Raw genomic sequence first — 57,162 nt, forward strand, 5'->3', positions numbered from 1 at the left:
AGCGGAATGAGGATGATCAGCACCAGCCAGAATAGCGTGACGCCGAGCGCCAGACCGAACCCCGGAAGCACGCTCGGCTGACGAAACCGCCAGCGCCTGTTGTGGCCATGCTCTCTCAAATCCAACTCACCTCTCATGCCCAAGGCAAAAAACCCAAGCGGTCCTCAATGATGCCCGCAATCCCCATGTGGGCCCACTGCACAATTTCCTCCTCAAATCGGAAACGGTTTTACGAGGAAATTTGCAGCAAGTTCAAAGCGCTACAGCGTCCCTTTACGCGTCATATTTGACGCGCGGCGCTGTAGCACGGGATCGGCCGGATCGAATGGTCCGGCCGATCTTCTCATGTCATGAACAGGGTCGATTATTGCCCCGGCTTGTAGATCTGGTCGAACACACCACCGTCGCCGAAGAACTTCGGTTGCGCTTCCTTCCAGCCGCCAAAGTCCTCGATCGTCACCAGCTTGAGATCACCGAAGCGAGCGACATCCTTGGGGTCGGCAGCCGCCGGCTTGAACGGGCGATAGTAATGCTTCGCAGCGATTTTCTGGCCGGCGTCGCTGTAGAGGTAACCGAGATAGGCCTCGGCGACCTTGCGCGTACCCTTGGCATCGACATTGCCGTCAACCAGCGCGACCGGCGGCTCGGCCTTGATCGAGATCGACGGCGTGATGATGTCGAAATTATCCGGGCCGAGTTCCTCGAGCGAAAGATAGGCTTCGTTTTCCCAGGCGAGCAGCACGTCGCCAAGGCCGCGCTGGACGAAGGTCGTGGTCGAGCCGCGCGCACCGGTATCGAGCACCGGCACATGCTTGAACAGATCGGTAACGAATGCCTGTGCCTTGGCATCGTCGCCGCCATTGGCCGCACGTGCGTAGGCCCAGGCTGCCAGGAAGTTCCAGCGCGCGCCGCCCGAGGTCTTCGGGTTCGGCGTGATCACCTGGATGTCGTCCTTGACGAGATCGCCCCAGTCCTTGATGCCTTTCGGGTTGCCCTTGCGCACCAGGAAGACGATCGTCGACGTGTAGGGTGCGCTGTTATTTTCGAACTTGGTCTTCCAGTCTGCCGGGATCTTTCCGGTTTCCTTGGCGATCGCGTCGATGTCCGCCTCAAGCGCCAGCGTCACGACGTCGGCCTGCAGTCCGTCGATCACGGAGCGGGCCTGCTTGCCGGAGCCGCCATGCGATGTCTGGATCGTCACGGTTTCGCCGGTGTCCGCCTTCCACTTTTCAGCGAAGGCAGCGTTGAAGTCCTTGTAAAGTTCACGTGTCGGGTCATAGGACACGTTCAGGATCGTCGTGTCGGCAAAAGCCACACTTGCAGCACCAAGCTGCAGGCCTCCGACTACAATTGCCAGTCCCACAATTCCGGTAATTCGTCCAAAGCCCATCTCGACCTCCATCGGTTACCAGATAAAACTATCAATTTAATTGACTGCTTCAACGCAAACTGATGATGCGGGAGGTGGCTATCGGGAAAAGTCCTATCGTTGTTGTGCCTTTTTAAGGAACGGTTTGCCCAACGCCCGTCTGGTCGCCGATCTCCTGTCAGTGGCGAACCGGGCGGAGAATAGCATGAGCCCTTTGACGCGCACATCAAAATTCCGGATGGGCTATGTGATCGGGCGGCCGTATGGACGCGGTTTGGGCACGGGACTGCTAGGGATGCGACCCTTCTGGGACGAAGCGGGGCCTAGGAAAACTCAGCCAAAGAACGGTTGCCGCAGCAACAAACCCGCTAGAGCACGTGGCCACGGGCGACGATCGGCCAGATGGCCTTCGGCTCGTCGCCCTCGACGATATGCACGGCGTCGACCATGTTGGTCACGACGCAGGCATGATTGGGAACGATGCGCAGCTGCTGCCCGACCGTCAGGCCGATCGGTCCGTCGGTCACAAGTCGGCCGTGTTCCTCCGAGAGCTGGTCTATGCGGATGTCGTCGCGGCCAAGCACATGGCCATAGCCGGTGAGGCCTAGGAGGTCGGCGGTCAGAACCTTGCTGCCCGCATCGATGATCGCACGGTGCTCAGAAGGCACCGAGACGACGGTCGCCAGTACGGTGAGGGCGCAGTCGTCCCAGGTTGCGACGCCGCGCGAAACGAGGGAGCGGTCGTTGTAGATATAGGTGCCGGGCCGATATTCGGATGCAATCGGCGCGCCGGCCGAATGCATCATGCTCGGCGTGCCGCCCGAGGTGATCGCAGGCACGGTCAGGCCGTCCGCCTCGATCAGGCGCTTGGCCTCGCTCATGAAGGCCTGAACCTTTGCCTCGCCGGCGATTGGCGGATAGGTCATCAGGCCGGCGAATTCGATACCCTTGGCATCATTGATCAGGCGGGCCAGACGGGCGGCTTCCACGGGCGAAGCGACGCCACAACGGTCCGCGCCGGTGTTGCATTCGACGAACACCCGAAGCGGCTTGCCCTTGGTCGAGAAGTGACGGGAAAGTCCATTGATGACCGTCTCGTTGTCGGCGACGACTGCCAGCGCGATGCGTCCATTAAGGCGCTCGAGCCGGTCGAGCTTGGGCGTTCCGAGAATGTTGTAGGTGATGAGGACATCGTTGATCCGCGCACTACCGTCCACCATCGCTTCAGCTTCGGTCACCTTCTGGCAGGTGATGCCGATGGCGCCGGCGTCGAGCTGCAGCTCGGCCATCTGCGGCAACTTGTGGGTCTTGATATGCGGCCGAACGCGGATGCCGTTGATGTCCGCGTAGTCCTGGAACGTGCGGATGTTGCGCTTGGCGATCTCGATATCGACCAGCACGGCGGGCGTTTCGATCGGCAGGGGCATCGCTCATCACTTCCTTTTGTCGGGCGCGGCACACGGGGAAGCTACATCATCCACCCTTGACAAGTTATGACCGTCGGCATTTCATACGTCAATCCATTATTCAGGATTGTAATACTGTATAATGGAATAATGACGGGAACCCAAAAATGGGAGAATGCAGATGATCAAGACAGTTCTCGCGGCTGCCGCCATCGCAGCCGCCTCCATTACCTTGCCGGCACAGGCGCAGCAGCCAGCGAGCAAACTCGACGAAATTCTCGCGCGCGGTCATCTCGTGCTCGGCACCGGCAGCACCAATGCACCGTGGCACTTCAAGAGCGCCGAAGACAAGCTGCAGGGCTTCGATGTCGACATGGGCCGGATCATCGCCAAGGCGCTGTTCGGCGACCCGGAAAAGATCGAATACGTCAACCAGTCATCAGACGCCCGTATCCCGAACATCACCACCAACAAGGTGGACATCACCTGCCAGTTCATGACGGTGACCGGCGAGCGCGCCCAGCAGATCGCCTTCACCATCCCCTATTATCGCGAAGGCGTCGGCCTGATGCTGAAGTCGGACGGCAAATATGCCGACTATGCGGCGCTGAAGGCGGCGGGTTCATCGGTGACCGTGTCGGTTCTGCAGAACGTCTATGCCGAGGCGATGGTTCATGCGGCATTGCCGGAAGCGACCGTCGATCAGTATGAATCTGTCGACCTCATCTATCAGGCGCTCGAATCCGGCCGGGCCGATACTGTGGCCACCGACCAGTCGTCGCTTGCCTGGTACATGACCCAGAACCCCGATCGCTACAAGGACGCCGGCTATGGCTGGAACCCGCAGACCTATGCCTGCGGCGTCAAGCGCGGGGATCAGGACTGGCTGAACTTCGTCAACACCGCGCTGCACGAAGCCATGACCGGGGTGGATTTCGATTTCTATGCGAAGTCGTTCAAGACCTGGTTCGGCAAGGACCTGACGCCGCCGCAGATCGGCTTTCCGGTCGAATTCAAGTAGGCGCTTCCGTTCGGTCGATCCCGTACTCGTGCGGGATCGACGCCTGTCCTGTCGGCATGGATGGCTGAAGACATGGGTTATCAGTTGAATTTCGCCGCAGTCTGGCGGTCTTTCGACCTTCTGCTCGAAGGTCTGGCTCTCAGTCTCGGCCTCGCCTTCGCGGCGATCCTCGCCGGTTGTCTCATCGGCCTCGTCACCGCCTTCGGGCTGGTGTCGAAGTCCATGGTTCTACGCAAGCCGGCCGGCTTCTATGTGACCGCGATCCGCAACACGCCGATCCTGGTGCTGGTGCTGTTCAGCTACTTTGCCCTGCCGCAGCTTGGCGTCAGGCTAGGTAAGATCGAGAGTTTCGTGCTGACGCTGGCGATCTATTCCGGCGCCTATCTCGCCGAGGTGTTCCGCGGCGGGTTGCTTTCCGTGCCTCCTGGCCAAAGGGAGGCGGGACTGGCGATCGGGCTCACGGAAATGCAGATCCGCACCTCGATTATCCTGCCGCTGATGCTGCGCAATGTACTTCCCTCGCTCGGCAGCACGATGATCTCCCTGTTCAAGGATACCTCGCTTGCAGCCGCGATCGCCGTTCCCGAACTGACCTTCGAGGCGCGCAAGATCAATGTCGAAAGCTTCCGGGTGATTGAGACGTGGATCGTCGCCAGCTGCCTCTATGTCGCCACCTGTTCGCTTCTCGCCGCATTGATGCGCGCGGTCGAGCGCCGACTTGCCGTGCCGAGGTGATCGCCATGGATCTTTCCGCATTCCTCGACCAGCTCTGGATCGCCCGCATCCCCCTTCTCAAGGGTCTCGGCGTATCGGTTTCCATTTCTTTCCTGTCCATCGTTGTCGGGACGGTGCTCGGCGTCTTCGTCGGTCTCGCCCTGACCTACGGCTACAAACCCGTGCGCTTCATCGTGCGCGGCTATACCGACTTCATCCGCGGCACGCCGGTACTGGTGCTGGTTCTCGCCAGCTACTACGTGCTCAGCACCATCGGCATTGATCTCGGGCCGTTCCAGGCCGGCATCCTTGCCCTTTCGGTTTTCTGCAGCTCGCATGTGGGTGAACTGGTCCGCGGCGCGCTTCAGGCGATCCCCAAGGGACAGACGGAGGCGGCCAAGGCGATCGGCCTGACATTCCCGCAGACTTTTGCCTATATCCTTGGTCCTCAGGCTTTGCGGCAGGCCTTGCCGGCCTGGGTGAATACCGCCGCCGAAATGGTCAAGGCTTCGACGCTGCTGTCGATCATCGGCGTCGCCGAGCTTTTGCTGCGCACGCAGGAGCTGATCTCGCGCACTTTCATGAGCCTCGAGTTCTATTTCTTCGCCGGCTTCCTCTATTTTGTCATCAACTACAGCATCGAGCGCTTCGGCCGTTACGTCGAGCGCAAGACAGCCGTCCCATCGTGAGGCACCGGATCCGATGACCCAGGCACTTCTTGAAATCCGCGACCTCCACAAGCGTTATGGCCCCGTCGAGGTGCTGAAGGGCGTCGATTGCACAATGGCGCAGGGCGAGGTCATTTCGATCATCGGCTCCAGCGGCTCGGGCAAGACGACGATGCTGCGCTGCATCAACATGCTGGAGGAGTTCCAGGGCGGGTCGATCCGCATTGACGGCCAGGAGATCGGCTATGACACCGTCGCCGGCGTCAGGCGGCGCAAGCGGGAAAAGGAAATCGCCCGCCAGCGGGCAATGACCGGCATGGCGTTCCAGCAGTTCAACCTCTTTCCGCACATGAGCGCGGCGAAGAACGTCATGCTCGGCCTTATCAAGGTGCGCGGCATGGGGCGGGACGAAGCACTGTCGGTGGCCGAGAAATGGCTCGACCGGGTGGGGTTGCTCTCGCACAGGGATCATTATCCCGGCCAGCTTTCGGGCGGTCAGCAGCAGCGCGTAGCGATCGCCCGGGCGATTGCCATGAACCCGAAGCTGATGCTGTTCGACGAGGTGACCTCTGCGCTCGATCCGGAGCTTGTCAACGAGGTGCTGCAGGTGATCAAGGGGCTGGCGGAGGACGGGATGAGCATGTTGCTCGTGACGCACGAGATGCGGTTTGCCTACGAGGTGTCTTCCCGGGTGATCTTCATGAACCAGGGGCGCATCGGCGAAGAGGGCAATCCGCGGGAGATGTTCCTGAAGCCGCAGACTGAGCGCCTGGCCGAATTCCTGAAAACCTCGTCGTTCAACTGATGCACAAATACCGTTGGCAGGGGCGGTCGTGGCATCCGGGCATGAGGGCCGCGGAACAGTGCTTGCGGCGCCTCCGCCGCAGGTCGACATATCGAACGTCACTTCGCCACTCGCTTTGGGTACGCGATAGGCGCCGGGACCGAGCGAGCCCCTTTCCGCATCAACCGGAAAGCAAGGACCGACCGGTTTCCGGGTCGAACAGATGCAAGGCGCCCTCGTCGAAAGCGAATGTTCGCTCCGCATCGATGGCCAGCTGCGTGCGCGGCGGCAGGCAGGCGGTGATGCGCTGGTCGCCGATGCGCGCCGTCACCACCAGTTCCGGGCCGGTCAGCTCGACAACCTCGACGCGCGCCGTCAGCCGCAGTGCATTGGACTCGGCTGTTGCCAGCCGCAGCGCCTCCGGGCGGATGCCGACCTTGACGCGTTGGCCATTCTGCACCTTGCCATGAAAACGCGCCGGCAGGGCGATCGGCTGGTCGCCGCCTTCCACGCGCAAACTGCTGTCTGATACTTCAGCCTCAAAAATGTTCATCGGCGGCGAGCCGACGAAGCCCGCGACATAAAGCGTGGCCGGGCGATCGTAGATCTCTTCCGGCGTGCCGAGCTGTTCGATGCGGCCGTCGCGCATGACGGCGATGCGCGTAGCAAGCGTCATCGCCTCGATCTGGTCATGGGTGACATAAACAACCGTCGTCTTCAGCAATTGGTGCAGGCGCTTCAGCTCGGTGCGCATCTCCATCCGCAGCTTGGCATCGAGGTTCGACAGCGGCTCGTCGAAGAGGAAAACCTGCGGGTTTCGCACGAGCGCCCGGCCGATGGCGACGCGCTGTCGCTGGCCGCCAGAGAGCTGGCTCGGCTTGCGCTCAAGCAGGTTTTCGATCTGCAGCAGCTTCGCTGTCTCAATGACCGCCTTTTCCCGTTCCGGCGCCGGAACTTTACGCATTTCGAGGCCGAAACCGATGTTGCGGGCAACGCTCATGTTTGGGTAGAGCGCATAGGATTGGAACACCATGGCGATGTCGCGATCCTTTGGGTGCATCCCGATGATCGACCGAGGCCCGATGCGGATATCGCCACCGCTCGGCTCGGCAAGGCCGGCGATGATATTGAGCAGGGTCGACTTGCCGCAGCCCGAAGAGCCGAGCAGCACGAGAAACTCGCCGCTTTCCAGCGCGATGTCGATGCCCTTCAGCGTTTCGACTTCGCCGTAGCGCTTGTGGATGTTGTGGATCTCAAGCGCGCTCATGCGATCGTCTCCTGAAGAAAGGCGGACAAGGGTTTTCCATAGCTGCGCGGCAGCGTCGAGATTGCCTCAGAGGCGATGGTGACGCCGGTGCGAAGGCAGTTTTCCAGCGGCATTCCGGCGGCAAGGGCTGCAAGGAACCCGGCGTTGAACACGTCGCCCGCGCCGATCGTGTCGATCACTTTGACCGTGGGCGCGACGATGGAGACGATGTCTCCGGTCGGGCCGAGGGCAAGGGCGCCGTTCGGCCCGCGCTTGACGACGACGATCGCGTCGGCCGGCATGTGGGACTTGAGCGCGCGCGCTGCCTCTGCCGCATCGACAAGGCCCGTCAGCGTCGTCGTCTCGACCTCGTTGAAGAGCGCGAGCCGACAGCGTTTCAGCCAGCCGATCGTCGCCGCGCAGTTGGCATCCGTCCAGCCGTCGAGCGGCCAGCCGGTGTCGAGTGCCACGGCGATGTCATGCGCCTCGGCCCAGTCGAAGACATCGTCATAGGCGGCGGTCAGCGCGTCGGTGAGGAAGGAGCCGGCAAGCAGCGCCAGACCGCCACGCAGGTGCTCGCCGTCGAGCATTGTCCGGATTTCGTCGAAATTTAAGAGCGGTAGGTGTCCACGGGTGGTGAAGAAGGTGCGCTCGCCGTCCGGATGGGTAATGCCGACCGACAGCGTCGTGCCGACGTTTTCGACCGGCCAGCCACTGGCCCGCTCGGCAAAGGCGTCTTTCAGCCAGGTGCCGAACTGGTCGTTACCGATGTTGGCGGCGATCGCATAATCGACACCGAGCGAATCCCAGGCAAGCGCGCTGTTGCCGGCGCAGCCGCCGACGCGCAGCTCATCGTGATCGACGATGACTTCGGTGCCGGCCTTTGGCCAGGGTGCGGCCGGCCCGAGGATCAGATCGACGTTGACGTTGCCGATGACGACAAGAGGACGCATGCTTCATTCGCTCCGGGTAATCTTGGTCGATCGGACCGGCGTTCCGGCATCGACGACACGCGCCTCGGCAAAGGCGATCATGAACAACTGCGCCACCGGCAGCATCGCAAAGATCGCGGCCATGCCGGCGGCCGGTTTGAAGGAAAGCGTGGTCACGCCAGCGATTGGTGCCTCGCCGGAGGCATCAAAGACGACAACCGGAGAACCGGCTTCGGCTGCGGAAACCGCCATGACGCTGACGAGGCCGGCAGTTGCATCGGCGGCGCGAAACAAGACGACGCCGACCGACGGGCCGAGCATTTCCATTGGCCCGTGCCGCAGCTGCCCGCCTTCGAGCGAGAAGCAGGGCAGCCGGGACAACTCGGTCAGACCGAGCCCGATCGCTTCGGCAAGTCCCTGAAGTTGGCGGCCGGACGTTACCACGGCGCGGACATCCGCAAGCGCTGCGAGCGCCGACGTTGTGTCGGGCGTCTGCGGTGCTTCGATCGCCTGCAGTGCCGCGGATGCGTCGTCTCCGAGGGCGGCAAGGATCGAGAGGTGCAGCGCGAAGCTGATCGTCAGGCTGCGTGTCGCGGCAAATGCCTTTTCGGTGCCACCGACCCCGACCAGCGATGGGGCGCTGCGGGCCAAGAAGGAACCCTCTTCGAGGGTCAGGCCGAAGGTGTCGCCGGTCGCCCCATTGGTCTCGGCGAACCAGCGCAGAACTTCCGCACTTTCACCGGACTGCGATGTGACGAGGATCGTCTTGCCTTCGATCGCCAGCGGCTGGCCCAGCTGTTCGGACAGCGGCAGCGCGATAGCATCGATGCCGTGGGCCCGGTAGAGCGGTTCGAGCGCGCGACCAACCGCATGCGAGCCGCCCATTCCGAGCAGTAGCAGCTTGCCGGTCGATCTGAGCGATGCAGCGATCCTGCCGGTGAGCGCCTGTGCGGCGTGGAACGAGGCGACGGCGTCTGAAGCCTGACGGGCCATTTCACGGTCGATTGCAATGAGCCCGGCCGGGCGGTTTCTGGTATCGCTCATGGTCATCCCTTGACGCCGCCACTGGTGAGCCCGGAGATCAGGGCTTTTTGCATGATGAGGCCGATCAGCACCGGAGGCAGGGCGGCTAGCACGCCGGCGGTCGCAATCAGTCCGTAGTCGGAAACGCGGCCGCCGGCGAGATCGGCGATGGCGACCGTCAGGGTTTTTGCGCGCAGGTCCGAGGTGAACAGCAGCGCATAGAAGAATTCGTCCCAGGCAAGCAGAAAGGCAAAGAGTGCCGAGGTCGCCATCACGGGGGCGGCGAGCGGCAGGGTGATCAGCCTGAGGATCTGATCCAGCCTGGCGCCGTCGATCATGGCAGCGCTCTCGATCTCCTTGGGAATGGAATCGAAGCCGGACTTCAGCAGCCAGGTGGTGAAGGGCGCAAGGATGGTGAGATAGACGAGTGCAAGGCCGAAGACCGAATTCAACAGGCCGAGAGTGGCAAGGCCCATATAGAGCGGCACCGCAAGCGCCACCGGCGGCAGCATGTAGGTGGCGATCACCGCGTAAAGCGACCAGGAGACGGTGGGCGTGCGCGACACGGCCCAGGCCGAGGGAATGGCAACGGCGATGGCGGCAAGCGTCGCCATGCCGGCGACCTTCAGGCTGTTGAAGAGCGAAGCGACGAAGGCCGCGCCGGCGGTGTTTTCGAGCGTGGTCAGCAGCAGCCCATAGCGCGACAGATCGATCTCATCAGGCCACCAGTTGAGCGGCTTTGCCGAAAGGTCGGCCGCAGACGAGATGCTCATGACGAAGAGCCACACAACAGGCGCCAGGATGACGGCCGTCAGCAACAGGGCGCAGGCGTAGATGAAGGCAGTGAACGGTGGGCTCTGGCGTTCCATCAGGTGGCTCCCGCGGCTTTGCGCACAAGTGCGGCATAGGCGACCGCAAGTACGGTCACCAGCAGTGTGACGATCAGCGCCAGCGAGGCGCCGGACCCTGCCCGCTGAAACGAGAAAGCTTCCTGATAGACGAGGATCGACAGCGTGCGCGTGCTGTTGGCCGGGCCGCCGCGTGTCATGACCCAGATGAGGTCGAAGACCTTGAAGGCTTCGATCGTGCGCAGCACCAGCGCCACGAGCAACGGGCCGGCGAGATAGGGCATGATGACATAGCGGAAGCGGTTGAACGGGCCTGCGCCATCGACGAGCGAGGCGGCCGTGATGTCGCGCGGCACCGCCTGGAGAGCTGCAAGCGCGATCAGGGCAACGAGCGGAAAGTTCTTCCAGCAGTCGGCGACGATCAGGGCTGTCAGCGCCGAGCCAGGCTCGCCGAGCCAGGAGCGATAGCTGTCGATCAGGCCGATCTGCGTCAGGGCCGCGTTCAGTGCACCATATTCCGGATTGTAGATCAGCCGCCACAGCGTCGCGTTGACGACCGTCGGCAGCGCCCAGGGCAGGATCATCAAGGCGCGCAATGCCGTGCGGCCGCGGAATTGCTGATTGAGCAGCAGGGCCGCCAGCACGCCGATCACCATTTCGGCGGTCACCGAGACAACCGCAAACCATGTGGTCGTGACCAAGGCCCGCAGGAAGTTCGAACCGCCGAGCACCTTGGCATAGTTGTCGAGGCCGACGAACTTGCCTTCGGTGCCGACGAGCTTTGCGTCAGTGAACGAAAGCCTGACGGTGTCGACCAACGGCCAACCGATGACAGCGATCATGACTGCGAGCAGCGGCAGCATCAGCAGCCACGCGCGTGTTGTTATCCAGGTACCGGACATGGGATGGAAACCTTTTAGGCCATCTACAGCGCCGCGCATCAGATATGACGCGCAAAGCACGCTGTAGCGCTTTAAACCTGCCGCATAATTCCTTAAGTCGATTCCGATTTAAGGAATTATGCCGTGGGCTCATGCTATTGCCGGTGAAACCGTTCCGGCAAGTCCCGGGCGGCAGGGCCACCCGGGAGGTCGAAGCCGTGGGATCAGAGACCGCTGTTTTCGGCGGCGGTCTTGAGTGCATCCTCGGCGGAGGCCTGTCCAAGCAACGCTTCCTGGATCGCCTGCTGCAGGGCTGTCGAAAGCTCCTGGTACTTCGGCGTCGTCGGGCGCGGATACATGGCGGCAAGGCCGAGCTTGGCGGCGGCGATCAGCTCTTCCTGGCCCTTGGTGACATTGGCGTCTTCATAGGACGAGGCCCAGATCGGCAGGCTCAGCTTGGCATAGGCATTCTGCGTCGGCTGCGATGTCATGTGGACGATGTACTTCCACGCTTCGTCCGGGTGCTTGCTGGTCGAGGTGATGCCGAGGCCCATCGACCCGTTGACGGCCGACACCTCGCTCTTGCCCGCAACACCCGGTGCCGGCACGACGCCGACCTTGCCGGCAACCTTGCTTTCCTTCGGGTCGTTGGCGAGGTTGTACATGTAGGTCCAGTTGAGCGCGAAGGCTGCTTCACCGTTCTGGAAGACCTTGCGAACGTCTTCCTCGAGGAATTCCTTCGAGTTCGGATTTGTCAGGCCCGAAGAATAGCTCGTGACCATGTAGTTGAGCGCGTCGAGACCGCCGCCGGACGTGAAGGCAGGCTTGCCGCCGTCGATGAACTTGCCGCCATAGGCGCTAACAAGCGTGGTGTAGTCGCAGATAGCGGCTTCGGCCTGCGACCAGCTCCAGGCGATAGGCGTTGCGAGCAACCCCTTGTCCTTGATGATCTTGGCCTGTTCCGTCAGTTCGTCCCAGGTTTTCGGCGGCGCCTTGATGCCGGCCTTCTCGAGGATTTCCTTGTTGTAGAACAGGTATTTGGTATCGAGGATCCACGGCATGCCGTAGCGCTTGGCGTCATATTCGACCGTGGTCCAGGCGCCCGGCAGCACGCCGGATTTCATCTCGTCGGTGATCCGGTCGGAGACATCGACCAGCACCTTGTTGGCGGCGTATTCGGCCGGCCAGATCACGTCGAAGAGCACGACGTCGTAACCGCCGCCGGAGCCTTGGGCCAGCACGGTCTTGTCATGCAAGCCTTCGTAAGGAACGAATTCGAGGTTCACCTTCACATCCGGGTTGGCCTTGGTGAAGGCCTCGGTCATCGCACGCACGTCGGCTTCGCTATAGGCCGCCTGCGCCATGAACAGCGCATTGAGTGTGGTTTCAGCATAGGCGTGGCCGGCAAAGGACAAGCCGAGCAAGGTTGCGCTGAGCAACGTGGTTTTAATGGATTTCAACATTCCTGCCTCCAATAACTGAGCGGTTCAGTTTTGCCGATACACCTCCCCGGTGCACCGAATATAAGAAATCCGCCCGCTTGCGGACGGCCGTCGACATATCTATCGGAGCGCTGGTGACGACCTTTGGCCATGACCTTCGTTCCCCTGGAGCTCTTTGCGGCTCTCAATTAAGTCAATTGTCTTGACTTATTTCTTGTTCAATATTCTAACAGTGTCAAGAGGGTTTTGAGGATGAATGATTTACGCCCGATCCGGGCAAAGAGCGGCACCAACCAGGAAGGGGCGAGCGCCCACAACCGTCGTGTCATGATCGACGCGTTGCGGTTGAACGGGCAGCTGTCCCGCGCCGATCTTGCCCGTGCGACGGCGCTGACGAAGCAGACGGTTTCAAACATCATCGAAGAGCTTGAGCGTGACGGGCTGGTTCAGTCGCTGGCAGTCGTTCGCAGCGGCCGGGGACAGCCGTCAACGCCCTATCGTCTGGTTGCCGAGGGCGCCTTCGCGATCGGCCTGCAGATCGACAGGCACGTCACACGCACCATCGCCGTCGACCTGGTGGGGACGGTCCTGGCGCGCCGGGAGGCCAACCTTCCGGCGGGCGGGCCGGCGACCGGCGTGAAAACCATTCTCGACCTGATCGAAAAGACCCGAAGCGACCTGGCGTCGATCGCGCCGCAATCGGAGGATCGCCTCGTCGGGCTCGGTGCGGCGATGCCCGGTCCCTTCGGTATCGACGCCGACGCTGACGATCCCTGGATGATGGCGGCGTGGCAGAATTTCCCGCTGCTCGAAACGCTTGCTGCAGGCACAGGTCTCGATGTCGGCCTGCAGAACGACTCGGCCGCTGCAGCGACGGCCGAGCGCCTGGTCGGCGCCGCCCATGGCGTCGATCACGCGATCTGCATCTATCTCGGCTACGGCCTTGGCGCGGGGCTGATCCTCAACGGCGAGCTTTATCGCGGTGCCAATGGCAATGCCGGCGAGATCGGCATGATTCTCAGCCTGCCGCGCGGTGCTGCCGAGCATGAGCGCACCCCGCTTGAATACCGCGCGTCGATCGCCTCTCTGTGCAAGCTACTCGCGCTCGATCCTGCCGATCCGGACCTCTATGCCCACATTGATGCGGCCGTGGAGAGTGAAGATATCAGGTTGCCCGGTTGGCTGGATGCGGCCGTCTACGAACTGCGCGCGGCTGTCCAGGCACTCGAAACCATCTTCGACCCGCAGACGGTGATCCTGTGCGGCGGGCTTCCGCCCGGCCTGGCGCGGCTGGTCACGGATGCGATGCAACCGCTGCTTCCGTCACTCGCCGATCGCCGTGATCGCAGTCTGCCGCGCCTGCAGGTCGGCTTCACCGATCCCTGGGCGGTCGCGATCGGCGCTGCCGCCGAGCCGATCAGCCGCACATTTGACCCGCGCTTTTCGGCAATCCTGAAGACCCGCGCCGCCGACCATTCCTGAGGCTGCGGCTTGCGGCGCGTCATCGGCGCCGATCAGGTCCCCGGCTCGTCAAGGCGTGCAAGTTCGGCATATTCGGCCGCGAGAAAGTCGAGCAGAGCCCTGACCGAGGGAAGCAGGCCGCGCCGCGATGGAAAGGCTGCGTGAATGATGCCTGATCGGGGCGCCCAGTCGGGCAGCACGTCGACCAGCGTTCCGTCCTTCAGGTCCTGCCTGACGACCATGGTCGGCAGCTGGGTGACGCCGACGCCTTTCAGGGCGGCGAGGCGCAGGGCCACCATATCTTCGGTGACAAGCCGCGGGTGATGGCGGACAATGGCATTGGCACCATCAGGACCGTCCAGACACCACTCATGCTCCTGCCGGTTGGAATTCCATGCCAGGCTCGGAAGGGCCGTGAGATCGGCGGGCTTCAGCGGTCGTGCATCCTGACCGAGCAGTCCGGGGCTGGCGACCAGGCGCTGCCCGCTTTCAGCCAGCCTCTTGATCACGAGATCGCTCTCCTCGAGCGGTGGAAAACGAACGCGGATGGCCACGTCTATGCCTTCGCGCAGCACATCCACTTGCCTATTGGTGCTTTCGAGCACCACCTCGACCTTCGGGCAGCCGGCCATGAAGCGGGCAATCATCTCGCCGACCTGGAAATAGAGGACCGAGGAGGGACAACTGACATGCACGACGCCCTGCGGTTCGGAGCGCATACGGTCGATCACCTCCTGCGCGGCTTCCGCCTCGACCAGCATCGCCACACAATGGCGATAGTACTCCCTGCCGATATCCGTCACGACGAAGTGGCGCGTCGAACGCTGAACAAGGCGGACGCCAAGCTGTTCTTCCAGCAAGCCGATGCGGCGGCTCAGCCGCGAACGCGGCATATTGAGCTTGCGCGCGGCCGCAGCAAAACCGTTCTGCTCGACGACATCGACGAAAAGCTTAAGATCGTTCAGGTCCTGCATGGCGGATGATTGTCCTATTGATAGGACACTATAGTCCGATTTGGCTGTCTACCGCCAGATTTGTCGCGAGAATATGTTCCTCCCAACGTCATCGCTTGCAAGGCGATGCACAAGGAGAAACACCAATGCGCAAGATACTCGGCATTTTTGGAAACGCCCGGCAGCACTGGGTTGGCGATGGTTTTCCGGTCCGTTCGCTGCTGTCCCATGACAGCGTCGGCGAACATGCAAGCCCGTTCCTGCTGCTCGACTATGCAGGCCCGACAGAATTTGCACCGGACAGCCGGCCGCGTGGCGTCGGCGTGCATCCGCATCGCGGCTTCGAGACGGTGACCATCGTCTATCGCGGCGAAGTGGATCATCGCGACTCGGCAGGCAATGGCGGCCATATCGGTCCCGGCGACGTGCAATGGATGACGGCCGGCGGCGGCATCCTGCACGAAGAATACCATTCCGACGCCTTCACCAAACAGGGCGGGACGCTGGAGATGGTCCAGCTCTGGGTCAACCTGCCGGCGCGCGCCAAATCCGCAAAGCCTGGTTACCAGACGCTGGTCAACGGCGACATTCCGACGGTGACGCTGCCGGAGGATGCCGGGACGTTGCGGGTGATCGCCGGCGCGTTCGACGGTCGCAATGGACCTGCGAAGACATTTACCCCGATCAATCTTTGGGACCTCCGCCTGAAACGGGGTGGCTCTCTTGCACTCGACCTGCCTGAGAGCCATTCGGTCGGCCTGGCGGTGCTACACGGCACCGTGCTGGTGAACGGCAGCGATCTGATCGGCGAAGCCCAGTTCGGCCTCCTCGGCCGCGAAGGCGGCGCCATTACGCTCGACGCCAGCTCCGATGCGACCGTTCTCGTCTTGAGCGGCGAGCCGATCGATGAACCCGTGGTCATGCACGGCCCCTTCGTGATGAACACGGTCGACGAAATCCGCCAGGCCTTCGCCGACTTCCAGAACGGGCGCTTCGGCGCTGTGTCCGAACCGGCACTTTGAGTTCTCGGGGGCTCGGAACTCCGCGCCGAGCCCATGACGGCCGATCAACGGCCAGAGCACGCGGACATGACGAAAGATGAAGGAGTCTTCACTATGGCAAAAACCTACAAGCGTCTTGACAAGGATCAGGCTGCGGTTCTGCTCGTCGACCACCAGGCGGGCCTGCTCTCGCTGGTCAGGGATATCGATCCCGACAAGTTCAAGAACAACGTCCTGGCACTCGCGGACCTCGCGAAATACTTCAAGCTGCCGACGGTTCTGACGACCAGCTTCGAGGATGGCCCGAACGGCCCGATCGTGCCGGAACTGAAGGAAATGTTCCCGGATGCACCGTTCATCCCCCGCCCCGGACAGATCAATGCCTGGGACAATGAAGACTTCGTCAAGGCGATCAAGGCCACCGGCAAGAAGCAGCTGATCATTGCCGGCGTCGTCACCGAGGTCTGCGTTGCATTCCCGGCCCTGTCCGCCCTCGAGGAAGGTTTTGACGTCTTCGTCGTCACTGACGCGTCAGGCACGTTCAACGAGATCACCCGCCATTCGGCCTGGGATCGCATGTCGCAGGCCGGTGCCCAGCTGATGACCTGGTTTGGTCTCGCCTGCGAGCTGCATCGCGATTGGCGCAACGACGTCGAGGGGCTGGGAACGCTGTTCTCCAACCATATCCCCGACTACCGCAACCTGATCAGCAGCTACACCACCACCAAGGCTTCCCGCTAATTGCGGTCTGGCAACAGGAGAATACCCATGACGAACGTCAACAATGTCGCCAACTTCAACGGCGCTCGCCCGGTCATCGATCCCGATGATGCGGTCATGCTTCTGATCGATCACCAGAGCGGGCTGTTCCAGACCGTCAACGACATGCCGATGCCGAAGCTGCGCGCCCATGCGGCAGCCCTTGCCAGCATGGCGACGCTGACGAAGATGCCTGTGATCACCACGGCGTCGGTGCCGCAGGGGCCGAACGGTCCGTTGATCCCGGAAATCCATGCGAATGCGCCGCATGCCACGTACATTGCGCGTCGCGGCGAGATCAACGCCTGGGACAATCCGGACTTCGTGGCCGCCGTAAAGGCGACGGGCCGCAAGACGCTGATCATTGCCGGCACCATCACCAGCGTCTGCATGGCATTCCCGGCCATCAGCGCCGTCCATGAAGGCTACAAGGTCTTCGCCGTCGTCGATGCTTCGGGTACCTACTCGAAAATGGCGCAGGAGATCACGCTTGCCCGCGTCGTCCAGGCGGGCGTTGTCCCGATGGACACGGCGGCCGTCGCATCCGAGCTGCAGCGCACCTGGCATCGTGACGACGCGCAGCAATGGGCCGAGATCTACACCAAGATCTTCCCGGAATATCAGTTGCTGATCGAAAGCTACCTGAAGGCACAGCAGGTCGAGAAAGAGCACGAGCAATTGGATTCAGCCCGCGGCTGAACCAGCACGCACTGAGAAAACGTCGCCGGCGGGAAAATCCCTGCCGGCGACATCTGTCGTTATTTCAGGTCGATCTGCAGTACCGTCTGCAGCAGGACGTCGGTACCGCGCGCGCATTCCTCAGGCGAGGAATATTCCGCCTCGTTGTGCGACAGCCCGTCCTTGGAAGGCACGAAGATCATGGCCGTCGGGCAGATGCCGGCGATATGGGCTGCATCGTGACCGGCACCGGAGACCACTTCGGTTGCGGAATAGCTGAGTGCCTCGGCGCTGGCACGCACTGCATCGACGATATCGGGATCGAAGACAACCGGCTGCTTCGACCAGATGTGTTTGAGCCCGATCTCGGCATCGATCGCTGCGACAGCCTGCTCCAGCGCGGCCTGCATTTGGTTCAGGCCTGCTTCCGAAGGGTGACGCATATCGATCTGCAATTGCACTGTGCCCGGCACGACATTGCGGGAATTGGGGCCGACCGTGGCAAAGCCTGTTGTCCCGACACCGGGCGAATGACGGCGGGCGATGTCGCGCACGGCAAGCACGATCTCTGAGGCCGCGACCAGCGCGTCGTCGCGCTGCGCCATCGGGGTGCTGCCCGAATGCGCCTCCGTCCCGGTAATGGAGACGTCGAACCAGCGCACGCCCTGCACGCCTGTGACGATGCCGATTTCCGTCGCCGCCGCTTCCAGGAGCGGGCCCTGCTCGATGTGGAGTTCGACATAGGCGGCAAAGCCCACATGTCCGACAGGGATTTCGCCGCGATAGCCGATCGTTTCGAGCGCCGTCTTCACGGTCGTCCCGTCCCGGTCAGTCAGGGCCTCGATCGCTTCCAGGCAGGATGCGCCGGAAAAGACGCCGGACCCCATCATCGCCGGCGAGAAGCGCGAGCCTTCCTCGTTCGTCCAGTTGACGACGGTCAGGCCATGCCGCAGCACTGTGCCGGTCTCCTTCAGCGTGCGGATCAGTTCAACCCCGGCAAGAACGCCGAGGACGCCATCGAACCTGCCGCCCTGCGGCTGGGTATCAAGGTGGCTGCCGACGGCGATAGGCGGCAGTGATGGATCTTCGCCGGGGTAGGTGGCGAAGATATTGCCGATCCCGTCGACGTCGATCGTGCAACCAAGCGAGCGGCATTCGCCGACGAACCAGTCGCGGACCTGCCGGTCCTCTTCCGTCAGTGTCAGCCGGGTGACGCCGCCCTTGTCGGTGCCACCGAAGCGAGCGGTCGTGACGATATCAGCCCATAGCCGGTCGCCGTTGATCCGCGGCATGTTGGTGCCGGCGGCCGGGGTTTTGCTTGGCTGTCCCGCCGTGGTCATTTCTGCTCTCCGGTTGCTTCAGCATTCAGGCGGTAGCGGAAATCGCAATGGGACGCGCCCTGCATCACCGTTTGCGTGCGCTCGAGCGTGATGCGCGGATCGTAGCCGGTGCAGAACACGCCGTCGCGGTTGCAGGAAAGCAGGTGGCCGATATGGCCGAGCCCCATCTCGCGATAGGTCTCGGCGTAGCGACAGCGCTTGACGTTGTAGTGGAATTCGTCGTCGGTCGCCTTCGTCACCTCGATCGTCAGGGCATCATCCTGCGTCCAGAGATCCTGCAACTCCTGGAATGTCCGCAGGTTGGTACCGCCAGGCGTTTTCGCCGCAAACGCCTTGCCGGCCTCGATCGCGGCGCGGCTGACGGCCTTGTCGAGAATAGCCTGGGCGCGCTCCTCGCCGATCTCTTCGCGCATTGCCTCATAGATCGGCGCGATAATGCCCGCCTCTATGCGTCGCCGTGCGAGAATGCCCAACTCGCCTTCCATCGCGGCGCGTGATGTCGCCGCGTCCCCGGTCTTGTCCTCGTTTGTCATGAAGATACCCTGCCTCCCTGTCCAACAGATGGTTGGTTCGATTGAGCGACAGAGTATACCGTGACCGCGGAGACAGGGTTGCAAATCCGTCCCATTCACAAGGGCTGTTGCGCAAATATTTCGCGCCCAGCTGCATTTCTCGCGGAATTATTCTTGGTCGGTTGCGGTTGGCAGCGCGGCTTGCAGGTGCCGACGCAGGGCTTGGAGCCGCATCGATCACCTCAGCCAATCGGTCATCGCTGACTGTTTGAAACGAACCATTTGTAATAGGGATTGGCCGGCTCGACCTGCATCAGCAGCTCCATGTCGCGAGCCCATTCGGCGCGGTAGCCGGCATAGGCATTGAGCGAGGCCTGGTAGAAGAGCAGCAGCCGGTTGTGCGCCTCGGCAATCGATGCTTTCGCTGCGGGGTCGGCGGCAAGGAGCGGGAGTTCCGTCCGCAGGGCGATCAGCGCCGGAAGGGTGCGCTGCAACTCGTCGGGGCGCACCCAGCTTGCATATTCGATCCGAGGCTGGTCGTCGGTCACCGGAAGTGCAGAACCCGCGTAACGTTCCAGCCCCGTGCGGTCCATCATCCAGGTCGCCAGCAGATCCGCGGGGCTGGAAATGCCGACCTCGCCGAGGGCTGCGGCAATCGAGCGCTCTTTCATCCGGTCGGCAATTCGTGTCGCGTCGAGCTGTTGCGGTTCGAGCGAGCCGATGAGCAGCATCTCGTGCAGTTCCGTCGACCAGAGCGTAGCTTCGGGGAAGGTGTCGAGGAAGCTCCTGACGAGGGAGCGGGTGTCTTCGTCGTTCTGGGTTGCGATCGGCAGCCATTGCGCGACCATGCCATTCTCAGCCAGGCGGTCGCGCGCGAGGCGGTAGAAGTCCGACGAGTAGAGATTGACGACGCCGGCCGCCGATGGCGGCGGCGGCTCCAGGGTGATGAGGTCGTAGCGTTCCTGGCTGCGCAGCAGTTCGCGGCGCCCGTCGCGCAGCCGGACCTCAAGTCGGGCATCCTTGGCTGCGTCATAATTGCCCTTGAACAGGCTTGTTGCACGCGCAACGGAGGGCAATAGCTCCGCTGCCACGCGGCGTTCCAGCCCGGGATAGGCGAGCAGCGAGCCGGCGGTAATGCCGGTTCCAAGCCCGATCACCAGCGCCGACTTCGGTTCGCCCTTGTGGATGAGGAGCGGCAACAAAGCCTGCAGCCGCATGTAGCGCAGCGACGGCATGGCATCGCCGGTGTTGGAAACACCCTGGATATAGAGCCGGCGGAAGCGGCGGTCGGCTTGCCCCTGCTCGATAACCGCGACCGTGGCGCCGAGGCCCTCTTCGTAGGAAATGATTCTACCGTCGCTGCGCGACTTCGTCAGCAGAGTGGCGAGCCGGTCCGATGGCACGAGGACCGCAAGCAAAAGCGTGAGGGCGCCGAGCACGGGCACGACCAGGCGAGAGCCGGCAAGCACGCTGCCTTTGCCCCTGAAGATTGCGACAAGGCCGATCACGGCGGCGACGACCGCCAATATGGCAAAGCTGCGGATGATGCCGAGTGCCGGGATCAGCAGAAAGCCCGTGACCAGGGTTCCTGCGATGCCGCCGAGCGTGTTGAACGCCAGCACACGGCCGGTATCGCGCCCGACATGGGCGGGGTTGACCGCAAGGCGCAACGCGACTGGAAAGGCAGCACCGAGGATCAGCGTCGGAACGAAAACGATGCTCAGCGCCGCCACGACAAACCGCGCGCTCATGCCGGCAAAGATGCTGCCCGTCATGGCTGCGACCGTAGCTTCGGCATTCGTCTGCCAGGCGGTGAGCCAGGTGCCGAGCACAGCCAGTTCGAAAAGGGCGACGAGGCCGGCGGCGGTAATCAGCAGGCCGAACGCGGTCCAGGGATCGGCAAGCCGATCGGTCCGCCGCGCAAAGAGTGCTGCGCCCAGCGCAAGGCCGGCAAGGTAGGTGGCAAGCACAACGGAGAAGGCAAAGGAGCGGGTGGAGATAAATTGCACGATCGCCTGCGACCAGGCGACCTCGTAGCCGAGCGCGACGCCGCCGGCGAGCGCGTAGAGAACAAGCGCCAGGCGAGACCCACCTTCGCCAGTGGACGATGCCGGCGATGCGTCCGGCGCGGAGACGGCGAAAGCCGAACTGCGCAAGAAGCCGATAGCAGCGGCGGTTAGCCCGAGAGCGGCGGCGGCAAGGCCGGTGGCCTGGACCCCAAGCGCTGGAATGATGACGAAGGAGACGGCGAGGCAGCCGACGATCGCGCCAAGCGTATTGGCAGCGTAGAGGCGTCCGCCTTTGGTCCCGATCCCGCCGGGAGCCGACTGCAGGCCGCGCAGAAGAACAGGCAGCGTGCCGCCCATCAGAAAGGCTGGTGTGGCGACGAGCAGGATCAGCATCCCCCACGCGACAACAGGCAAGCTCGACTCGATCGAGACGAAGAGAGGCGCGATCCGCGCCAGTGCAAATGTGGCGACAACGCCGAGCAGGGCGACGCCGGTCTCAAGCAGCGCATAGAGGCGCAAGGGACGGTGGGCACGATCACCGAAGCGACCAATGGCGAAGCTGCCGAGGGCAAGGCCGAGAAAGAAGGCGCTGACGCCGGCGCTGACCGCATGGACATCGACACCGGTGACGAGCGAGAGTTGCTTGATCCAGAGAACCTGAAAGATCAGCGCGGCCGCGCCGGAAAGGAAAAGCATGAACCCGGCCACTGCGGGGCTGATGGCAAAGGCCCGTTGCTGCATGCCCTGTCTCTCGTTAGCCCCGTCGACATCGACCGAGCGTACGGGCGCGGAACTCTTTGCGGTCAATCCGGCTCACCATAGATTCTAAATGCAAAGAAAGAAAAGGCGGCGCTCGGGTGAGCGCCGCCTTCGTCAGCTTATTGGGCGGCCGGGGCCTTTTTCATGATTTCGTCGATCTTGGCATGCACGCCTTCCTCGACCTGGTCGACCGAGAAGCTCGCTGGCTTCTGGCTCGGCGGATACTCGATGAAGGTTTCCAGGAAGGTTGCGGCCTTCATGGTGGCTATCCCTGCAAGATAGACGTTCTTCGTCCTCCAGTCGTCGTACTGGTCGGAGACGATGTCGGCCCGCTCATAGGGGTCCATGCGCAGGTTGAAGATCTTCGGCACACGCAGGCAGGTGAACGGATCCTGCCAGACGTCGAAGCCACCGGGCTTGCGCATTTCGCAGAAGACCGCTTTCCAGTTGTCCCAGCGAATGGCCACGAGCTTGGCGTCGTCGTTGAAGTAGAAGAACTCGTTGCGCGCGCCCTTCGGCTGCTCGCCTAGAAGGTAGGGAAGCTGGTTGTAGCCGTCGAGGTGAACCTTGAAGTCCTTGTCGCCGAGCTTGGTGCCCGTCAACAGCCGGTCCTTGACGTCCTTGTCACCGGCAGCGGCAAGCAAGGTCGGGAACCAGTCGAGACCGGAAACCATCTCGTTGGAAACACCGGGCTTGATCTTGCCCGGCCAGCGCACCATCGCCGGCACGCGGAAGGCGCCTTCCCAGTTGGTGTCCTTCTCGCTGCGGAACGGGGTTGTCGCCGCGTCCGGCCAGGAGAACTGATTGGGCCCGTTGTCGGTGGCGTAAACGACGATGGTGTTCTCGGCGATCTTCAGGTCGTCGAGTGCCTTCAACAGCTTGCCGACATCGTTGTCGTGCTCGATCATGCCGTCGGCATAGTCGTTGCCCGGCATGCCGCTCTGTCCCTTATATTCCGGCCGGATATGGGTGAACAGATGCATGCGCGTCGTGTTCATCCAGGTGAAGAAGGGCTTGCCTTCCTTGACCTGCTTTTCCATGAAGCCGATGGCTGCTGCCGTGGTCTCGTCGTCGATCGTTTCCATGCGCTTGGTGTTGAGTGCGCCGGTATCCTCAATCTTGCCGTCGGCGAACGAATGCAGCACGCCGCGGGGCGTGGCCGCCTTGACGAAAGGATCATTGGGATCCTTCGGCCAGTAGGGGCGCTCCGGCTCTTCCTCGGCATTGAGGTGATAGAGGTTGCCGAAGAATTCGTCGAAACCGTGCGCTGTCGGGAGGAAACGATCCTGGTCGCCCAGGTGGTTCTTGCCGAACTGGCCCGTCGCATAGCCGAGCGGCTTCAGCGCCTGGGCGATCGTTACGTCTCGGTCCTGGATGCCGACGGGCGCTCCGGGAACGCCGACCTTCGACATGCCGGTACGAAGCACCGACTGGCCGGTGATGAAAGTGGAGCGGCCGGCGGTGCAGCTGTTCTCGGCGTAGTAGTCCGTAAACATCATGCCTTCAGAGGCAAGCCGGTCGATATTGGGCGTCTTGTAGCCCATGACACCCATGGAATAGGCGCTGATGTTGGTCTGGCCGATATCGTCGCCGAAGATGACGAGGATATTGGGCTTGGCCGCATCCTGGGCCATTGCTGGCATTACCGATGCCGATAGCGTCGACATCAGCACGGTGCCCGCAAGCGCAAGCGCTTTCGGCTTGATGGACCTTCGAACTGCTGAAGCAGCCAGCAGTCCGATGGCATTCTTCATATCAATGGGCATCTCATGTCTCCTCGAGGCACGATGGATTGCTTTTAGTCAGGTAGGCAAAGTCTCGGAATGTACCGTTGAACTTTGGGTTGAAGCGGGTGTTACGGGCAAGTACGTAACAGTTACGAAGGATCGTAACGCCCGGTCCGGCAGCGCTAGCGACTGGTTGGTAAATCGGCGTCGAACGCCGGATTGAGATCGGGGAGTTCATTGGCCGGCACCGGCTCGTCGTCGAAGATTTGCTCGAGCCAGCGGCTTCTGGCTTTGCCAAGGCCGGCTCTAAGCGGCAGGAGATTCGGCTTCTGCGCCGCGTCCTGCTGGTCTCGATAAAGCGACTGCTGGTGGTTGGCGAAGGCGGCCCTTGTCTCCGGGTCGGCGAAGCGATCGAGCCACTGGGTCATTGGAACATTCCCCGTCTTGCGCGACCATGCGTCGATCGCCGCCTCGAACCGCTCTGCGTCGCCGCTGCGGCATCCCTCGTCGACGCGATGGAAAGCCGTTGCCTCGGACTGCGCCTTGCGCGTCCGTATTTCGTCAAACCATGCCTGGATACGGCCGGCCATAACGGCGGCAAAGTGGATCAGGAGCGCCAGTGCCACCACCACCAGGCCTGCGCCGACCCACCACTGCCAGTCGAATGGCGCATTCTCCGGCGGCGGGTGCGGCGGGGCAAGGGCGGTCGCATCTGCAGGTGCTGCCACAAACGAAACCTTGGCCAACGGCGCTTCGGCCGTTTGCGTCTTGCCGCGCGACGGATTGAACCACTGCAGGCTGATTGCGGGGATCGTGTAGGTCCCGGCTTTCGCGAAGACATAGGTGGCCGTGTCCTTGCGGACGCCGCCCAGGAACACGCCGCGATCCGACCTATGCTCGGAGAGCAAGGGGTCGTGGACATAGACTTTGACACCCGCCGGTGCTTCGAAGGACGGCTCCGGGATCATCATCGCCGCCAGTCCATCCGCTTCGACGGTAACGGTGCGAACCAGAGCGTCGCCGGCACGCAGGCTTGCCGGATCACGATCAAAGACCTGCGTGATCGTCACTTTCGCGGCGGTGACGCCGGCCTTGCCGTCAGCGCCGCCGGGTACCGCCGTCACTGTCAGCCGCAGCGTCGGCAATTTCACCCGCCCTTGCGTGGTTTCGCCGGGAACGGCCGCATAACCGAACGGGATATCGACAGGCGGCAAAGTGTAGTCTCCCGCCGCCTGCGGGGCGATGACGTAGGTCTTGCGGATACCGGAGAAATCGACACCATCGATTGTCTCGTTGAGGTTCAGACCGCGATCGTCTGGCATCGTCACGATCGTGCCGGGAAGGTCGAACAGCGGAAACTGTGGCGGCGACAGAAAGTAGTTCGGCGCGAAAACGTCGACGTCGACCTCAACCTGCTGTCCGGCGTAGATCGTTCCCTTGGTGGCGAGCGTGGCGCGGGCGAATGGATCGGCTGCCAGCGCGACGTTCGCCAGCGACAGCCAGAGCGCGAAAATCCCCAGGAGAATCGCGTAGATGCGAAGCTTCATGGTTTCGCATCCTTCGCTTCGATCGCGAACTTCCTTGCCAGCAGATCGGCCGGGGAAACCTGGATATTACGCATCCACATCTCGGCGGTTTGCGGCGCTCCCGCCACCGTGCCCTCCTTGCCCTTGTCGTCGAACTGGATCTGATCCGGATCGAGCCCGGCCGCCTCCTGCTGGGCATCCTGATCCTGCTTGTGCTTGTCTGCCTTGCGTTTCTCGGCCACTGCCAGGTTCTGCCTGGCTTCGGGCCAGTCTGGGCGGCGTTTGAGCGCCTGCTGGTAGGCGGCAATCGCCTCCTCAGCCTTGTCGAGATGCATCAGGGCGTTGCCCTGGTTATAGTAGCTTTCGGCCGTATCGCCCTGCGCAAAGGCATCGATGGCATCCTGATAGCGTCCGATACGAAAGAGGGCGACGCCCTGCCAGGCCGGGTCCTGGAAATCGCCGGCCGCTCCCTGGAAATCGCCGCGATCGATGGCCCGCTGGCCCTGCTGGTCCGGGGTGAACCAGAGATCGGCAAAGCTGCGATCGGCTGCCTCGGCCTTTACCCCTGGCAGCACCGTGCCGACGGCTATCAGATAGACCGCCCAACGGACTGTCCAGCCGCGGCGGAACCACAACGCGGCAAGGAGTGCGATCGGGATGGTCAGCCACCAGCCGGCATCGTACCAGCGCGTCAGGCCTTCGGCGGTCTTTTGCGCGAAGCTGCTCTGGATCCGCCTGATGATCCAGCGCACGTCGCTATCGTCGGGCGTGACTGTTGCGACCTGCGCTTTCGACGCCGCCTGCAATGCTTTCAGCGCATCGACGTCGAGTTTGGCACGGACCCGCGCACCCGTCGCGTCGGTGAGGAACTGGCCATCGGCCGTCTTCACCGGGCCGCCATCGGCGGTGCCGATGCCGAGCACCATCAGGTCGTTGCGGCCCTGATATCGCGCAAAGGCGTCGAATGCCGTGCGCTCGACGCCATCGGTCATGAACAGGATCGTGCCCGGTACGGTCTCGCTGGAAAGCGCATCCTCGGCGACCTGCAGCGCCCTGCCGGTGTCTCGGCCGGTTACCGGCATGATGCTCGGCGAGAGGGCGGCCAGATAGGTCTTGATGAGGTTTGCATCGTCGGTGAGCGGCAGCACCATGTGTGCTGTGCCGGCATAGGCAAATAGGGCAGTACGCGCGCCCTTTCGCAGAGAAAGGATATCCTGCACCTTCAACTTGGCTCGCTCGAGCCGCGTCGGCGAGACATCAGTGGCGTTCATCGTTTCGGTCAGGTCGATCGCGATCGCCAGCGGCGCCGTATCCTCGACGAAGGGCGGCTTTTCACGCTGCCATGTCGGCCCGGCAGCCGCAATCGCGGCGATCGCGATCAGCACGGCCGTCAGGTGAACAGGTTGCAGCCGTCGCCTTCCGCCTTTCTCGATCAGCAGGTGGTCGAGAAGATGTGGCGCGATCATGCCCTGCCATTGTGAGCGCACGTCGGTGCGACGGCCGATCAACATCACAAGCAGGGGCGCCGCCAGCAGCGCCAGCAGCCAGAGCGGCCTGAGGAAATGGAAGTCGGCGATCATGCTCCCGCCTCCCTTTCGCGACGCCGGTCTGCGCGGGCCGACAGCAGCCACATGATTGCGTGATAGACGAGGACGAGGATCAACGCCGCGCCCAGCGGATAGTGGAACAGTTCGATGCGCGGCCGCCAGGACAGGGTCTTCTGGTTTTCCGGCGTCAACTGATCGAGAAGCTCGTAGATATTCTGCAGCGAGGCCTGGTCCTGGCCGAAGAAATATCGTCCATGTGTCGCCGTCGCGATCTGTTGCAGGACTGACGTGTCGAGCTTCTGTTCCCCTTGCGCATTGGGATCGCCGATGCCGACCGTGTGGATGACGATGTGTTTTTCGGCGGCAATGCCGGCGGCCTTGTCGGGCGGCATCTTGCTCGCGGTGTCGTTGCCATCGGTCAGTAGGATCAGCACCTTGTCCGGTGCCGTGCTTTGGTCGAACATCTTGATCGCAAGGCCGATCGCATCGCCGATCGCGGTGCGTGGACCCGCCATTCCCGGCAGGCTGTCGGCCAGCATCGCCTTGACCGTCTTGTGGTCGAGCGTGAACGGCACGAGCGGGTAGGGGGCATCGCCAAAGGCGATGAGGCCGAGACGGTCTTCGGGGCGCTTGTCGATAAAATCGGCGACGACCGTGTGCACGGCATCGACCCGGGCCTGCAGATTGCCGGCCGGATCGTGAAAGTCGCGCGTGTCCATCGATTGCGACAGGTCGATTGCCAGCATGAGATCGCGTTGCGGTTCGGTCTTTTCGATCGGCGGCTCGATATATTGCGGCCGCGCCAGTGCCAGTACGATCAGGCCCCAGCAGATCGGCGCAATCAGCTTCTGCCCAAAGTTCGACTTGGGCACGACCGATCCTTCGGTCGCGCCGATGCCCGCCGCTGCGGTGATGTCCTTGAAAAATGGGATCCGGACCGCCGCCGATTGCTCGCGATAGGCCGGAAGCAGCCACCAGATGACGGCCGGAAGTGGCAGCAGGACGAGCAGCCAGGAATGATCAAGGACGTACATGGTGCGCCTCGATCCAATATCGTGCCGCCGCAACATGGGCTTTCGCTTCGGCCTCGGGAACAGATGCCAAAACCACCGGCCCGCGGTACTCAGCCTCTTCGAAGAAATGCGCCGCGGTTGTGGGAAAGACTGGGCCACCGGAATGGGCGTCGAGGAAGCCGGTCCAGCCCTTGCCGCTCAGATTGGCGATCGTCTCGCGTGGCCAGACCGCAAGCGCGGTGCGCTTGAGAAGGGCGGGCAGGGCAGCGAGCGCATCGCCACGTGTTTGAGCAGCACCAATGCGCTGTTCTATCTGGCGAAGCTCGCCAAGCGCCTCGCGGCGGTAACGATTGAGCTCGCGGTGGCGATACCAGCGCCGGAGCGCGAAGGCGATTGCCAGCAGAACAAGTCCGGCGAGTACCGCCCAGGCCCAGGTCTGCGGCAGCATCGAGACGGGCGGTGGCAAGGCGATATCGGCAAGGCCGCGGAGCGCGGCAGCGAGGCCGGGATCGACCGCTGGCGTGGTCCCTTCCATCGCTACCGTCTCCGCTGACGCCAGGCCAACTGGCCGAGCATGGTGCGCAATTGCGGTGCAATCTCTTCCGCCGAGGAAATCGGCAGCATCGGCAGCCCCAGGTCCTCCTGCCATGCCTGAAGCGCGCGGCCGCGCTTGCGCGCGAAGCTGTCGATCGCCTCGCGGACGTTTGCATGACCGAATTGAAGCTCTGCCTGTTGCGCGCCGCCGCTGACGACGATGTCGCCCTTGCGCGGCAATTCCAGCATGAAGGGGTCGTAGATCAGGATGGCGATCACGTCATTATGGGCAGAGAGCTTGAGCAGCATGTCGCGCGTTTCCAGACCATGCCCGTCGAAATCGCTGATGACGATGATCAGATGGTCATGTTTGGCGATGTTGGCAACGGCCGAAAGCACGAGGTCCAGTTGCTCGTCGCCTCTTGCAACCTTGGAGGTTGCGGTGAGTGCGGTGTTGTGGCGAACGATGACGTCGGCAAACCGAATGACGGCCTCGCGGCTGCGATAGGGCCTGATCTCGTCGACGGTCTCATCTCCGAATACAAAGCCGCCGACCCGATCGCCAAGCGCCGTGATGCGCCAGGCGCAAAGGGCGGCCACTTCCGCCGCGGCAACCGACTTCATGGCGCGACGGCTGCCGAAGAACATGTTGATGCGCTGGTCGACGATCACAAGCGCCGGCCGATCCTTCTCCTCGTCATAAACCCGCACGACCGGTTTGCCGGTCCGCGCCGTCACCCTCCAATCGATGGTGCGGATATCGTCGCCAGGCAGGTATTCGCGAAGCTCCTCGAAGGAAAGCCCACGACCACGCATGCGCGATTCATGGCGTCCTGCCAGCAATCGCCGGACCGGCGCCTTACGCAGGAAGGTCAGGTCACGGGCTGTCGCCTCAAGGCCGACCAGTTCGTCGACGGAGGTGTAAGCGCCCGATGCCTCCACCTTCGGAGGATGGGCAATGCCTTTCGACCGGGCGAATGCGGACAGGGATATTGCCATCGGGCCTCTCCATCTCTCAGGCGACAGCGACCTGCTGCACGATCCGGTCTATGACCTGGTTGGCCGTCGTGCCGCCCGCATGGGCTTCATAGGAGAGGACGAGCCGGTGGCGGAAGACGTCGTGCACAGTCGCCTGCACGTCATCCGGCGTCACGAAGTCTCTTCCCTTCAGCCAGGCATGGGCGCGCGAGACCTTGTCGAGACCGATGACGCCGCGCGGACTGATGCCCACCTGGATCCATTTGGCCACGTCCTTGTCGAGCTTGTCCGGGTAACGTGTCGCCATAACCAGGGCTACGATATAGTCCTCGATCGCGCTCGAGACGGTCACTGCCGAGATTTCCTTGCGTGCCGTAAACACCGCATCCTGAGCCAGCTTTTCGTTGGACTTCACTTTCGAGGCGGCAGCCGTTTCTTCCGACCGCACCAGCCGCATGATCTCGGCCTCCGATTTGGCGTCGGGATAATCGACCTGGATGTGCATGAGGAAACGATCGAGCTGCGCCTCAGGCAAGGGGTAGGTGCCTTCCTGCTCGATCGGGTTTTGCGTTGCCATCACCATGAAGAGGTCGGGAAGCTCGTGACTGTCGCCACCGACAGTCACTTGCCGCTCCTCCATCGCCTCGAGCAGGGCGGACTGCACTTTCGCCGGTGCGCGGTTGACTTCGTCGGCAAGGATGAGATTGGCGAAGATCGGGCCTTGCTGAAAGCGGAACTCGCCCTTGCCGCCTTCGGTGAAATAGACCTCCGAGCCGGTGATGTCGGAGGGCAAAAGGTCCGGTGTGAACTGGATGCGTGACAGCTCGGCGTCGAGGTTCTTCGCCATGCTCTTGATGGCCCGCGTCTTGGCAAGCCCGGGCAGGCCTTCGACCAGCAGATGGCCGTTGCTCAGGAGACCGAGTAGCAGGCGTTCGATCATGCCCTGTTGACCAACGATGGCTTCGCCGATCCGCTTGCCGAGCTGTTCGATGTCGTCACGTGTACCCATTGAGATTTAGCCCCTCCCGCCGGCCCGGCGGCGCCAACCCTTGTGAACTCTCATTTGTGAACTCTGAGGGAGATTAAGGTTACATGCGGCCCGTTGGAAAGAACGTAACAGTAACGAAGCGGGCGATTGTGGTTCTCGATCAATCCACGGGCGGGGCAAACGGGCCCGAATTCGATTCGTGCGCCGTCGTAACAGTTACGTACTTTGGAGTCGGAAAGTTTGCGTCTAGACTTCGGGCTATCAGGATGGACGCGACATCCGCCCGGGAGATCGAAGCCGCATGCAAACACTATCCACAAGGCCGACCCTCGACGAAACGCCAATGGCGATCAGCGCGCGCGAGCCGATCTGGATCGAAGGCGGCACCTTCACGATGGGGTCCGACCATCATTACCCCGAAGAGAAACCGGCTCACCCGGTGAAGGTCGACGGATTCTGGATCGACGTCACGCCTGTCACCAACCGGCAGTTTGGTGCATTCGTCGAGGCGACCGGCTACGTCACCGTTGCCGAGAAGGCGCCTGACCCGAAGGAATACCCGGGTGCACTGCCGGAAATGATGCGGCCGGGGTCGGTGATTTTCGATCCGCCGAAGCGCGTCACCAGCCGTGACCCCTCGCAATGGTGGAACTTCAAGTTCGGTGCCGACTGGAAAAGGCCATATGGCCGGCAGAGCAACATTCGCGGCAAGCTCGACCATCCCGCCGTGCAGATTTCCTATGTCGATGCCATGGCCTATGCGAAATGGGCCGGCAAGGATCTGCCGACGGAAGCCGAGTGGGAGTTCGCCGCCAAGGGCGGCCTGAATGACGCGGAATATGCGTGGGGCGCCGAACTTGTTCCGGAGGGCCGCTTCATGGCCAACACCTGGCACGGTGCCTTCCCGACCGAGAACCTGCGCCCTGACGGCTTCGAGCGCACGTCGCCGGTCGCCAGCTTCCCGCCCAGCGGCTATGGCCTTTACGACATGATCGGCAATGTCTGGGAATGGACAAGCGACTACTGGTCGAGCAACCACCCGGAGCCTGCGCAAAAAAGCTGCTGCATCCCCTCCAATCCGCGCGGCGGCGGCGCTGAGGCAAGCTACGACCCACGGCAGCCGGAGATCCTGATCGCGCGGCGGGTGGTGAAGGGCGGATCGCATCTCTGCGCGCCGAACTATTGCCGTCGCTACCGCCCCGCGGCCCGTCACGCGCATGAGGAAAATGCGGCAACGACCCATATCGGCTTTCGCTGCATTCGCCGGCCGTAGACGTCTAACACCGACAGTCTTGTTTCAGTTGAGGAGGACACCCGATGATTTTGAGGGCAGGAGAGTTCGCGTCGATTGATGTGGATACGCATCGGAAGGGCTGGTGGCGGACCTTTATGGGAGTTGCGGCATCATTCGCATTGATGCTGGCCGCGCCGGCGCTTGTGGTGGCCGCTGATGCACCTCCGGCTGGCCTTCCTTCCTGGAACGACGGTGAGGCGAAATCGGCAATCATCGACTTCGTGACGCGGGTGACGACCGAAGGCGGCCCTGATTATGTCACTGAAGTGGACCGTATCGCCGTGTTTGACAACGACGGTACGCTCTGGACCGAGCAGCCGATGTATTTCCAGGGCATGTTCATCAACGATCGCATCAAGGCTATGGCCCCGGATCACCCGGAATGGAAGGACAAGGAGCCGTTCGCATCGCTGCTGAAGGGCGACATTGCCGGCGTGGCTGCGGCCGGCGAGAAAGGTCTTGTCGAGCTCGCGATGGCGACACATGCAGGGATGACGACGGACGAATTCACGAAGATCGTCAAGGATTGGTTCGCAACCGCGAAACACCCGCGTTTCGACCGGCCCTATAACGAGATTACCTACCTGCCGATGAGGGAGGTATTGGATTATCTGCGGGAAAACGGCTTCAAGACCTATATCGTTTCGGGCGGCGGCATCGAATTCATGCGGCCGATGACCGAGCAGATGTACGGGATACCGCCGGAACAGGTTGTCGGCAGCACCATAACCACCAAGTATGAACTTCAAGGTGACACCCCGGTGCTCATGCGCGAACCGAAGGTGGATTTCATCGACGATGGCCCCGGCAAGCCGGTCGGCATCAACAAGTTCATTGGTCGCCGCCCGATCTTTGTCGCCGGCAATTCCGACGGCGACTACGAGATGCTGCGGTGGGTTACCTCTGGCGCAGGGCCGAGCTTCGGGATGATCGTGCACCACACCGACGACGAGCGGGAATGGGCCTATGACCGCCAGTCGCATGTCGGCAAGCTCGACAAGGCGATGAACGAGGCGGAGCAGCGGAAATGGCTTCTCATCGACATGAAAGCCGACTGGAACAGGATCTACGCGTTCGAGAAATAGACAGTGTGCCGGGGACATCACTCGCCGCCAGCACGGCCGCGAGGGATGTCAATTATACCCGCTATTTCGATGTAAGCTGCGTGAAGGCGATGCCATCGATGTGGCCGCCTTTCAGCCGATAGACAAGCATTTGCATGACCGTCGTGTTCTGTTCGCCCTGTTGCTGGTGGGTGTAACGCACCATGCCTTGCTTCGGAGCTGCGCCGAAGCGTTCCTCCAGGGCTTCCGTGCCGTCCATCAAGGTCGGAACCGGCAGCAACAGCGGCGCGAGCGCAACGGTTGGGGTGTCACATTTATCGGCTTCGTCCGCAACTTCTTCGGTGGAGATGAATGTCACCGGTTTCTGGGCGGGCGTGGCTGCGTCAGATCTGTCGTTCGCGACGAACCAGATCCGCCGCGGCAGATCTCCGGTCGCAAGCTCGTAGCACAGCCAGCCGACCGTTATGCCCTCCACCGTCCGGCTGCGGATATTGCCTCCGAACGTGGCCTTGACCTCGTCGAGTGTCGTCTTCTCGAGCGTGATCGCAAGCGAGCCGGCATTGATGAGATTGTTGAAAGGCGTCTCGAACTGGAGTGTCTGCGCTGTCGCCGTCAGCCCACCAAGGACGAGTGAGGGCAGGCCGCTCAATTTGTCGTCGCTTGCCGCAAGCTCGGTGCTCAGCAGCGTCAGGCCGGTCGCGGCGATCCCTGCAGAAAGGAACGCTACCAAACGTCCGCAATGAGATGTCTTGTCCAAGGATCGCATGGAAATCTCTCCGTTGTACTCAGCACGCGATACGGCCTGTCGCCGAATGTCATCGCGGGCATTCTAAGCATCGCAGTATTCCGCATCGAAGTACGTAACAGTTACAATCGGCGATGAACCGCTGTGGAGAAGCGCAATATGTCAGCTGTGTCACCCCGTGGAAGCCAACTGTAGCGCAATGCCCATGCCAAGCAAGCCGTCGCGATTACGGTAAGCTGCACGTCGTTGGCCTGTGGAGTGGCGGTTGCGATTAACGTGCCCTGGCCTGGCTATCAATGCCGGATCCGACGAGGTGTCATCGGTGCGTTTTCGGGGACGGGATCGCTTCGCCGTCAAGCCAGCGGCGGCAATGTTACTGTTACGTACTTCCGGAAACGGACGGTTCCTGCGATTTTGCGGGGGCAGGAGAGGGATAGGTAGAAGTTGGTCGTTTAGCTGACCCGAGGCTGCACCCGTCAGGTAGGCATATCTCAACGAGACGCTGGCAATCAGAGTACCGGTGGCATTCCGGATCTGTACTGAGGCGCGCGAACGCTATTTTCGCGCGCAGGCGTGGCATGAAGCATCGATCGTCGTTCAAGCGGATAGAGCACAATGCCCAACGAAGCCAAACAACGGGGACTTTTGAAGCTGATGCTCAAGCTTCCGGTGTTGCGCGGCCAGTTGCAACTGCTGAGCGCCAAGAACATGCCGCTCGCCAGCCTTTGCGAGGCATATGACGAGGCAACCTCCATGCTGGATCGACAGCGTCGGCGTGATCCGCAGGATGCGTCGATGGTGGCGGAGTACGAGCTGATCTGTCTAGAGATCGAAGAAGAAGTGATTTCCATCTGCCTCTCCAGTGCAAGCAGTGAATCTAATCCATAGTGATCAGTTGTTCGTTGGTCTGGAATTTTCGGTTTCTATCACTCAGCCCCTGTAATCTTATTGGATTTCCAGTTCACTGGCCGTTTCATTTTGGGGCTGCGGCATTTGTTAGAAAAATGTTTTGTGACTGCCCTACATTTCTCTTTCCGCTCCCGGCTCTGTGATCTAGAGTTCACCTCGCATTTGCACTCTCTCTCGGGTTGTAGGTAAATGGGGGCGCGCTATGAACACAAGAGAAGACGCGGACCGAGCGGCTTACTGCCCAGTTGCCGAGCGCCCGGCGCGAGCCGAACTCGACCGTATGTTGGGCGACCCGCGCTTTCATGGGACAGAGCGACACCGCAAGCTCTTGCGATACCTGGTTGACGAGTTCTTCGCCGGTCGTTCAGCCTCGGTGAAGGCCTATACAATCGCGATCGATGTCTTCGCCCGGCCGAGTTCCTTCGACCCGGCGACCGATCCGATCGTGCGCGTCGAGGCGTCGCGGCTTCGAGCGGCCCTGGCACAATATTACGAGGCGCTTGGCGATGAAGCCGCCCTGCGCATCGAACTCCCCAAGGGCAACTACGTCCCGCTCTTCGTCAGGGCTGACGGAAAACCGTCACAAGCCGTCCTCGCTCCACCGACGATAGCGCCTGATGCCGCCGAGCCACCGCCGCCATCGCCTTCGGCCGTCGCCGTCGGGCGCCGCATCTCCATGGCGAATGTTGCCATTGCGAGCGCCGGGGTTTTGGCGATGGCTGCAGCGTTCTACGTTTCGATGGCCGACCATTTCCCGTGGAAACCGATCCTGTCCGAAAAGCCGACCGTCGTTGTCGACGTGCAGCCGCAACGGGTGAAAGACGGCGAAGAGCAGAGGAAGATTGGCGACTATCTGGTGCATGCCCTGTCGCAGTTCTCGTCGGTACGGACGCTGGCGCAGGAGCAGCCTGCCGGCATCGACGTCGCATCGGTGACAGGTTGGGTTGCACCCAGACCGGCTGTCCGCCTTGCCGGCAGCAAGGAATATAGACTGTCGATCAGCTACAGCATGGCGAACGATGCTCACGAGCTCGCCTGGCAGGTGGTGGACCCACAGAGTAGCGAGGCTTTGCGCTCCGGTGTCTCGAAGCTGCCACTAGAGAGCGGTGATGCCCACCAGATTCAACAAACGCTTCTGGTGAGACTTGCGCGCGCACTTGCGGGCGAAGACGGCGTCATCACCAGCCTGGAGGCTGCACGCCAGGTCAGTGCGCCATCCCTCGGTTATGGCTGCGTGTTGCAGGCCGATATGGCTTTGGCACGAACCGACCCCGAAAATCTCGCAAGCGCGCTTGCCTGCCTCGAGCGGTCGCTTGCCTACAATGCAAACGACGCGGATGTATCGGCAAGCCTGGCAATGATCCTGGTGGTGACGGGCGAAGCGGATACTTCGCCGATCGCTGGCAACAGGGCGTTGAAGCTGGCAGACAAGGCAGTCGCGCTCGCCCCCCAGGCAAGCCAGAGCTATGTGGCGCAGATGATGGCGCGCTTTGCGGCGGGGGATACGGAGGCGGCCTTTCTTTCAGGGCAGCGCGCCAGCGCGCTCAATCCGCTGGACGAGGCCATTCCGGCGAGGTTGGGGCTGTTGCAGTACATCTCCGGCCACTGGTCCGAAGGTGTAAGATTGGCGCGGCTGGCGGAGGCGAATGGGGAGTATGTGCATCACGATGCAGCGCTGACGCTGGCGCTCGACGCCTATCGCGGGCGCCGTTACGAGGAGGCCCTGCTTCGTGTGCGCCAGCTTGCAAACACATCGGACCTGGCCGTCAACCTGCTGCGGCTGGCCGTCGCCGGCCAGCTCGGATTGACGCAGGAGGCGGCCAGCGCTCTTGACGAGGTGCGCGCGCCGACGGGACCTGCGGATATTTCTCTTTTGGCGAAACCGGTGACAAGGAGCTATGCGCCGGAACTGGCAGCGATGATCGAAGACGGCCTCGGCAAGGCCGGTGTCCGACCGGCCGAAAATCCCTAAAGCGCGTCGCGATCTTTCAGATTCGCTTGCTGCGCTTTAAGTTCTTGTTTCTACGCAAAACCGGGGCACACTTTTGCGCGACATGCTCCACTGCATGTTTCCTTAAATCGTACCCGATTTATGGACAAAAACATGCAGCAATTCAAAGCGCTACAGCGACCTTTGCGCGTCTGAAAAGACGCGCGGCGCTGTAGGCGGCGACAAAGCCTGGCCGCCGCGCCAGGCGTTAGTTCTCGTCGGCGACGCGAATGACGAGCTTGCCGAAGTTGTGGCCCTCCAGCAGCCCGATGAAGGCTGCCGGCGCATTATCGAGGCCGTCGACGATGTCTTCCCGGTAGCGGATCTGGCCCGATGTAATCCAACCGGCCATTTCCCGATAGAAGTCGGGGCGCTGGTCGACAAATTCCCTTTGGATGAAGCCGCGAATTTGCAGGCTCTTGCTCAAGACGTCACGCATGACGAGGGGCAGGCGGTCGCCGCCCGTCTGTTCGCCGGGGCGGCTGTTGTATTGTGCGATCAATCCGCAGACGGGAATGCGGGCGAAATCATTCAGCAGCGGAAATACCGCATCCCAAACATGCCCGCCGACATTCTCGAAATAGACGTCGATCCCGCCAGGGCAGGCGGCTGCCAGTTGTTCGGGAAAATCGGCTGCGTGGTGATCGATCACCGCGTCAAAGCCGAGTTCGTCGCGAACGAAAGCGCATTTTGCGGCACCCCTTGCGATCCCGACGGCTCGCGCGCCTTTGATGCGGGCGATCTGCCCGACCGCCGAACCGACAGCGCCGCTTGCCGCCGCAACCACGACTGTTTCGCCCGCCTTCGGCTTGCCGATCGTCAGCAGGCCGGAATAGGCGGTAAAGCCGGGCATGCCCAGAACCCCGAGAGCGGTTGACAGCGGGGCCGCCGATGGGTCGAGCCTGCGCAGGGCTGCGCCATCGGAAACGGCGTAAGCCTGCCAGCCGGAATGAGAAAGCACGAAATCGCCCTCGGCGAAATCCGGGTGACGCGAGCGCACGACGCGGGCTACCGTCCCACCCTCCATCACATCGCCGATCTCGACGGGCCTGGCATAGGATTTCCCGGCATTCATGCGACCGCGCATATAGGGATCGAGCGACAGGTAGACGATCTTCAGCAGGACCTGGCCATCGGCAGGCTCCGGGATGGCGGAATGACCGATCCTGAAATTGTCTTGTGTCGGCTTGCCGTCCGGGCGGGAAGCAAGAAGGATCTGGGTGTTTTCGGAGGTCATGGCATTTCCTTCCGCCGCTGGCGCATGCGCTCTGTGGCAGCGTAGCGGGTAAGATGTTTCTGGTTGGCTACCTTCGCGGGCGTCACTCAAGACGGCAAGCCGCGACTTCTGGCCCTGGGCTCGGTGCCGAACTTTCGAAGCTTTGGCCGATAATCGAATATGACAATGGCCCAACCGTTGCCGACGGTTGGGCCATTGAACCCATTGTTGATTTCGCCGGGTTACGCCGCGTCGATCGCCTGCTTCAGGTCGGCGATAATGTCGTCAGGATGCTCGATGCCAACAGACAGTCTGACATAGCCGGGGGTGACACCGGTTCTGAGCTGGTCCACCTCGGAGAGCTGCGAGTGGGTGGTCGTAGCCGGGTGGATCGCCAGCGACCGCGCGTCACCGATGTTGGCGACGTGGTAGAGCAATTGTAGTCCGTCGATGAAGCGGCGTCCGGCCTCGCGTCCCTCCTTCAACTCGAAACCGACCAGTGCACCATAGTGGCCGTTGCGCAGGTATTTCTCGCCGCGTGCCTTGGCGTCGCCGTCCTGAAACTTCGGAAAGATCACACGCGCCACTTTTGGGTGCGCGCGGAGGAAATCCGCGACCTTGATGGCGTTTTCGCTGTGCTGGCGGATGCGCAGCGGCAAGGTTTCCAGCCCCTGAATGAACTGGAACACATTCTGCGGGCTGATGGCAGCGCCGAGGTCGCGCAGGAGAACGGCGCGGGCACGCAAGATATAGGGGTGAAAGTCGATGGCGGCGGCTTTTTCCAGCCAGGTCTTGCCCTGATAGCTCGCATCCGGCTCGTGCAGATTGGGATGGCGCTCGGCGTGTTCGTGCCACGGAAAAGTGCCGCCATCGATGATGGCGCCGCCGATGGAGGTGCCGTGTCCGCCGATATATTTCGTGGTGGAATAGACGACGATAGCGGCCCCGTGATCGAAGGGGCGGATGGTCAGGGGCGCCGCCGTGTTGTCGATAATCAGCGGAATGCCGAACCGACGGCCGATCTCGGCGACTTCGCCGATCGGGAAGACTTCGAGGCTCGGATTGGGAAGCGACTCCGCGTAATAGGCCCGTGTCCTCTCGTCGGTCGCCTTCGCAAATGCCTCCGGATCGGACGCATCGACGAAACGCACCTCGATGCCGAAACTCTTCAGCGTTGAGGCAAAGAGCGCCCAGGTGCCGCCGTAGAGCCCGGCGGCGCTGACGATATTGTCGCCGGATCGAGCAAGATTGAGCACGGCGAAGGCCGACGCCGCCTGGCCGGAGCCAAGCGCGAGGGCGGCGGCACCACCCTCGATTTCGGCGAGGCGCTGTTCGAATGCGTCCTGCGTCGGATTGGACACGCGGGTGTAGAGATGGCCGGCCGCCTCAAGCGCAAACAGCTTGTCTGCGCCATCGGTGCCCGGCAGCTGATAGGACGTCGTCTGGTAGATCGGCACGGCGACGGCGCCGCTCACCGGATCGAAACGGTAGCTGCCGCCATGAAGCGCCAGCGTTTCGGGCTGAAGCGGTCGCGACGTATCGCGCAGGCCGCTCGGAGCCTTGATTTCGACTGCAGGCTCCTCAGGCTTTTGATGGATCGTCATGGATTGCTTCCTTCAGCGTTCGATTGGTTGCAGTGGGATGGATCAGGCCGGCACCGGCGCCTTCAGCTGCTCGACAAGATCGGCATGGTGGGCAGCGGCGACGTCGGGGTGCGACCTGAGGCGTGATTTCAGGACATTGCGCCCGACCTCGTGGAACAGCGGGTTGAGCGGGTCCTGCGTCACGCCGCGAACCTCGGCCGCAAGTTCGGGCGGCAGATCGAGCACCGGGATGGTCGAGGCGAGGTTGGCGCCAAGGAAGAAGGCGACCGAGCGGCGATCGCCGCCGGCGGGCGGCGTGATGACGCGGTGGATATTGGCGAGCAGGTAGCCGTTCGATGCCAGTTCCAGCAGTTCGCCGACATTGATGACGAAGGTGCCGCGCTTCGGCGGCGCATCGATCCAGCCACCCTTGCCGTCATCGACCTGGAGGCCGCCGACTTCATCCTGAAGCAGGATGGTTACGAAACCGCCGTCCTTGTGTGCGCCGACGCCCTGGTCGCTTTCGGTCTTGTCGCGGCCGGGATAGCGGATGATCTTCAACAGCTGGTTGGGGCCGTCGCGATAGATAGGCTCGAACACGTCGGCGCGCTGTCCGAGCGCCTCGGCGAAAACCTCGATCAGGCGGATGCCAAGTCGGGTCACCGCCTCGATCCAGGCGAGGATCGCCGGCTTCAGCTCGGGCAAGGCGTCCGGAAACTGGTTGGGGCCGACCAGGCGCTTCCACGGTGCATCGTTTGCGTGGATCGCGAGGGGCGCGCGCTCGGGTCCGAAATCCACCTGCTCGCGCCAATCCTGCGTCCCGCGGGTATATTCGAGACCTGCGCGATTGTAGCCGCGAAAGTGCGGCGACTTGCGCATCTCGATCGCCAGCTTGTCCTGTTCCGGCAGGGTGAAGAAACGGCGCGAGAGATCGAGGACGCCATCGATCTGTTCCTGCGGGATGCCGTGTCCCTCGAGGTAGAAAAAGCCCACCGAGCGGGCGACGCTGCGCAATTCTTCAAGCGCCGTCGCCGCTCGGGATGGCCCGCCGCAAAGCGTTGCAAATCGAGAACGGGCAAGGATGAGTTGGCGTCGGTCAATGGTGGCTCCCTTCATTTTCTAGGCTGCGACGGGTGGCGATGCCGTCTTCTCCTGTGTGAAGCCGACACGGCGCTGAAATGGCAGGCCGCAGATGCTGAGGGAAGCTTACCTGTCGGCGCCGGTTATTCAATATTGTCTATTGAAAATATAGACTAAATACGGAGCCGCAGGCGCAGAAGCATTTGGGCAACAATCCCATTTGCGAGAATTTCTATTCTGCTCCGGATCGCAGGGGGATCGCCGGCCGTCGCATTGATGCCTCATGACCGGCATTGATCACTGCGATCGCCATGCGCCGGGCGCGGTGGTGGACAAGCGAAAAATGCGACCTCGGCCGTGGTGGAGTGTGGAGTGGGCGGCAGTTCTCTTCAGTCGCATCATTGTGGGAATGGTGTTGGCGTGCTGGGAGCAGCCAATCAGCGGCTGCTCCCGGCGGCTTCGTCAACGCAACGCAAAGCCACCGTCGGGATAGAGTGTCGAGCCGTTCATGAAACCATTCTCCATGAGGTAGATGACGGTATGCGCCACCTCGTCGGTGGTGCCGACCCGTTTCAGCAGCGCGGCCTCGGCGTAGCTCGAGAACGAGGCCTCCCTGATGGCGTCGGGCTGGCGGCGCCATAGGTCGCTATCGATCGTCCCTGGTGAAATGACGTTCACCCGGATCGGCGCCAACTCGACGGCGAGCGCCCGCCCGAGACCTTCGATCGCGGCATTGCAGGCGCCATAGGCGGCACCTTCTGCCGCCGGCCTGACGCTATAGGCGCCCGCCATCAAGGTGACGGACCCGTTCTTGCCGAGATAGGGCAGGGCGTGCTTCACCGCGTAATACTGGCCCCAGAACTTCGATCGGAAGGAGCTTTCGGCGACGTCGTCGGACGCCTTGTCGATTCGGCCGCGCGAATAGGATGCGCCGGGTGTGAAGAGATGATTGATCGGGCCGGATTGTTCGAAGAAACGGCGCAAGGAGTCCTGATCGATATTGTCGACAACGACGGCGCGGCTCTTCGGACCGAGCTTGATCGTTGCGCGCTGCAACCTTTCCGGATCGCGCCCGCCAATGACCACCTCTGCGCCAAGGTCGATGGCGCGCTCGGCAACACGCAGGCCGATACCGGAACTGCCGCCGATGATTGCTACTCTCTGCTTTCTCATTCTGTCGGATCCCTGAGATGTGAATGGCTGGGTGACACTATATCCGCGATTGAAAATCGCTTATGAGAACACGTCTCGCAGTACCTGCGATTTAAATTCTGGAGTGTGCCATGCTTCCCGGCGATCATCTCAGTGCTGTCAGGGCCTTCATGCAGGCCTCGCGGTCCTCGAGCTTTTCAGAAGCTGCGGAGCGGCTCGGCCTTTCCACCTCTACGGTGGGCAAGGCGGTTTCGCGGCTCGAGGGGCGGTTGGGCGTGCGGCTCTTCCAGCGCAGCACACGTCACCTTGCGCTGACCGAAGAGGGCAGGGTGTTCCTGGAGGGTTGCGAACGCGCCGCGGCGGAACTGGCCGCCGTCGAGGCGCGCTCGCCTCGCGCATGGAGGAGCCGGCCGGCCGGCTCAAAGTGAGCTTGCCGGAGCTGCTCGGTCGGCGCATTGCCGCGCCTAGTCTGATCGCGTTGGCAGTCGACTATCCGAAGCTGGAACTCGATATTGCCTTTACCAACCGGCTTGTGGATCTGGTCGAGGAGAATATCGATCTATGCGTGCGCGTCGGCGAGCTCGCTGGTGGGGGTGACCTGATGGTCAGGAAGCTCGGCCAGCAACGCCTGACGGTTTGCGGCGCGCCGGACTATCTGGCAAGGCACGGGACGCCGTCGCGCCCCTCGGGGCTCGCTGCGCATCTCTGCGTAACACAATCCCGAGGGCCTGTAGCCGAGAGCTGGCGGTTTACTGAGTCCGGGCAGACGAGGCACATCAACGTGCGCAGCACCCTCAGCATCGCTGATCACGCATTGATGGCGGACGCCGCCTGCCGTGGACACGGGTTGGTGCAATTGCCGGGCTGGATCGTTGCCGACGCGATCGCAGATGGTCGTCTGGCTCCCGTCCTCGAAGCCTATGCGCCGACACCTCTTCCCGTCTACGCGCTCTGGCCGCACCGGCTCGGCACGACCCCGCGCTTGCGCATCGCGGTCGACGCATTGGTCGATTGTTTTCGCGATTTCTGAAACGGCGTGGCGGATAAAGCGGTCGCGACGCAAGTCGCCCGGTCCATTCGGTCTTTCTAACCCGAGCATCATTGACTAGGTTTCGGCGATAACCGGGCCCAGATCCCGACGGGCAGATAATGAATGGCTGATACGTCCCACAAAGCGATCGACATCCGGCGAGATGACCTCCTGCGGCGCATCGCAACGGCAGCGGAGCCGATCGTTGTTCTGGACGCCGTTGCGGGCATGGGGAAATCGACGCTGTTGTCTCAGCTGGCGTCGAAGCTTCAATGTCCCATATGGCGATCGGTGCTTCCGCCTGGCGAAGACACCTTCGGCGAGGTGCTGCTCTGGGACGTGCCGTCGGACGTCCATGAGGCCGAAGTTGCTGCCGGCTGGCAGGACGGGGGCCGACGTGTCGTGATTGCCAAACGACCGCGAACCCGGCTTCTCGGCCTCGATCGGGCGATTGCCTATGGCAAGGCGCTCTGCCTCGGTACTGACGACCTCTGCTTCTCGCTCGACGAACTCGAGACATCTTATGGTAAGACCGAGGCGGCCCGGCTGCTGGCCGAAACAGGAGGATGGCCGTTTCTGGTTAGGCTGCTGGGCCGGCAATCGCGAGGCGAGGCGGCGGTCATCCGCTTTCTGGCAGACGATGTCCTGCGCGAAATGGCAGATTCCGAGCTCGTCCAGCTCAGCCTTGGCCAGCAGGCGGCAAAGCCGTTGGCCAGCGCTGCCTATCTGCAGGCAACCGGCATCGGCGGTGTGCTTGCCGCAGCCGTTGACATGGTGCTGGCCGAACGGCTCGAGGATGGCGCCCGCGTACCAGTGATCTCGGCGGCCTATTCCGCGCACGGCATGCAGACGGAAGCGATCCTTGTCTTGCAGCGCGCCGGGCTTCACGAACTGGCAGTTCGCGCCTTCGTTGCGGCCTTCGGGCGGTATTACATCTTTTTCCACGGTTCCGAGGCGTTCGACCGGGTTCTCGCCGGGTTTCCGGCCGAGCTGGCGGCGCAGAACGAAGGCATCGTGACGGCGCTTGCCTTGCAGGCGCTGAAGCGCGGCGAGGTCCTGCGCGCGCAGCGGCTGCTTGCCGATTGTTACGGATCGCGCGCCAACAATGTGCAGAAGGTGCTGAGCGACCGTGCAGCGTTCTCGGCGGCCTTCCGCTCCTTCCGCCTGGTGATGCTCATTTACGAGGATGTCGTGCTTGGCGACGACCTGCTGGAGCAATCGACCACGCTTCTGTCGGAATTTCCGCTCGACGCCGATCTGGAGCGCGGCAGCATCTACAATTCGATCCTGGAGTTCTACATCCGGCGACGGCGGTTCGCTGTCGCGCAGGACATCGCCGACCGTGCGCTCTTCCACTATGAGCGTGCTGGCGTGCCGCTCCTGTGTTTCTACATCAACCTGCACCAGGCGATGATGCATCTGATGAGCGGTGACGCGGTGCGGGCGCGCAAGAATGCTGTCGATGCCGCTGAACAGATGTCGCGCGTACCGTTCGACAGCCCCATGGACAAACGACTGCTGGCACTGCTGGAGGCCTGTGTGGAATATGAGGACGGCAAGCCCGAGCCGCTGGCGCGCTTCCTGACCTCCGAGATGGATGATTTCTCGCATGGGGAGATCTGGCCGAGCCTGATCGAATTCGCGCTTCAATACGGCAGCCAGGCGCTGAGCGAGCATTTTTCGATGATTGCGGCACGAGGCTTCCTCGATCGCTGGCGTGCCTATCAGGTCTACAACAGGCAGTTCCGCCTGATGATCGAGGTCCGGGACGCCGTCATTCTTCAAAACGGCAACCGCTGGCAGGAGGCTGCGGAAAAGCTCGCTTCCGTGCAGGCTCGCATCAACAGAACCTGGGTGGAGGCGGCCGTCGACGAACTGACCCGCCTGCAGGACCGCGACGAGATCGCGCTGGCCGTCGTCTGGCTGCGCCACATCGTCTTCGAAATGCCGGGTCGCGTCCATCTCGACCGACAGCTCTCCGCTATGGCCAGCAATCTCAACCTGACCGGCCGTCAGCGATTGTGCATCGAAGTCTGGCAGGCCTATGTCGCCCGCCGCCGGCGCAATCTGACAAGTGCGCGCTCCATCCTGCAGAAGACCTTCGAGAATGCAGCCCGGCTCGGCACCATCGCGCCACTCTCGGAGGAGCGCCAATTCCTGCGCGAGCTGACGGGCGACCGGCGCATCAGCGATTTCCTGCAGACGACGCCCACCGCGCAGCAGATCATGCGGCGCCTGCGCGATACCGGCCTGCCCAACACGACGCTCGGCGAAAAGAATGGCCTGACTCGGCGCGAGACGCGTCTGCTGCTGATGATTGCGGAGGGAGCGTCGAACAAGTTCATCGCCCATGCTTTGGGCTTGAGCGAAGCGACGGTGAAATTCCATCTCGGCAATCTCTATCGCAAGCTTGGCTGCGGTCGTCGGCGCGAAGCGATTACCGCGGCAAAGGCACTCGGCGTCATTTCCTGACCAGGTTGCAGCCGGCATGATATGCGCCATTCCTTCGTGGGCCAGAACAAAACCTATACCTTTCTTGTCAAAACCTATCCTTTCAAGCCGTTGTGCAAACGACCCTTTCGGCTTGAAACTGCCCTCGACCGCAAAAAGCGGCAGACAGGCCGGGCGATAACCGGCCGAGGGGAAAGGGTTGCCAATGGGCAATTATTACGTCGCATTGTTTGCGCGGCGCGCGGTCGGCTTCCTCATGGTGCTGTTCGTGTTGTCGCTGATGATTTTCGTCCTCGCCCGCATCGTGCCGGGCGATCCGGCGCGCATGGCGCTCGGTCCGAGCGCAACCCAGGAGCAGGTCGACCAGCTCCGGCAGCGCATGGGGCTCGATGAGCCACTGGTCACCCAGTATGTGAGCTATGTCAGCCATGCGGTGACCGGCGATCTCGGGCGCTCGATCGTATCCGATCGGGAAGTCAGCGCCGATATCGCCACCTTCCTGCCGGCGACGCTGGAGCTTGTGATCGCCACCATCGTCATCATCTTCGCAGTGGCCGTGCCACTTGGCGTATTGACGGCGCGCTACAGAAACAGCTGGATCGACAATAGCGGCCGCTTCTTCTCGCTCATCGGCGTCACCATTCCGAGCTTTCTCTTCGCGGTTACCCTGCAGATCATTGCCGCGGATCATTTCCCTTCCTGGCCCACTCTCGGCCGGGTCGATTTCCAGCTCGGCGCGCCCGCTGGCCCGACAGGCTTCCTGTTGGTCGACAGCCTGCTTGCCGGCCGCCCGGATGTGTTTCTGAGCGCGCTTCAGCATCTGGTCTTCCCGGCGCTGGCGCTGGCAATGGCCGGTATCGGCCAGATCACCCGCATCACCCGCTCGGCCATGATCGATCATCAGCGTCGCGATCATGTGCTGACGTTGAAGTCCTTCGGCGTGCCGGACCGCGTCATCGTGTTTCGCTATCTGCTGAAGCTTTCGTCGATCGCGCCATTGACGATCATGGGGCTCGAATTTGCCTCGCTGATCGGCAACGCCTTCGTCGTCGAAATGGTCTTCTCCTGGGGCGGCTTTGCCTCCTACGGTCTCGACGCCATCCTGCAGAAAGACCTCAACGCCGTCATGGCGGTGGTCCTCGTCTCGGGTATTTTCTTCATCGCCGCCAATCTCGTCATCGACCTGATCATCAGCATCCTTGATCCGCGGCTTCGCTTCAAGGAGGCCCGCTGATGCAGGATACGACCCGCCTGTCCGCCGGCTACATGACCTGGTACCGGTTCAGCCGAAATCCGGCCGCCGTGATCGGCGCGCTGATCGTGCTCTCGGTCATCGCCATGGCCATCTTCGCGCCGCTGATTGCGCGCTTTCCCGAACATGTCGGCGCCGTCGTCGACTTCCGCAACCGTCATATGCCGCCGGATGTCGACAACTGGTTCGGCACCGACAAGGCCGGTCGCGACATCTTTTCGCGCACGGTCTTCGGCTTCCGGGTGTCGCTGCTGCTCGTCATCGGCGTGCTTGGCGTGGCAGTGCCGATCGGCTCGGCGCTGGGCATGATCGCCGGTTATGCCGGCGGCCTGACGGAGCGGCTCTTAACCGGCTTTACCGATATCATGCTGGCGATCCCTCCGCTGGTGATGGCCCTGGCGATCGGCAACGTGCTTGAGCCCAATCTGGTCAATGCCATGCTGGCGATCACCCTGCTCTGGTGGACCTGGCATGCCCGCCTTGTCTATCGCGTCACGAAGTCGATCGCGGCGGAAGACTATATCGAGGCAGCGCGGCTCGCCGGCGCCAGCCACCTGCACATCCTCGCCAAGGAGATCCTGCCGAACTGCATCTCGGTCATCTCGGTGAAGACGACGCTTGATGCTGCCTTCGTCATCCTCTTCGGCGCGACGCTCTCCTTCCTCGGCCTCGGCGTGAAACCGCCGACACCGGACCTCGGCTCGATGGTTGCCGACGGCCGGCAGTTCCTGCCGGAGAAGTGGTGGGAGGTTCTGGCCCCGGGCTTTGCGATCTTCTACGCCACGCTCGGCTTCAACCTGCTCGGCGACGGGCTGCGCGACATGTTCGATGTGGAGGCCTGAGACGATGAGCACTCCTCTCCTCAAGGTCGAAGACCTCAATATCGCCTTCACCACCTATGGCCGCCGCCAGCATATCCTGAAGGATGTTTCCTTCGCGATCGGCCGGGGCGAGCGCGTGGCGCTGATCGGCGAGACCGGTTCGGGCAAGTCGGTCACCTCAAAGGCGATCCTCGGTACGCTTCCGGACAATGCCCGCATCGAAAGCGGCAACATCGAATATGACGGCAGACGGGTGCTCGATATGCCTGGCCGCGAGCGCGAAGCGCTGAAGGGCACGGCGTTCTCGATCATCATGCAGGACCCGTTGTCTTCGTTCAATCCGGTATTCCGGATCGGCCGGCACCTCGACGACGTCATGTATTACGCCGATCGGCGCGATGGCGTCCGAAGCTCGGCGAAAGACCGCAAGCAGCGCATTTTCGAGGTCCTTCGCCGCGTGCAGCTCCAGGATCCGGAACGGGTCTTCGACGCCTATCCCTCGCAGCTTTCCGGCGGCATGCGCCAGCGCGTGCTGATCGGCCTTGCGCTCCTGCATCAACCGCAACTGCTGATCGCCGATGAACCCGGCACGGCGCTTGATGTGACCACCCAGGACGAAATCCTGAAGCTGATCAACCGGCTGGTCGACAGCGAGGGCCTTTCCCTGCTGATGATCACGCACAATCTTGGTGTGGTCCGGCAAACGGCGGATCGCGTCTTCGTCATGCGTCATGGCGAGATCGTCGAAAGCGGCAATCTGCGCCAGATCTTCCAGGCGCCGCGGCAGCGCTACACGATCGATCTGATCGATGCGATCCCGCCGCTTTACGGGTCAAAGGTGGTTGATCAGCCGGTTTCGTCGAATGCGCCGATCATCACGCTCGAAGGGGCCGGGAAGGTCTATGTCGAAAAGCCCTTCCTCGGCCGCATGAAGCGCCACGAGGCGGTCAAGCCGGTGACGCTGTCGGTGCCCGAGGGCGAGATCTTTGGCCTCGCCGGCGAATCCGGTTCCGGAAAGACCACCATTGCCCGCATGGTGATGGGGCTGATTGCGCCGAGTTCCGGCACGATCAGCGTTGGCTCGCCTGCGCAGGCAAGCGCGTCGCAACGGCTGACCCAGATCGTCTATCAGAATCCCGGCACGTCGCTGAACCCCAAACGCACCGTGACGCAGACCTTGGCCGTACCGCTCAGCCATGTCGGTCTTCGCGGCAGGGCAGCGACAGTGCGGATGGAGGAACTGATGGCGCTGGTCAATCTGCCGTCCGCCCACCTCTCGAAATATCCGCACGAGCTTTCGGGCGGGCAGAAGCAGCGCGTGGCGATCGCCCGGGCGCTTGCGGCCGAGCCGAAGATCATCGTTCTCGACGAACCGACGTCGGCGCTCGACGTCTCGGTGCAGAAGCAGGTCATCGCCCTGCTGCAACGCCTCAGGGACGAGCTTGGGTTGACGTATTTCTTCATCTCCCATGACCTTTCGCTGATGCGCAATTTCTGCAGCCGCATCGCCATCATGCTGAAGGGCGAGATCGTCGAGGAGGGGCGCACGGCGGATGTCTTTGCCGACCCCAAGCATCCCTATACCCGCGCGCTCATCTCGGCGATTCCGGTGATGAGCGACGAGGAGGAAGCATTGAAACCAACGGTAAGCGTCGAGGAGAGAGCGCGCTTCCTGGTGAGATCAACGGCCTGAGGCCGAACGAGTAAACAGGGCCGAAGGCCCGCCAACAAGGAGACTGTCCGTGTATCGATTGGGAATAGATGTCGGGGGTACGAACACCGACGCCGTCATCATGGAAGGACGGAGTGTGCTGTCGGGCGTCAAGGCGTCGACGACGGAAGACGTGACGTCAGGCGTCATCGAAGCGCTGGAAGGTGCGATCGCCAAGGCCGGCATCGCTCGCTCCAAGATCAGCACCGTGATGATCGGCACGACGCATTTCACCAATGCGGTGATCGAGCGCAAGCACATCAACCATGTCGCCGCCATCCGGCTCGGCCTCCCGGCAACCGCCTGCCTGCCGCCGATGGTCGACTGGCCGAACGATCTCGCCGAGGCCGTTGGCCATCACACCTATCTCGTGCGCGGCGGCTATGAATTCGACGGCCGTGCCATCGCGCCGCTCGACGAAGAGGAACTGATCCGCATCGCCGCCGACATTCGCCTCAAGAATGTCAAGGCCGCCGCCATCACCTGCGTCTTCAGCCCCATTAACGCCGAGATGGAGCAGCGGGCCAAGGCTGTCATCGAAAAACATTGCCCTGGCCTTCCGATCGTCGTCTCCGGCGACATCGGCCGCATCGGGCTCCTCGAGCGTGAAAGCGCCGCCATCATGAACGCGAGCCTGTTGTCGCTTGCGGCCAAGACGGTGGACGCCTTCGCCAAGGCGCTGAAGGATGCCGGGCTTTCCTGCCCGTTCTTCATCACCCAGAACGACGGCACGCTGATGGCGGCTGCCACGGTCAGAAGCTTTCCTGTCCTGACCTTCGCCTCCGGCCCGACCAATTCGATGCGCGGCGCAGCCTTCCTGACCGGCCGCAAGGAGGCGATCGTCGTCGACATTGGCGGCACGACCTCCGACGTCGGCGCGTTGCACCACGGCTTCCCGCGCCAGGCGGCGACAATTGTCGACGTCGGCGGCGTGCGCACCAACTTCCGCATGCCCGATGTGTTCTCGATCGGGCTTGGCGGCGGCTCGCTGGTGCGCGAACTTGCCAATGGCGAGGTTACGGTCGGCCCGCAATCGGTCGGTTATCGCATCGCCAAGGAGGCGCTGGTCTTCGGCGGCCAGACCCTGACGACGACGGATATCGCCGTCGCACTCGGCAAGGCCGATATCGGCGATGCGTCCAAGGTCGCGCATCTCGACCGGGCGCTGGCCGAAAAGGCTCATGCCCGGATCGTGTCGATGCTGGCAAACTCGGTGGAGCGCAGCCGCGTCTCGTCCGATCCGATCCCGGTCATCGCGGTTGGCGGTGGTTCGATCCTGATGCCGGACAGGCTTGGGGATCTGGAGGTCATCCGACCTGAGAATTTCGCCGTCGCCAATGCGGTCGGTGCGGCCATCGCCCAGATCAGCGGCGAAGTCGATCGCGTCTTTGCGCTCGAAAAGGGTTTGACGCGCGAAATCTGCCTGAAGCAGGCGGAGCAGGAAGCGACGGAACGTGCGCTTTCGGCCGGCGCCATCGCCGAAACGATCCAGGTCATCGAGCGGGAGGACGTGCCGCTTGCCTATCTGCCGGGGAATGCCACCCGCATCCACGTCAAGGTTGTCGGCGAAATGGGAGGCTTCCATGGCTGAGCGTGCACTGAAGGCCCTGAACTACGATCCGTCCGATCTCTGGGTGCTCGACGAAGAGGACCTGGAGGCGCTGGAAATCGGTGCCGGTATTCTCGGCACCGGCGGCGGTGGCAACCCTTACATCGGCAAACTGCGGGCGCGACTGGCGATGCGAAGCGGCTATAGCCTGTCGATCCTGCCGCTCGACCGGCTGGCGGACGATGCGCGCTGCATCTCGCTCGGCGGGATCGGCGCACCGGTCGTTGCCTATGAGCGGCTGAAGGAAGGGCGCGAAGGCCTGCGTTGTGTTCGCGCACTCGAAGAGCATCTCGGTATCGCCATCGACGCGATCGTCTGCGAAGAAATCGGCGGCGCCAATTCGATGGAGCCGCTGATCGCGGCCGCCTTTGCCGGCCTGCCGGTCGTTGATTGCGACGGCATGGGGCGCGCCTTCCCGGAAATGCAGATGACCACCTTCTCGATCTACGGTCATCGCTCGACCCCGAGCGTCATGTGCGACCTGCACGGCAATGTCGTCCTGTTCCAGCACGCGGCATCCGAACTCTGGCACGAGCGAATGGCGCGCGCCTGCGTCGTTTCGCAAGGGGGCGCATCGACACTCGCCTCGGCGCCGATGACGGGTGCCTTCCTCAAGAAGTACTCGATCCCGCATTCCTACACCCAGGCGGTCTCGCTCGGGCGGGCAGTGCTGAAGGCGCGGCGCGAGCACGCCGATCCGGTTGCGGCCATCTGCGCCCAGGAAAACGGCCGACAGGTTTTCTCCGGCAAGATCGTCGATCTCGAACGCCATCTGCGTGGCGGTTTCGTCATCGGTGAAGCCAAGCTTGCCGGCATCGATGCCTTCAACGGCGACACCGCCTCGGTGATGATCCAGAACGAAAACCTCGTTTTCAGCCGCAACGGCGAAGTCGAAGTGTCGGTGCCGGATCTGATCATCGTTCTGGATGTCGACAGCGGCAACGCGATCACCACCGAAATGCTGCGCTACGGCCAGCGCGTCGCGATCGTGGCATTGCCCTGCCATTCGCTGCTGCGCTCGGCTGCAGCGCTTGAGGTGGTCGGCCCGAAAGCCTTCGGCTTCGACGACATCACCTTCAAGCCGATCGAGGAGATGCAGCCATGAGCGAGCGGCTCATTACCGCTGCCGACATGGAAGCGATCGCCATCGGCGGTGCCTATCTCGGCACCGGCGGCGGCGGCGATCCCTATATCGGCAAGCTGATGGCCCGAACTGCAATCGAGGCGAACGGTCCGGTTCGCGTGGTTCAGCCCGATGCCATCGCCGATGACGCGCTCTGCGTCCCCGTCTTCATGATGGGTGCGCCGACGGTAATGGTGGAAAAACTGCCACGCGGCGACGAGGCGCTGGAGGCGCTGCGCCAGCTCGAAAGGTTTCTCGGACGCAAGGCCGATGCCCTGATCTGCGTGGAAGCCGGCGGATTGAACTCGACCATCCCGTTTGCCGTGGCCGCCGCAACCGGCTTGCCGCTGATTGACGGGGACGGCATGGGCCGCGCCTTTCCCGAGCTGCAAATGGTGAGCTTTACCATGCATGACATCAGCGCCACGCCGCTGGTTCATGCCGATGACAAGGGCAACAGCTCGATCATCAATGCGGTCTCGAACCTGTGGACCGAACGGCTGGCCCGCGTCCAGGCGATCCAGATGGGCGGCGCCAGCCTTGTCGCCGCCTATCCGATGACAGGCGCGCAGATGAAGGCCGGGATCCTGCGCGGCACGCTCAGTCTCATCAAGGGTATCGGCGAGACGATCGCGGCCGAGCGCGCCGCCAAGCGCCATCCCGGCATTGCGCTTCGCGAGCAGTTCGACGGTCGGCATCTGTTTACCGGCCGCGTCGTCGATGTCGACCGGGCGACGACCGGCGGTTTTGCGCGGGGGAGGGCCCTGCTCAAGGGCATCGACGGTTTTGCCGGCCGCACCTTCGAAGTCGCGTTTCAGAACGAGTTCCTGGTTGCCCGCGGCGATGGGGGACAGGTCATCGCCTCGACGCCGGACCTCATCTGCGCGCTCGACGCCGATGGCGGGCTGCCCGTTACCACCGAGCAGTTGCGCTATGGCCTGACGGTCGAGTTCACCGGACTTCCCTGCGATCGCCAGTGGCGGACGGCCAAGGGGCTCGAACTCGCCGGCCCCGGCTACTTTGGCTACGACCATGCCTACGAGCCGGTCGAGGCGCTCAATCCGGCCGCCTAAGGGCGACTGATTCGAAAACAACGACAATCAACGAAAAGGGAACTGAGACATGAAGAGAACACTGATCACAGGGCTGCTTCTGGGGCTGGTGCAGACAACGGCACTCACCGCCCCGGCCGCGGCTCAGGAGAAGGTGTCGATCGTCGTCAATGCGACGCAGGAATTCGGCACCATCGATCCCGGCAAGATCAACGACTACACGGAATACATGGCCGCCGTGAACCTCTATTCGGGCCTGACGACAGTCAACCCTGATGGCTCCGTGGTGCCGGAGCTTGCCGAAAGCTGGAGCGTTTCAGACGACGACAAGACCTATACCTTCAAGCTGAAGGAAGGTGCGACATTCCAGGATGGCACGCCGGTCAAGGCCTCCGATGTCGTCTACACCGTCAAGCGCCTGCTGGCGATCAACGAAGGCCCGTCCTACCTTTTCACCGATATCGTCGACCCGGCCAAGCTGAAGGTCGTCGACGACCGGACCGTCGAGATCGGGCTGAAGAAAGTCTACGCGCCGTTCATCAGCAACACGCCACTGATCCTTGTTCTCAACGAAAAGCTGATCAGGGAAAACAGCAAGGAAGAGTGGGGGACGGGCTATCTGGCCGATCACCCGGCCGGCGCCGGGCCTTACATGCTCTCATCCTGGCAGCGTTCTTCGCAGATGGTCGTCAATCGCTACGAGGGCTATCACGGCGGCTGGAGCAAGGGTAAGCCGATCGACGAGATCCGTTTCGTCATCACCCATGACGAAGCAACGGTGAAGGCGCTCGCGGCCAAGGGCGAACTCGGCATGTCGGCGCGCGCCCAGGCAAACGAGACCTTCGAGGCGATCGAGAAGATGCCGGGCTACAAGATCCTGCGCGGCACGACGGCAACCGGCTTCTACATCAAGATGAACACCAAGGTGCCGCCGACAGATGATATTCACGTCAGGCGTGCGATTGCGCTCGCAACCGACTATGAAACGGTGCGCAACGTCATTCATCCCGGCGAACCGATGAACGGACCGCTGGCATCCGTGTTCAAGGACGCCTATCTCAACGACCTTCCTGCACCGGAGTACAACCTGGAGAAGGCGAAGGAAGAACTCGCCAAGTCGAAATATGCCGGCAAGGGGCCGATCAAGCTCAGCCATACCTATGTCACGGGCTTGGCCTTCGAAGAAGATATGGCGCTGCTGATGCAGGCCAATCTGGAGCAGATCGGCATCGAACTCGACATCAAGCCGGAACCGTGGAACCGCATCACCGAACTGGCGGCCAAGGTCGAGACGACGCCGGCGACCACGCAGGTCTTCTACGGCCCGACCTATCCGTCACCCGACAGCGTCTTCTATGTGCAGTATCACTCCAAGGCGAAAGGCACTTGGGCCTCGATGGAATGGCTGCAGGATCCTGAGATCGACGCCCTGATTGACAAGTCACGCGAGACGCTGGACCCCGCCACGCAAAACGATCTTTATAAGGAGATACAGCGCAAGGTCGCCGATGCACAGGCCGATGTATTCCTGACGGTGGAGTCTCAGCGTTATGCAGCAAGCAAATGCCTGCAGGGTTACGCCTATATCCCGATGCAGAGCTGGGACCTGAACTTTTCGCGCTTCTGGTGGGATTGCCAGGCCGATTAAAATGAAAAGCCCTGCTTTGCGGGAGCGCGAAGCAGGGCCCTTTTCTGTGCCACCAGCGAAATTGAAGTCGACCTCGTCTGCTCAGCAGTTTCCGAGGCTGGCGCGGCTCATGAGTTCGTTGGTCAGCAGTGCGGTCTTGTCGCCGCATTCCTCGACTTCCTTAAGCAGCGCGGCGAGCGCCAGCTCGAGGCAATATTGAACACCTTCGACATTCAGTGTGCGCGAAGAATCGCGCGCGTAGGTGACAAGGCGGGCCAGCGCGAGCAGCTCCTTCTCCTTGTCTTCAGGTTCAAAGGACATGGCGATCGAAGATTGCATGATTTTCCCCAGTTCCCTACGGATCGGCCCGATCCGCTTCAACATGGCAAATCATAGCGTGACTTTTTATTGATGCGCGTGACATCAGCGTGACACACGTTGCATGGGAAATCTGCATTCTTAGGATGAAGCGACAAGTTGATTGAGCAACCGCTTCCAAAGGCTTGTAGAATTGAATGCCCAGCCTCCCGGGGCCTTCGTCTTTTGGGCGGGGGCGGAGCGCATAATGTCGAGCAGATCGAGGGCATCGAGGCGCTTTTGGTCTACCGAGCCGGTTGTGAGAAGCGCCTCTATCCGTTTCAAATCCGTGGTGGGTGGAAGGTTGGCACGCGCCACGATCGCCGACCAGTTGCGGTGCTTGTAAAAGATCTCGGCGGACGCCATCCGCAGTTGCGCGGCAGACGCCGCGTCGATCTGTTGGCGTGCGCGCAAATCTTCAAGGGTCGCCACGACATTGACCAGCGGCAGGGTCAAGGGCAGATAGCCCAGTTCCGCCGGGCCATGGAGAAGGGCGACATCGGCATCGTCCTCAAGCTCGCCCGTCGCATATTGCTGATAGATCCTGCCGACGCCGATCATGCCGAAGGTCGCGCATTCGGCGGCGCGAAGCGCGCCCATACTGGCGGCGCCGTAGATGCGCACACCCTCGGATAACGCGAACAGGATCTCCTTGTGCCACACGGGTGCGACCTGTTCGAAGTGACCGTCGACGAGCCCGATGACAGTGGCGCCGTCCTGCGTGGCGCGCAGGATGTCGCCCTGTACGGCTGGCGGGCGCAACACGATGTCGGTGTCGATGAGCGCTTGCGCGTCCGGCAAGGTCGGGCCGGCAAAGAGGATCTTCATGCGACCTCCAGCGCGCGCGACAGTGCCCTTGCGCCAAAACGGCGCTTGCGTGCTCCGTCCGGATTTTCGAGTTCCGGTACGAAGATTTTTATCACGGAGAACGGTAGCGGCGCGGCGAGTAGTGGAACCGCAACGACAGTCCCGATACCGGCGTGCTTCAGCGCTTCGAGCACGTGCTTGAGCAGCGAGTTGGCTCCGTTGCCAGCGACCGAGGCGAGGGGGTTGTGTGCGCCCGGCGCTGCCTCGAACAGTTGCTGCGTCTCGCGCGGCAGCCTGCGTGTGAAGGTTTCCGGAAAAACATCGTCGCGTGCGCCACTAATATATGTGAGACGCGATTGCGCCGCCTCTGTGATGGCGCGGATTGCGGCACGTCGCGGATCGGGATGGGCGCCATGCCCGACGGTGACGTCATGGTAACGCGGCTCTTTCGCCGCCAGAATGCCCGCATCCGCGATAACGGCGGTCAGGCATGGGATGCCGATGTCACTGGTCATGTCGAACAGGCGGAACGTCAGGCCCGCTGCAGCAATGCGGCGCGTCATGTCGTTAATGATGGGATCGTCGAGCAGATCGGCGTCGATGCAGGTGCGCAGTCGCGCCGTCAGGGACAGCAGCCGCCACAGGGTCTCGGCATCGCGTTCGATCCGCTCCAGCAGGCCGTGCAGAACTGCCTCGCTTTCGGTGTTGCCGGAGGCAAGCCCGTCCGACGACTGCCAGTAGCGGCAGCGCTCGAGCGTGCGATCGAGCAGTACCGCCTGAAGTGGAACGAAGGTCGCCTGTTGATCGAGAAGGTCGAAGCCGCGCAGCCACGCCGTTGCTTCGTCATCGTCAAGATCGGCTTCGCCGGCCGCTACAAGGCCCGGAAGGGTGAGCGCTCTTTCGCCCTTTTCCAGCAATGCACGCCGCGTCGCGTGCGTTGTTGGTGCTGACGGGTTGCAGGCGACCGCGCGCTCCAGCGCTTCCATCGCCGCCGATACCTTCGCGTCGATATCGGTGATGCCTTTGCCCTGGTTGATGACGATCGACTTCGCATTCGGCGAAACCGCGTTCCAGACGGGTATGCCGATGCTATCGAGCCCGGTCAGACGGGCAAGCCTGCTGATGCCGAATGAGGGCAACAGACGAGCGACGCGCGCGAAGGTCTCTTCGGGCGCGCAGACGCGGTCGGAGTAATGATCTGCAATGCAGGGACTGTCTGAAATCGGGCGGCTTTCGCTCGCCCGATCTGGATGTGTGGCCGAAACCATGCGCAAGCGCGCTGAGACTCAGCCGTCCATGAACCCGCCGGACACGGAGCCCGCGGAGTTTGCACGCACGGCCAAGTTGACGCCCTTGACCACCGTGGCGCCGGCATTTCTGTGCTCATTGGCCGAAGCCAGGGCGCCCGTGAGCGGATCTACAATGCGTGTGACAGTTCCCGTCCCGAGATCGGCCAGCCACAGGCCATCGTCGCCCTCAACGCCAAATACAACTACCTGAGTCGTCGTCATCATCTTTCCCCTTGTCCCTCATGTGGTGATGATACTTAGAATCCGGCCTTGCGCAGGCCTTCGCAGTAATGGGTTCGCTGCCATTCCTCGCGGAACGGAACGATTGCAATCCATTTGTCCAGGTTGAAGTCCGGGTGGACCTCAAACGTCTTGCGCACGTATTGTCCTGCCTTCTTGCGATTGCCGAGCATACCCCAACTCGCCGCGGCGAGACGATCGGCCGGGGTGGGATCGCGCATGCGCTCGATATAGTCAAGTGCTTGATCGTATTGAGAAAGTGAGTAGCAGGCGCCGGCGGCGGTCCAGAAATACTCGTCCGGAGCCATCGGGTTGAGATTGATTGCCGCTTCGATCTTGCGCAGGCCGCCATCCGGGCGCGAGGCCTGTACAAGCGTATCGGCGTAGCTGGCAATCACATTGGCATGCTGCGGGCTGAGCGCTTCGGCCCTCTCATGGAATTCGATGCTTTCGTCGAATTGCCGGCTGTAGAGTTTGACGACACCGAGCTCGCGGTAGCCCGCCGCAAGTGTATCGTCGATGGCGATCGCATCACGGGCGTGCTGTTCGGCAAGCGCCAGAAGTTCGCTGTCGCCGCGGGCAGTCAGAAGCCACTCGACGAAATAGCTTCGCGCAAGTCCACTCATCGCCGGAGCCAGATC

50 protein-coding genes and 1 pseudogene (1 of these 51 only partly in view) are annotated in these 57,162 nt (G+C 62.3%); 22 read left to right on the forward strand and 29 right to left on the reverse strand.

The annotated features are described in order from the left end of the window. Positions 1–364: 364 nt before the first annotated feature. Together BKP54_RS07385 and BKP54_RS07390 are read right to left on the reverse strand one after the other, a co-directional pair. A complete protein-coding gene (locus BKP54_RS07385; protein ID WP_025428469.1) occupies positions 365–1,390 on the reverse strand; it encodes a sulfate ABC transporter substrate-binding protein in 1,026 nt (341 codons plus the stop codon). 347 nt (positions 1,391–1,737) lie between these two features. After that, positions 1,738–2,796 (reverse strand): D-TA family PLP-dependent enzyme, encoded by a 1,059-nt coding sequence (locus BKP54_RS07390; protein WP_057211367.1) that lies wholly within the window; start codon positions 2,794–2,796, stop codon positions 1,738–1,740. Between the two features lie 160 nt (positions 2,797–2,956). On the opposite strand from BKP54_RS07390, the gene BKP54_RS07395 reads away from it, so the two are divergent. The 4 genes from BKP54_RS07395 to BKP54_RS07410 all read left to right on the forward strand — a co-directional run bounded on the left by BKP54_RS07395 (position 2,957) and on the right by BKP54_RS07410 (position 5,983). Then, complete coding sequence (locus BKP54_RS07395; protein WP_025428471.1) at positions 2,957–3,796, forward strand: transporter substrate-binding domain-containing protein; 840 nt, start codon at positions 2,957–2,959, stop codon at positions 3,794–3,796. Positions 3,797–3,868: 72 nt separating this feature from the next. Further along, positions 3,869–4,531, forward strand: a complete 663-nt coding sequence (locus BKP54_RS07400; RefSeq protein WP_025428472.1) for an amino acid ABC transporter permease — start codon at positions 3,869–3,871, stop codon at positions 4,529–4,531. Positions 4,532–4,536: 5 nt separating this feature from the next. Beyond that, the gene (locus tag BKP54_RS07405) at positions 4,537–5,199 is read left to right on the forward strand and encodes an amino acid ABC transporter permease (protein WP_057211365.1); all 663 of its coding nucleotides are present in this window, start codon (positions 4,537–4,539) and stop codon (positions 5,197–5,199) included. A gap of 13 nt (positions 5,200–5,212) precedes the next feature. Then, positions 5,213–5,983, forward strand: a complete 771-nt coding sequence (locus BKP54_RS07410) for an amino acid ABC transporter ATP-binding protein (RefSeq protein ID WP_057211363.1) — start codon at positions 5,213–5,215, stop codon at positions 5,981–5,983. A 160-nt stretch (positions 5,984–6,143) separates the two neighbouring features. Here the strand turns inward: BKP54_RS07410 and ugpC are convergent, their stop codons facing one another. The 6 genes from ugpC to BKP54_RS07440 all read right to left on the reverse strand — a co-directional run bounded on the left by ugpC (position 6,144) and on the right by BKP54_RS07440 (position 12,355). Beyond that, positions 6,144–7,229, reverse strand: a complete 1,086-nt coding sequence (gene ugpC / locus BKP54_RS07415; protein ID WP_025428474.1) for a sn-glycerol-3-phosphate ABC transporter ATP-binding protein UgpC — start codon at positions 7,227–7,229, stop codon at positions 6,144–6,146. After that, positions 7,226–8,161, reverse strand: a complete 936-nt coding sequence (locus tag BKP54_RS07420; RefSeq protein WP_025428475.1) for a carbohydrate kinase family protein — start codon at positions 8,159–8,161, stop codon at positions 7,226–7,228. The genes ugpC and BKP54_RS07420 overlap by 4 nt, the downstream gene beginning before the upstream one ends. Before the next feature lie 3 nt (positions 8,162–8,164). Beyond that, on the reverse strand, positions 8,165–9,190 hold the full coding sequence (locus BKP54_RS07425; RefSeq protein ID WP_025428476.1) for an aminotransferase: 1,026 nt from the start codon (positions 9,188–9,190) through the stop codon (positions 8,165–8,167). Further along, positions 9,187–10,032 (reverse strand): carbohydrate ABC transporter permease, encoded by an 846-nt coding sequence (locus BKP54_RS07430; protein WP_084814327.1) that lies wholly within the window; start codon positions 10,030–10,032, stop codon positions 9,187–9,189. The genes BKP54_RS07425 and BKP54_RS07430 overlap by 4 nt, the downstream gene beginning before the upstream one ends. Continuing rightward, positions 10,032–10,913, reverse strand: a complete 882-nt coding sequence (locus BKP54_RS07435; protein ID WP_084814328.1) for a sugar ABC transporter permease — start codon at positions 10,911–10,913, stop codon at positions 10,032–10,034. The genes BKP54_RS07430 and BKP54_RS07435 overlap by 1 nt, the downstream gene beginning before the upstream one ends. Positions 10,914–11,116: 203 nt before the next feature. After that, on the reverse strand, positions 11,117–12,355 hold the full coding sequence (locus BKP54_RS07440) for an extracellular solute-binding protein (protein WP_025428479.1): 1,239 nt from the start codon (positions 12,353–12,355) through the stop codon (positions 11,117–11,119). Between the two features lie 231 nt (positions 12,356–12,586). Here BKP54_RS07440 and BKP54_RS07445 point away from each other — a divergent pair, with 231 nt between their 5' ends. Next, a complete protein-coding gene (locus BKP54_RS07445; protein ID WP_025428480.1) occupies positions 12,587–13,816 on the forward strand; it encodes an ROK family transcriptional regulator in 1,230 nt (409 codons plus the stop codon). A 32-nt stretch (positions 13,817–13,848) separates the two neighbouring features. Here BKP54_RS07445 and BKP54_RS07450 read toward each other — a convergent pair whose 3' ends face one another. Next, positions 13,849–14,769, reverse strand: coding sequence for a LysR family transcriptional regulator (locus BKP54_RS07450; protein WP_057211361.1), 921 nt, complete (start codon positions 14,767–14,769; stop codon positions 13,849–13,851). 125 nt (positions 14,770–14,894) lie between these two features. On the opposite strand from BKP54_RS07450, the gene BKP54_RS07455 reads away from it, so the two are divergent. The 3 genes from BKP54_RS07455 (at position 14,895) to BKP54_RS07465 (ending at position 17,207) form a co-directional block, all read left to right on the forward strand. Then, on the forward strand, positions 14,895–15,770 hold the full coding sequence (locus BKP54_RS07455; protein ID WP_057211359.1) for a pirin family protein: 876 nt from the start codon (positions 14,895–14,897) through the stop codon (positions 15,768–15,770). A 93-nt stretch (positions 15,771–15,863) separates the two neighbouring features. Next, positions 15,864–16,490, forward strand: a complete 627-nt coding sequence (ycaC, locus tag BKP54_RS07460; RefSeq protein ID WP_025428483.1) for an isochorismate family cysteine hydrolase YcaC — start codon at positions 15,864–15,866, stop codon at positions 16,488–16,490. Between the two features lie 27 nt (positions 16,491–16,517). Further along, positions 16,518–17,207 (forward strand): isochorismatase family protein, encoded by a 690-nt coding sequence (locus tag BKP54_RS07465; protein ID WP_025428484.1) that lies wholly within the window; start codon positions 16,518–16,520, stop codon positions 17,205–17,207. Between the two features lie 59 nt (positions 17,208–17,266). On the opposite strand, the gene BKP54_RS07470 is transcribed toward BKP54_RS07465, so the two are convergent. The 10 genes from BKP54_RS07470 to BKP54_RS07515 all read right to left on the reverse strand — a co-directional run bounded on the left by BKP54_RS07470 (position 17,267) and on the right by BKP54_RS07515 (position 30,140). Then, positions 17,267–18,526, reverse strand: a complete 1,260-nt coding sequence (locus BKP54_RS07470) for a Zn-dependent hydrolase (protein WP_038577813.1) — start codon at positions 18,524–18,526, stop codon at positions 17,267–17,269. Further along, complete coding sequence (locus tag BKP54_RS07475) at positions 18,523–19,059, reverse strand: L-2-amino-thiazoline-4-carboxylic acid hydrolase (protein ID WP_025428485.1); 537 nt, start codon at positions 19,057–19,059, stop codon at positions 18,523–18,525. Before BKP54_RS07475 ends, BKP54_RS07470 begins: the two co-directional genes overlap by 4 nt. A 233-nt stretch (positions 19,060–19,292) precedes the next feature. Continuing rightward, positions 19,293–21,788 (reverse strand): fused MFS/spermidine synthase, encoded by a 2,496-nt coding sequence (locus BKP54_RS07480; protein WP_084814329.1) that lies wholly within the window; start codon positions 21,786–21,788, stop codon positions 19,293–19,295. A 137-nt stretch (positions 21,789–21,925) separates the two neighbouring features. Next, on the reverse strand, positions 21,926–23,473 hold the full coding sequence (locus tag BKP54_RS07485) for an arylsulfatase (protein ID WP_051509278.1): 1,548 nt from the start codon (positions 23,471–23,473) through the stop codon (positions 21,926–21,928). A 242-nt stretch (positions 23,474–23,715) separates the two neighbouring features. Continuing rightward, the gene (locus tag BKP54_RS07490; RefSeq protein ID WP_084814330.1) at positions 23,716–25,080 is read right to left on the reverse strand and encodes a BatD family protein; all 1,365 of its coding nucleotides are present in this window, start codon (positions 25,078–25,080) and stop codon (positions 23,716–23,718) included. Then, entirely contained in the window at positions 25,077–26,639 is a 1,563-nt protein-coding gene (locus BKP54_RS07495; protein ID WP_084814331.1) for a VWA domain-containing protein, read from the reverse strand. The genes BKP54_RS07490 and BKP54_RS07495 overlap by 4 nt, the downstream gene beginning before the upstream one ends. Further along, positions 26,636–27,640, reverse strand: a complete 1,005-nt coding sequence (locus BKP54_RS07500) for a VWA domain-containing protein (RefSeq protein WP_057211354.1) — start codon at positions 27,638–27,640, stop codon at positions 26,636–26,638. The genes BKP54_RS07495 and BKP54_RS07500 overlap by 4 nt, the downstream gene beginning before the upstream one ends. Next, entirely contained in the window at positions 27,627–28,154 is a 528-nt protein-coding gene (locus BKP54_RS07505; protein WP_057211353.1) for a DUF4381 domain-containing protein, read from the reverse strand. The genes BKP54_RS07500 and BKP54_RS07505 overlap by 14 nt, the downstream gene beginning before the upstream one ends. 2 nt (positions 28,155–28,156) lie before the next feature. Next, a complete protein-coding gene (locus tag BKP54_RS07510) occupies positions 28,157–29,152 on the reverse strand; it encodes a DUF58 domain-containing protein (protein ID WP_084814332.1) in 996 nt (331 codons plus the stop codon). Positions 29,153–29,168: 16 nt separating this feature from the next. After that, a complete protein-coding gene (locus BKP54_RS07515) occupies positions 29,169–30,140 on the reverse strand; it encodes a MoxR family ATPase (protein WP_057211349.1) in 972 nt (323 codons plus the stop codon). Positions 30,141–30,462: 322 nt separating this feature from the next. On the opposite strand from BKP54_RS07515, the gene BKP54_RS07520 reads away from it, so the two are divergent. Together BKP54_RS07520 and BKP54_RS07525 are read left to right on the forward strand one after the other, a co-directional pair. Beyond that, positions 30,463–31,392 carry a formylglycine-generating enzyme family protein gene (locus BKP54_RS07520; protein ID WP_057211348.1) on the forward strand — a complete coding sequence of 310 codons (930 nt, stop codon included), beginning with the start codon at positions 30,463–30,465 and terminating at the stop codon, positions 31,390–31,392. Positions 31,393–31,535: 143 nt separating this feature from the next. Beyond that, positions 31,536–32,498 carry an HAD family hydrolase gene (locus BKP54_RS07525; protein ID WP_057211405.1) on the forward strand — a complete coding sequence of 321 codons (963 nt, stop codon included), beginning with the start codon at positions 31,536–31,538 and terminating at the stop codon, positions 32,496–32,498. A gap of 61 nt (positions 32,499–32,559) precedes the next feature. Here the strand turns inward: BKP54_RS07525 and BKP54_RS07530 are convergent, their stop codons facing one another. Next, positions 32,560–33,243: a hypothetical protein gene (locus BKP54_RS07530; protein ID WP_057211346.1), complete on the reverse strand. Its 684-nt coding sequence runs from the start codon at positions 33,241–33,243 to the stop codon at positions 32,560–32,562. Between the two features lie 594 nt (positions 33,244–33,837). On the opposite strand from BKP54_RS07530, the gene BKP54_RS07535 reads away from it, so the two are divergent. Together BKP54_RS07535 and BKP54_RS07540 are read left to right on the forward strand one after the other, a co-directional pair. Further along, a complete protein-coding gene (locus tag BKP54_RS07535) occupies positions 33,838–34,110 on the forward strand; it encodes a hypothetical protein (RefSeq protein ID WP_057211345.1) in 273 nt (90 codons plus the stop codon). Positions 34,111–34,333: 223 nt separating this feature from the next. After that, a complete protein-coding gene (locus BKP54_RS07540) occupies positions 34,334–36,103 on the forward strand; it encodes a hypothetical protein (protein ID WP_128090382.1) in 1,770 nt (589 codons plus the stop codon). A gap of 226 nt (positions 36,104–36,329) precedes the next feature. Here the strand turns inward: BKP54_RS07540 and BKP54_RS07545 are convergent, their stop codons facing one another. From BKP54_RS07545 to BKP54_RS07560, 4 genes and pseudogenes are all read right to left on the reverse strand, one after another. After that, positions 36,330–37,358, reverse strand: a complete 1,029-nt coding sequence (locus tag BKP54_RS07545) for an NADP-dependent oxidoreductase (RefSeq protein WP_084814334.1) — start codon at positions 37,356–37,358, stop codon at positions 36,330–36,332. Between the two features lie 221 nt (positions 37,359–37,579). After that, positions 37,580–38,941 carry an O-acetylhomoserine aminocarboxypropyltransferase/cysteine synthase family protein gene (locus BKP54_RS07550; protein ID WP_081788924.1) on the reverse strand — a complete coding sequence of 454 codons (1,362 nt, stop codon included), beginning with the start codon at positions 38,939–38,941 and terminating at the stop codon, positions 37,580–37,582. Positions 38,942–38,983: 42 nt separating this feature from the next. Beyond that, positions 38,984–40,020: pseudogene (locus BKP54_RS07555) on the reverse strand (2-oxoglutarate and iron-dependent oxygenase domain-containing protein). 442 nt (positions 40,021–40,462) lie between these two features. Next, a complete protein-coding gene (locus tag BKP54_RS07560) occupies positions 40,463–41,173 on the reverse strand; it encodes an SDR family oxidoreductase (RefSeq protein WP_084814335.1) in 711 nt (236 codons plus the stop codon). Positions 41,174–41,283: 110 nt separating this feature from the next. Here BKP54_RS07560 and BKP54_RS07565 point away from each other — a divergent pair, with 110 nt between their 5' ends. From BKP54_RS07565 to BKP54_RS07610, 10 genes are all read left to right on the forward strand, one after another. After that, positions 41,284–41,580: a LysR family transcriptional regulator gene (locus tag BKP54_RS07565; protein WP_084814336.1), complete on the forward strand. Its 297-nt coding sequence runs from the start codon at positions 41,284–41,286 to the stop codon at positions 41,578–41,580. Beyond that, positions 41,577–42,182, forward strand: coding sequence for a LysR substrate-binding domain-containing protein (locus BKP54_RS07570; protein ID WP_158071677.1), 606 nt, complete (start codon positions 41,577–41,579; stop codon positions 42,180–42,182). Before BKP54_RS07565 ends, BKP54_RS07570 begins: the two co-directional genes overlap by 4 nt. 123 nt (positions 42,183–42,305) lie before the next feature. Further along, complete coding sequence (locus BKP54_RS07575; protein WP_084814338.1) at positions 42,306–44,654, forward strand: LuxR family transcriptional regulator; 2,349 nt, start codon at positions 42,306–42,308, stop codon at positions 44,652–44,654. Between the two features lie 184 nt (positions 44,655–44,838). Beyond that, a complete protein-coding gene (locus tag BKP54_RS07580; RefSeq protein ID WP_025428504.1) occupies positions 44,839–45,867 on the forward strand; it encodes an ABC transporter permease in 1,029 nt (342 codons plus the stop codon). Next, entirely contained in the window at positions 45,867–46,727 is an 861-nt protein-coding gene (locus BKP54_RS07585; RefSeq protein ID WP_025428505.1) for an ABC transporter permease, read from the forward strand. The genes BKP54_RS07580 and BKP54_RS07585 overlap by 1 nt, the downstream gene beginning before the upstream one ends. Before the next feature lie 4 nt (positions 46,728–46,731). Continuing rightward, positions 46,732–48,399, forward strand: coding sequence for an ABC transporter ATP-binding protein (locus tag BKP54_RS07590; protein ID WP_084814339.1), 1,668 nt, complete (start codon positions 46,732–46,734; stop codon positions 48,397–48,399). A 49-nt stretch (positions 48,400–48,448) separates the two neighbouring features. Continuing rightward, positions 48,449–50,008 (forward strand): hydantoinase/oxoprolinase family protein, encoded by a 1,560-nt coding sequence (locus BKP54_RS07595; RefSeq protein WP_057211333.1) that lies wholly within the window; start codon positions 48,449–48,451, stop codon positions 50,006–50,008. Next, positions 50,001–51,131 carry a DUF917 domain-containing protein gene (locus tag BKP54_RS07600; RefSeq protein ID WP_025428508.1) on the forward strand — a complete coding sequence of 377 codons (1,131 nt, stop codon included), beginning with the start codon at positions 50,001–50,003 and terminating at the stop codon, positions 51,129–51,131. The genes BKP54_RS07595 and BKP54_RS07600 overlap by 8 nt, the downstream gene beginning before the upstream one ends. Beyond that, a complete protein-coding gene (locus BKP54_RS07605) occupies positions 51,128–52,222 on the forward strand; it encodes a DUF917 domain-containing protein (RefSeq protein WP_025428509.1) in 1,095 nt (364 codons plus the stop codon). The genes BKP54_RS07600 and BKP54_RS07605 overlap by 4 nt, the downstream gene beginning before the upstream one ends. 49 nt (positions 52,223–52,271) lie before the next feature. Then, positions 52,272–53,849, forward strand: coding sequence for an ABC transporter substrate-binding protein (locus BKP54_RS07610; RefSeq protein ID WP_084814340.1), 1,578 nt, complete (start codon positions 52,272–52,274; stop codon positions 53,847–53,849). 81 nt (positions 53,850–53,930) lie between these two features. On the opposite strand, the gene BKP54_RS07615 is transcribed toward BKP54_RS07610, so the two are convergent. From BKP54_RS07615 to BKP54_RS07635, 5 genes are all read right to left on the reverse strand, one after another. After that, positions 53,931–54,212: a hypothetical protein gene (locus BKP54_RS07615; protein ID WP_128090383.1), complete on the reverse strand. Its 282-nt coding sequence runs from the start codon at positions 54,210–54,212 to the stop codon at positions 53,931–53,933. Between the two features lie 75 nt (positions 54,213–54,287). Beyond that, complete coding sequence (locus BKP54_RS07620; protein ID WP_025428512.1) at positions 54,288–55,013, reverse strand: TfuA-like protein; 726 nt, start codon at positions 55,011–55,013, stop codon at positions 54,288–54,290. Then, complete coding sequence (locus BKP54_RS07625) at positions 55,010–56,260, reverse strand: YcaO-like family protein (RefSeq protein ID WP_082523808.1); 1,251 nt, start codon at positions 56,258–56,260, stop codon at positions 55,010–55,012. Before BKP54_RS07625 ends, BKP54_RS07620 begins: the two co-directional genes overlap by 4 nt. Before the next feature lie 18 nt (positions 56,261–56,278). Next, the gene (locus BKP54_RS07630) at positions 56,279–56,503 is read right to left on the reverse strand and encodes a hypothetical protein (RefSeq protein ID WP_025428514.1); all 225 of its coding nucleotides are present in this window, start codon (positions 56,501–56,503) and stop codon (positions 56,279–56,281) included. Positions 56,504–56,538: 35 nt separating this feature from the next. Continuing rightward, positions 56,539–57,162 carry the end of a hypothetical protein gene (locus tag BKP54_RS07635; RefSeq protein ID WP_063963375.1) on the reverse strand. The gene runs 1,248 nt beyond the window's last position, so only the last 624 of its 1,872 coding nucleotides appear in the window; its start codon lies beyond the right edge, outside the window — the gene reads right to left on this strand; the stop codon is at positions 56,539–56,541.

It is taken from the genome of Ensifer sp. 1H6 (genome assembly GCF_001976035.1).
Classification (GTDB): Bacteria; Pseudomonadota; Alphaproteobacteria; order Rhizobiales; family Rhizobiaceae; genus Ensifer; species Ensifer canadensis.

Excerpts from the sequence above, each read along its gene's own strand:
- BKP54_RS07465 (WP_025428484.1), top strand. The coding sequence starts at position 16,518 with ATGACGAACGTCAACAATGTCGCCAACTTCAACGGCGCTCGCCCGGTC.
- BKP54_RS07625 (WP_082523808.1), bottom strand. The coding sequence starts at position 56,260 with ATGGTTTCGGCCACACATCCAGATCGGGCGAGCGAAAGCCGCCCGATT.
- BKP54_RS07425 (WP_025428476.1), bottom strand. The coding sequence starts at position 9,190 with ATGACCATGAGCGATACCAGAAACCGCCCGGCCGGGCTCATTGCAATC.
- BKP54_RS07560 (WP_084814335.1), bottom strand. The coding sequence starts at position 41,173 with ATGAGAAAGCAGAGAGTAGCAATCATCGGCGGCAGTTCCGGTATCGGC.
- BKP54_RS07530 (WP_057211346.1), bottom strand. The coding sequence starts at position 33,243 with ATGCGATCCTTGGACAAGACATCTCATTGCGGACGTTTGGTAGCGTTC.
- BKP54_RS07585 (WP_025428505.1), top strand. The coding sequence starts at position 45,867 with ATGCAGGATACGACCCGCCTGTCCGCCGGCTACATGACCTGGTACCGG.
- BKP54_RS07620 (WP_025428512.1), bottom strand. The coding sequence starts at position 55,013 with ATGAAGATCCTCTTTGCCGGCCCGACCTTGCCGGACGCGCAAGCGCTC.
- BKP54_RS07405 (WP_057211365.1), top strand. The coding sequence starts at position 4,537 with ATGGATCTTTCCGCATTCCTCGACCAGCTCTGGATCGCCCGCATCCCC.
- BKP54_RS07470 (WP_038577813.1), bottom strand. The coding sequence starts at position 18,526 with ATGACCACGGCGGGACAGCCAAGCAAAACCCCGGCCGCCGGCACCAAC.
- BKP54_RS07450 (WP_057211361.1), bottom strand. The coding sequence starts at position 14,769 with ATGCAGGACCTGAACGATCTTAAGCTTTTCGTCGATGTCGTCGAGCAG.
- BKP54_RS07385 (WP_025428469.1), bottom strand. The coding sequence starts at position 1,390 with ATGGGCTTTGGACGAATTACCGGAATTGTGGGACTGGCAATTGTAGTC.
- BKP54_RS07525 (WP_057211405.1), top strand. The coding sequence starts at position 31,536 with ATGCTGGCCGCGCCGGCGCTTGTGGTGGCCGCTGATGCACCTCCGGCT.
- BKP54_RS07440 (WP_025428479.1), bottom strand. The coding sequence starts at position 12,355 with ATGTTGAAATCCATTAAAACCACGTTGCTCAGCGCAACCTTGCTCGGC.
- BKP54_RS07565 (WP_084814336.1), top strand. The coding sequence starts at position 41,284 with ATGCTTCCCGGCGATCATCTCAGTGCTGTCAGGGCCTTCATGCAGGCC.
- BKP54_RS07605 (WP_025428509.1), top strand. The coding sequence starts at position 51,128 with ATGAGCGAGCGGCTCATTACCGCTGCCGACATGGAAGCGATCGCCATC.
- BKP54_RS07445 (WP_025428480.1), top strand. The coding sequence starts at position 12,587 with ATGAATGATTTACGCCCGATCCGGGCAAAGAGCGGCACCAACCAGGAA.
- BKP54_RS07420 (WP_025428475.1), bottom strand. The coding sequence starts at position 8,161 with ATGCGTCCTCTTGTCGTCATCGGCAACGTCAACGTCGATCTGATCCTC.
- BKP54_RS07480 (WP_084814329.1), bottom strand. The coding sequence starts at position 21,788 with ATGCAGCAACGGGCCTTTGCCATCAGCCCCGCAGTGGCCGGGTTCATG.
- BKP54_RS07510 (WP_084814332.1), bottom strand. The coding sequence starts at position 29,152 with ATGGCAATATCCCTGTCCGCATTCGCCCGGTCGAAAGGCATTGCCCAT.
- BKP54_RS07500 (WP_057211354.1), bottom strand. The coding sequence starts at position 27,640 with ATGTACGTCCTTGATCATTCCTGGCTGCTCGTCCTGCTGCCACTTCCG.
- BKP54_RS07485 (WP_051509278.1), bottom strand. The coding sequence starts at position 23,473 with ATGTCGACGCTATCGGCATCGGTAATGCCAGCAATGGCCCAGGATGCG.
- BKP54_RS07410 (WP_057211363.1), top strand. The coding sequence starts at position 5,213 with ATGACCCAGGCACTTCTTGAAATCCGCGACCTCCACAAGCGTTATGGC.
- BKP54_RS07535 (WP_057211345.1), top strand. The coding sequence starts at position 33,838 with ATGCCCAACGAAGCCAAACAACGGGGACTTTTGAAGCTGATGCTCAAG.
- BKP54_RS07590 (WP_084814339.1), top strand. The coding sequence starts at position 46,732 with ATGAGCACTCCTCTCCTCAAGGTCGAAGACCTCAATATCGCCTTCACC.
- BKP54_RS07475 (WP_025428485.1), bottom strand. The coding sequence starts at position 19,059 with ATGACAAACGAGGACAAGACCGGGGACGCGGCGACATCACGCGCCGCG.
- BKP54_RS07400 (WP_025428472.1), top strand. The coding sequence starts at position 3,869 with ATGGGTTATCAGTTGAATTTCGCCGCAGTCTGGCGGTCTTTCGACCTT.
- BKP54_RS07630 (WP_025428514.1), bottom strand. The coding sequence starts at position 56,503 with ATGACGACGACTCAGGTAGTTGTATTTGGCGTTGAGGGCGACGATGGC.
- BKP54_RS07490 (WP_084814330.1), bottom strand. The coding sequence starts at position 25,080 with ATGAAGCTTCGCATCTACGCGATTCTCCTGGGGATTTTCGCGCTCTGG.
- BKP54_RS07395 (WP_025428471.1), top strand. The coding sequence starts at position 2,957 with ATGATCAAGACAGTTCTCGCGGCTGCCGCCATCGCAGCCGCCTCCATT.
- BKP54_RS07580 (WP_025428504.1), top strand. The coding sequence starts at position 44,839 with ATGGGCAATTATTACGTCGCATTGTTTGCGCGGCGCGCGGTCGGCTTC.
- BKP54_RS07495 (WP_084814331.1), bottom strand. The coding sequence starts at position 26,639 with ATGATCGCCGACTTCCATTTCCTCAGGCCGCTCTGGCTGCTGGCGCTG.
- BKP54_RS07455 (WP_057211359.1), top strand. The coding sequence starts at position 14,895 with ATGCGCAAGATACTCGGCATTTTTGGAAACGCCCGGCAGCACTGGGTT.
- BKP54_RS07430 (WP_084814327.1), bottom strand. The coding sequence starts at position 10,032 with ATGGAACGCCAGAGCCCACCGTTCACTGCCTTCATCTACGCCTGCGCC.
- ycaC (WP_025428483.1), top strand. The coding sequence starts at position 15,864 with ATGGCAAAAACCTACAAGCGTCTTGACAAGGATCAGGCTGCGGTTCTG.
- ugpC (WP_025428474.1), bottom strand. The coding sequence starts at position 7,229 with ATGAGCGCGCTTGAGATCCACAACATCCACAAGCGCTACGGCGAAGTC.
- BKP54_RS07545 (WP_084814334.1), bottom strand. The coding sequence starts at position 37,358 with ATGACCTCCGAAAACACCCAGATCCTTCTTGCTTCCCGCCCGGACGGC.
- BKP54_RS07550 (WP_081788924.1), bottom strand. The coding sequence starts at position 38,941 with ATGACGATCCATCAAAAGCCTGAGGAGCCTGCAGTCGAAATCAAGGCT.
- BKP54_RS07520 (WP_057211348.1), top strand. The coding sequence starts at position 30,463 with ATGGCGATCAGCGCGCGCGAGCCGATCTGGATCGAAGGCGGCACCTTC.
- BKP54_RS07390 (WP_057211367.1), bottom strand. The coding sequence starts at position 2,796 with ATGCCCCTGCCGATCGAAACGCCCGCCGTGCTGGTCGATATCGAGATC.
- BKP54_RS07610 (WP_084814340.1), top strand. The coding sequence starts at position 52,272 with ATGAAGAGAACACTGATCACAGGGCTGCTTCTGGGGCTGGTGCAGACA.
- BKP54_RS07540 (WP_128090382.1), top strand. The coding sequence starts at position 34,334 with ATGAACACAAGAGAAGACGCGGACCGAGCGGCTTACTGCCCAGTTGCC.
- BKP54_RS07435 (WP_084814328.1), bottom strand. The coding sequence starts at position 10,913 with ATGTCCGGTACCTGGATAACAACACGCGCGTGGCTGCTGATGCTGCCG.
- BKP54_RS07505 (WP_057211353.1), bottom strand. The coding sequence starts at position 28,154 with ATGGAAGGGACCACGCCAGCGGTCGATCCCGGCCTCGCTGCCGCGCTC.
- BKP54_RS07600 (WP_025428508.1), top strand. The coding sequence starts at position 50,001 with ATGGCTGAGCGTGCACTGAAGGCCCTGAACTACGATCCGTCCGATCTC.
- BKP54_RS07575 (WP_084814338.1), top strand. The coding sequence starts at position 42,306 with ATGGCTGATACGTCCCACAAAGCGATCGACATCCGGCGAGATGACCTC.
- BKP54_RS07515 (WP_057211349.1), bottom strand. The coding sequence starts at position 30,140 with ATGGGTACACGTGACGACATCGAACAGCTCGGCAAGCGGATCGGCGAA.
- BKP54_RS07615 (WP_128090383.1), bottom strand. The coding sequence starts at position 54,212 with ATGTTGAAGCGGATCGGGCCGATCCGTAGGGAACTGGGGAAAATCATG.